51 protein-coding genes and 1 tRNA gene (1 of these 52 cut by a window edge) are annotated in these 52,557 nt (G+C 62.7%); 22 read left to right on the top strand and 30 right to left on the bottom strand.

Annotated elements, in window-relative coordinates; translation table 11 throughout:
- A protein-coding gene (locus tag FJ946_RS22925) for a UbiH/UbiF family hydroxylase (RefSeq protein ID WP_140564549.1) crosses the window boundary here: on the bottom strand, positions 1 to 645 show its 5' portion. Its footprint begins 570 nt before the window's first position; only the first 645 of its 1,215 coding nucleotides appear in the window; its start codon is at positions 643 to 645; its stop codon lies off the left edge, out of view.
- A 112-nt stretch (positions 646 to 757) separates the two neighbouring features.
- Between FJ946_RS22925 and FJ946_RS22930 the strand changes: the two genes are divergently transcribed.
- From FJ946_RS22930 to FJ946_RS22965, 8 genes are all read left to right on the top strand, one after another.
- Positions 758 to 1,654 carry a DUF2182 domain-containing protein gene (locus tag FJ946_RS22930; protein WP_181167575.1) on the top strand — a complete coding sequence of 299 codons (897 nt, stop codon included), beginning with the start codon at positions 758 to 760 and terminating at the stop codon, positions 1,652 to 1,654.
- Between the two features lie 14 nt (positions 1,655 to 1,668).
- Positions 1,669 to 2,283 carry a DUF1326 domain-containing protein gene (locus FJ946_RS22935; protein WP_140515399.1) on the top strand — a complete coding sequence of 205 codons (615 nt, stop codon included), beginning with the start codon at positions 1,669 to 1,671 and terminating at the stop codon, positions 2,281 to 2,283.
- Positions 2,280 to 3,098 (top strand): phosphatidylcholine synthase, encoded by an 819-nt coding sequence (gene pcsA / locus FJ946_RS22940; RefSeq protein WP_140498605.1) that lies wholly within the window; start codon positions 2,280 to 2,282, stop codon positions 3,096 to 3,098. Before FJ946_RS22935 ends, pcsA begins: the two co-directional genes overlap by 4 nt.
- Before the next feature lie 27 nt (positions 3,099 to 3,125).
- Complete coding sequence (locus FJ946_RS22945; protein WP_140498604.1) at positions 3,126 to 4,103, top strand: quinone oxidoreductase; 978 nt, start codon at positions 3,126 to 3,128, stop codon at positions 4,101 to 4,103.
- A gap of 215 nt (positions 4,104 to 4,318) precedes the next feature.
- A complete protein-coding gene (locus FJ946_RS22950; protein ID WP_181167574.1) occupies positions 4,319 to 5,896 on the top strand; it encodes an ABC transporter ATP-binding protein in 1,578 nt (525 codons plus the stop codon).
- On the top strand, positions 5,893 to 7,023 hold the full coding sequence (locus tag FJ946_RS22955; protein ID WP_140498602.1) for an ABC transporter permease: 1,131 nt from the start codon (positions 5,893 to 5,895) through the stop codon (positions 7,021 to 7,023). The genes FJ946_RS22950 and FJ946_RS22955 overlap by 4 nt, the downstream gene beginning before the upstream one ends.
- Positions 7,023 to 7,943 (top strand): ABC transporter permease, encoded by a 921-nt coding sequence (locus tag FJ946_RS22960; protein WP_140498601.1) that lies wholly within the window; start codon positions 7,023 to 7,025, stop codon positions 7,941 to 7,943. Before FJ946_RS22955 ends, FJ946_RS22960 begins: the two co-directional genes overlap by 1 nt.
- A 51-nt stretch (positions 7,944 to 7,994) precedes the next feature.
- On the top strand, positions 7,995 to 9,062 hold the full coding sequence (locus FJ946_RS22965) for a BMP family ABC transporter substrate-binding protein (protein ID WP_140498600.1): 1,068 nt from the start codon (positions 7,995 to 7,997) through the stop codon (positions 9,060 to 9,062).
- 45 nt (positions 9,063 to 9,107) lie between these two features.
- Here FJ946_RS22965 and FJ946_RS22970 read toward each other — a convergent pair whose 3' ends face one another.
- Together FJ946_RS22970 and rimO are read right to left on the bottom strand one after the other, a co-directional pair.
- On the bottom strand, positions 9,108 to 10,211 hold the full coding sequence (locus FJ946_RS22970; RefSeq protein WP_140564551.1) for an acyltransferase: 1,104 nt from the start codon (positions 10,209 to 10,211) through the stop codon (positions 9,108 to 9,110).
- A gap of 99 nt (positions 10,212 to 10,310) precedes the next feature.
- Positions 10,311 to 11,624 (bottom strand): 30S ribosomal protein S12 methylthiotransferase RimO, encoded by a 1,314-nt coding sequence (rimO, locus tag FJ946_RS22975; RefSeq protein ID WP_140498598.1) that lies wholly within the window; start codon positions 11,622 to 11,624, stop codon positions 10,311 to 10,313.
- 315 nt (positions 11,625 to 11,939) lie between these two features.
- Between rimO and FJ946_RS22980 the strand changes: the two genes are divergently transcribed.
- Complete coding sequence (locus tag FJ946_RS22980) at positions 11,940 to 12,365, top strand: hypothetical protein (RefSeq protein WP_140561200.1); 426 nt, start codon at positions 11,940 to 11,942, stop codon at positions 12,363 to 12,365.
- 29 nt (positions 12,366 to 12,394) lie between these two features.
- Here FJ946_RS22980 and FJ946_RS22985 read toward each other — a convergent pair whose 3' ends face one another.
- From FJ946_RS22985 to FJ946_RS23010, 6 genes are all read right to left on the bottom strand, one after another.
- The gene (locus FJ946_RS22985; RefSeq protein ID WP_140498596.1) at positions 12,395 to 13,081 is read right to left on the bottom strand and encodes a TerC family protein; all 687 of its coding nucleotides are present in this window, start codon (positions 13,079 to 13,081) and stop codon (positions 12,395 to 12,397) included.
- A gap of 197 nt (positions 13,082 to 13,278) precedes the next feature.
- Complete coding sequence (locus tag FJ946_RS22990) at positions 13,279 to 13,686, bottom strand: DUF930 domain-containing protein (RefSeq protein ID WP_140498595.1); 408 nt, start codon at positions 13,684 to 13,686, stop codon at positions 13,279 to 13,281.
- Positions 13,687 to 13,731: 45 nt separating this feature from the next.
- Positions 13,732 to 14,430, bottom strand: coding sequence for a DUF2161 family putative PD-(D/E)XK-type phosphodiesterase (locus FJ946_RS22995; RefSeq protein WP_140557216.1), 699 nt, complete (start codon positions 14,428 to 14,430; stop codon positions 13,732 to 13,734).
- Between the two features lie 47 nt (positions 14,431 to 14,477).
- Complete coding sequence (locus FJ946_RS23000) at positions 14,478 to 16,034, bottom strand: FAD-dependent monooxygenase (RefSeq protein WP_140564553.1); 1,557 nt, start codon at positions 16,032 to 16,034, stop codon at positions 14,478 to 14,480.
- A gap of 413 nt (positions 16,035 to 16,447) precedes the next feature.
- Positions 16,448 to 17,278 (bottom strand): glycosyltransferase family 25 protein, encoded by an 831-nt coding sequence (locus tag FJ946_RS23005; RefSeq protein ID WP_140564555.1) that lies wholly within the window; start codon positions 17,276 to 17,278, stop codon positions 16,448 to 16,450.
- Positions 17,279 to 17,777: 499 nt separating this feature from the next.
- Positions 17,778 to 17,867 (bottom strand) — tRNA-Ser (locus FJ946_RS23010).
- A 327-nt stretch (positions 17,868 to 18,194) separates the two neighbouring features.
- On the opposite strand from FJ946_RS23010, the gene FJ946_RS23015 reads away from it, so the two are divergent.
- The 8 genes from FJ946_RS23015 (at position 18,195) to FJ946_RS23050 (ending at position 26,530) form a co-directional block, all read left to right on the top strand.
- A complete protein-coding gene (locus FJ946_RS23015; protein WP_140564556.1) occupies positions 18,195 to 19,412 on the top strand; it encodes a septal ring lytic transglycosylase RlpA family protein in 1,218 nt (405 codons plus the stop codon).
- 83 nt (positions 19,413 to 19,495) lie between these two features.
- Positions 19,496 to 20,662 (top strand): D-alanyl-D-alanine carboxypeptidase family protein, encoded by a 1,167-nt coding sequence (locus FJ946_RS23020; protein WP_140564558.1) that lies wholly within the window; start codon positions 19,496 to 19,498, stop codon positions 20,660 to 20,662.
- A gap of 183 nt (positions 20,663 to 20,845) precedes the next feature.
- Positions 20,846 to 21,520, top strand: a complete 675-nt coding sequence (tmk, locus tag FJ946_RS23025; RefSeq protein WP_140561191.1) for a dTMP kinase — start codon at positions 20,846 to 20,848, stop codon at positions 21,518 to 21,520.
- Complete coding sequence (locus tag FJ946_RS23030) at positions 21,517 to 22,572, top strand: DNA polymerase III subunit delta' (RefSeq protein WP_140564560.1); 1,056 nt, start codon at positions 21,517 to 21,519, stop codon at positions 22,570 to 22,572. Before tmk ends, FJ946_RS23030 begins: the two co-directional genes overlap by 4 nt.
- 82 nt (positions 22,573 to 22,654) lie before the next feature.
- Positions 22,655 to 24,208, top strand: a complete 1,554-nt coding sequence (gene metG / locus FJ946_RS23035) for a methionine--tRNA ligase (protein ID WP_140564561.1) — start codon at positions 22,655 to 22,657, stop codon at positions 24,206 to 24,208.
- The gene (locus FJ946_RS23040; RefSeq protein ID WP_140525183.1) at positions 24,208 to 25,002 is read left to right on the top strand and encodes a TatD family hydrolase; all 795 of its coding nucleotides are present in this window, start codon (positions 24,208 to 24,210) and stop codon (positions 25,000 to 25,002) included. Before metG ends, FJ946_RS23040 begins: the two co-directional genes overlap by 1 nt.
- Positions 25,003 to 25,005: 3 nt before the next feature.
- On the top strand, positions 25,006 to 25,827 hold the full coding sequence (locus FJ946_RS23045) for an MBL fold metallo-hydrolase (protein WP_140564563.1): 822 nt from the start codon (positions 25,006 to 25,008) through the stop codon (positions 25,825 to 25,827).
- 262 nt (positions 25,828 to 26,089) lie between these two features.
- Positions 26,090 to 26,530 (top strand): heme-binding protein, encoded by a 441-nt coding sequence (locus FJ946_RS23050; protein WP_140564565.1) that lies wholly within the window; start codon positions 26,090 to 26,092, stop codon positions 26,528 to 26,530.
- A 385-nt stretch (positions 26,531 to 26,915) separates the two neighbouring features.
- Here the strand turns inward: FJ946_RS23050 and FJ946_RS23055 are convergent, their stop codons facing one another.
- Both FJ946_RS23055 and FJ946_RS23060 read right to left on the bottom strand, forming a co-directional pair.
- Positions 26,916 to 27,683, bottom strand: a complete 768-nt coding sequence (locus FJ946_RS23055) for a putative nucleotide-diphospho-sugar transferase (protein ID WP_210239466.1) — start codon at positions 27,681 to 27,683, stop codon at positions 26,916 to 26,918.
- 358 nt (positions 27,684 to 28,041) lie between these two features.
- Positions 28,042 to 28,302 carry a DUF1127 domain-containing protein gene (locus tag FJ946_RS23060; RefSeq protein WP_181165346.1) on the bottom strand — a complete coding sequence of 87 codons (261 nt, stop codon included), beginning with the start codon at positions 28,300 to 28,302 and terminating at the stop codon, positions 28,042 to 28,044.
- Between the two features lie 135 nt (positions 28,303 to 28,437).
- On the opposite strand from FJ946_RS23060, the gene FJ946_RS23065 reads away from it, so the two are divergent.
- Positions 28,438 to 29,955, top strand: a complete 1,518-nt coding sequence (locus tag FJ946_RS23065; RefSeq protein WP_181167572.1) for a winged helix-turn-helix domain-containing tetratricopeptide repeat protein — start codon at positions 28,438 to 28,440, stop codon at positions 29,953 to 29,955.
- A 48-nt stretch (positions 29,956 to 30,003) separates the two neighbouring features.
- Here FJ946_RS23065 and FJ946_RS23070 read toward each other — a convergent pair whose 3' ends face one another.
- The 5 genes from FJ946_RS23070 to FJ946_RS23090 all read right to left on the bottom strand — a co-directional run bounded on the left by FJ946_RS23070 (position 30,004) and on the right by FJ946_RS23090 (position 33,593).
- Positions 30,004 to 30,396 (bottom strand): GFA family protein, encoded by a 393-nt coding sequence (locus tag FJ946_RS23070; protein ID WP_140498579.1) that lies wholly within the window; start codon positions 30,394 to 30,396, stop codon positions 30,004 to 30,006.
- 78 nt (positions 30,397 to 30,474) lie between these two features.
- Positions 30,475 to 31,359, bottom strand: coding sequence for an aldose 1-epimerase family protein (locus FJ946_RS23075; RefSeq protein WP_140564566.1), 885 nt, complete (start codon positions 31,357 to 31,359; stop codon positions 30,475 to 30,477).
- A gap of 205 nt (positions 31,360 to 31,564) precedes the next feature.
- Entirely contained in the window at positions 31,565 to 32,281 is a 717-nt protein-coding gene (locus FJ946_RS23080; RefSeq protein ID WP_140498577.1) for a Bax inhibitor-1/YccA family protein, read from the bottom strand.
- Positions 32,282 to 32,304: 23 nt separating this feature from the next.
- Positions 32,305 to 33,075: an anti-sigma factor gene (locus FJ946_RS23085; protein WP_140498576.1), complete on the bottom strand. Its 771-nt coding sequence runs from the start codon at positions 33,073 to 33,075 to the stop codon at positions 32,305 to 32,307.
- Positions 33,072 to 33,593: a sigma-70 family RNA polymerase sigma factor gene (locus FJ946_RS23090; protein WP_246671044.1), complete on the bottom strand. Its 522-nt coding sequence runs from the start codon at positions 33,591 to 33,593 to the stop codon at positions 33,072 to 33,074. The genes FJ946_RS23085 and FJ946_RS23090 overlap by 4 nt, the downstream gene beginning before the upstream one ends.
- A gap of 205 nt (positions 33,594 to 33,798) precedes the next feature.
- Between FJ946_RS23090 and FJ946_RS23095 the strand changes: the two genes are divergently transcribed.
- Positions 33,799 to 34,983 carry an amino acid aminotransferase gene (locus tag FJ946_RS23095; RefSeq protein WP_140564568.1) on the top strand — a complete coding sequence of 395 codons (1,185 nt, stop codon included), beginning with the start codon at positions 33,799 to 33,801 and terminating at the stop codon, positions 34,981 to 34,983.
- Positions 34,984 to 35,072: 89 nt separating this feature from the next.
- On the top strand, positions 35,073 to 35,897 hold the full coding sequence (mazG, locus tag FJ946_RS23100; protein ID WP_140564569.1) for a nucleoside triphosphate pyrophosphohydrolase: 825 nt from the start codon (positions 35,073 to 35,075) through the stop codon (positions 35,895 to 35,897).
- 6 nt (positions 35,898 to 35,903) lie between these two features.
- Here the strand turns inward: mazG and hflX are convergent, their stop codons facing one another.
- From hflX to dusB, 8 genes are all read right to left on the bottom strand, one after another.
- On the bottom strand, positions 35,904 to 37,292 hold the full coding sequence (hflX, locus tag FJ946_RS23105; RefSeq protein ID WP_140564571.1) for a GTPase HflX: 1,389 nt from the start codon (positions 37,290 to 37,292) through the stop codon (positions 35,904 to 35,906).
- Complete coding sequence (gene hfq, locus FJ946_RS23110; RefSeq protein WP_006202172.1) at positions 37,293 to 37,538, bottom strand: RNA chaperone Hfq; 246 nt, start codon at positions 37,536 to 37,538, stop codon at positions 37,293 to 37,295.
- A 145-nt stretch (positions 37,539 to 37,683) separates the two neighbouring features.
- Entirely contained in the window at positions 37,684 to 38,547 is an 864-nt protein-coding gene (locus FJ946_RS23115; RefSeq protein ID WP_140564573.1) for a D-amino-acid transaminase, read from the bottom strand.
- Between the two features lie 184 nt (positions 38,548 to 38,731).
- The gene (locus tag FJ946_RS23120; RefSeq protein WP_140498569.1) at positions 38,732 to 40,093 is read right to left on the bottom strand and encodes a sigma-54 dependent transcriptional regulator; all 1,362 of its coding nucleotides are present in this window, start codon (positions 40,091 to 40,093) and stop codon (positions 38,732 to 38,734) included.
- Positions 40,083 to 42,368: a PAS domain-containing sensor histidine kinase gene (locus FJ946_RS23125; RefSeq protein WP_181167571.1), complete on the bottom strand. Its 2,286-nt coding sequence runs from the start codon at positions 42,366 to 42,368 to the stop codon at positions 40,083 to 40,085. Before FJ946_RS23125 ends, FJ946_RS23120 begins: the two co-directional genes overlap by 11 nt.
- Before the next feature lie 129 nt (positions 42,369 to 42,497).
- Positions 42,498 to 43,958, bottom strand: coding sequence for a nitrogen regulation protein NR(I) (gene ntrC, locus FJ946_RS23130; protein WP_140515418.1), 1,461 nt, complete (start codon positions 43,956 to 43,958; stop codon positions 42,498 to 42,500).
- Complete coding sequence (locus tag FJ946_RS23135; protein ID WP_140564575.1) at positions 43,955 to 45,097, bottom strand: nitrogen regulation protein NR(II); 1,143 nt, start codon at positions 45,095 to 45,097, stop codon at positions 43,955 to 43,957. The genes ntrC and FJ946_RS23135 overlap by 4 nt, the downstream gene beginning before the upstream one ends.
- Complete coding sequence (dusB, locus tag FJ946_RS23140; protein ID WP_140564576.1) at positions 45,094 to 46,116, bottom strand: tRNA dihydrouridine synthase DusB; 1,023 nt, start codon at positions 46,114 to 46,116, stop codon at positions 45,094 to 45,096. Before dusB ends, FJ946_RS23135 begins: the two co-directional genes overlap by 4 nt.
- Before the next feature lie 239 nt (positions 46,117 to 46,355).
- On the opposite strand from dusB, the gene FJ946_RS23145 reads away from it, so the two are divergent.
- The gene (locus FJ946_RS23145) at positions 46,356 to 47,585 is read left to right on the top strand and encodes a bifunctional 2-C-methyl-D-erythritol 4-phosphate cytidylyltransferase/2-C-methyl-D-erythritol 2,4-cyclodiphosphate synthase (RefSeq protein WP_140557250.1); all 1,230 of its coding nucleotides are present in this window, start codon (positions 46,356 to 46,358) and stop codon (positions 47,583 to 47,585) included.
- A complete protein-coding gene (locus tag FJ946_RS23150; RefSeq protein ID WP_140557251.1) occupies positions 47,582 to 48,088 on the top strand; it encodes a CinA family protein in 507 nt (168 codons plus the stop codon). The genes FJ946_RS23145 and FJ946_RS23150 overlap by 4 nt, the downstream gene beginning before the upstream one ends.
- Here FJ946_RS23150 and FJ946_RS23155 read toward each other — a convergent pair.
- The 6 genes from FJ946_RS23155 to FJ946_RS23180 all read right to left on the bottom strand — a co-directional run.
- The gene (locus FJ946_RS23155) at positions 48,067 to 48,522 is read right to left on the bottom strand and encodes a type II toxin-antitoxin system RatA family toxin (protein WP_140515423.1); all 456 of its coding nucleotides are present in this window, start codon (positions 48,520 to 48,522) and stop codon (positions 48,067 to 48,069) included. The two genes, FJ946_RS23150 and FJ946_RS23155, sit on opposite strands and share 22 nt — an antisense overlap.
- Positions 48,523 to 48,636: 114 nt before the next feature.
- Complete coding sequence (gene lipA, locus FJ946_RS23160) at positions 48,637 to 49,602, bottom strand: lipoyl synthase (RefSeq protein ID WP_140564578.1); 966 nt, start codon at positions 49,600 to 49,602, stop codon at positions 48,637 to 48,639.
- 135 nt (positions 49,603 to 49,737) lie between these two features.
- Entirely contained in the window at positions 49,738 to 49,995 is a 258-nt protein-coding gene (locus tag FJ946_RS23165) for a GlsB/YeaQ/YmgE family stress response membrane protein (protein ID WP_140498561.1), read from the bottom strand.
- 99 nt (positions 49,996 to 50,094) lie between these two features.
- Positions 50,095 to 51,540, bottom strand: coding sequence for a dihydrolipoyl dehydrogenase (lpdA, locus tag FJ946_RS23170; RefSeq protein ID WP_140564579.1), 1,446 nt, complete (start codon positions 51,538 to 51,540; stop codon positions 50,095 to 50,097).
- A 15-nt stretch (positions 51,541 to 51,555) separates the two neighbouring features.
- Complete coding sequence (locus FJ946_RS23175; protein WP_140557256.1) at positions 51,556 to 52,191, bottom strand: SGNH/GDSL hydrolase family protein; 636 nt, start codon at positions 52,189 to 52,191, stop codon at positions 51,556 to 51,558.
- A 123-nt stretch (positions 52,192 to 52,314) separates the two neighbouring features.
- Positions 52,315 to 52,557, bottom strand: a 243-nt coding sequence (locus FJ946_RS23180; protein WP_181165349.1) for a 2-oxo acid dehydrogenase subunit E2, incomplete at its 5' end; no start/stop codon positions are given.

The raw sequence follows: 52,557 nt of genomic DNA on the forward strand, positions 1-52,557 counted from the left end.
CAGCGGAACCTGCGTGAACGGACCGGTTTCGGTATGGAACTCGGTCGAGGTGAAGGCATGATCGCGGCTGTGGGAGAAGTTGAGCACCAGCGCTGCCTGAGGATAAGTCCGCGCGGCGGTCGAGATTCCCGCCGCCTGGCGCGCCGGCGACAGGCGTCCGTCGGCGGCAACCGCCAGGGATGCTTCGATCACGCTGCCGTCGGCAAGGGCCGCGCGAGCCTTATCGGCGCCGAGATGCCAGGCATCGACCATGGATGTCAGCCACGCGATCCCGGAATGCGCGGCAACCCTGCCGGCGAGCGCGGGAATGAGGACGCTATTGGGCAGGTTGAGCCCGAACTGATCCTCGTCGATCTCGCTGGCGCGGAAGGTGACGACCGGACTGCGGATCAATCGGTTGGTCGCGTCGACGATGCGCATCACCTTGAGGGGCGCGGCCTGCGGCTTGATGTCGGCGAGGACGCCCAGCCGCTCAAGCACCTTCAAGGCAGGGTTCATCAGTGCCGTCGTGCGGCCATCGGGAGCGGATGCCTCCGGCCCGACGAGCGTCACCGGAAAGCCGGCATCGGCGAAACCGAGCGCGGCGATCAGCCCTGCCGGCCCCGTGCCGGCGATGAGTATCCGTGTTGTTTTCTGATGCTCCAAGATCGGCTTCCGGCTTGCGATGCGGGGCAGCGCACGCGCCCCGCCACTCGATGAGCATATAGGTCAGGTCATACGGCTTGATCAACGGGGCGATTCGGCCCATTCGAAGGTCATGACCGGCCGCCAGGACGACTTCAGCCATCTCGACAGCGCAGGCCGTGCGACGGCCGATATCGCACGCAACCCGCGTTTGACGGTGAACCTCGTTGTCGGCGCCGGCATCCTGCTTGCCTGGCTGTCCCTGGCCGCAATGGCGGTCCGCGCCGCGGAGGGACGCGCCGCGGGTATCGGCGCGCCCGGCGACGCCTTGTTGAAAACCCTGCCGCAGCTGCCGTTGCCCGATTCCGTGGCCCGGTTCTTCGCCCTCTGCCTCTCGGCCGCGCCCCTGGACGGAGATATCGGCCCGCGCGCCGGTGCGCTGACGGCAATGTGGTTCCTGATGGCGACCGCGACGATGCTGCCCTCGGCGGCACCGATGATCCGAACCTATTGCGAGATCGCCGATACGGCCAGGATCAGGCATGAGCCGGTCGTCCATCCGCTGGTGCTGGTCGCCGGCTATCTCTCGACATGGCTGGCCGCGTCGGCTGGGTTTGCGGCGCTGACGCTCGCCATCGATGCGTTCGCCTCGTCAGGCCAGATGTTCGATCCGGTTCTGGGCATTGCCGGCGCTGTCGCCTTGCTGGTCGCCGGCCTCTACCAGTTCAGTGGCCTGAAGGAGGCCTGCCTGAAGAAATGCAGGAACCCCTTCGCGATCCTGTTTGCCAACTGGAGCGCGCGGCCTGCAGCCATTTTCCGGCTCGGCGTCGCGCAAGGCATCTGGTGCCTTGGCTGTTGCTGGGCACTGATGCTGGTGATGTTCGCCGTGGGCGTGATGAACGTCTTCTGGATGGCGCTGATCGGCCTGTTCACCCTGATCGAAAAACAAGCCGCGGGCAGGCTTCCAACCCGGCTGGCCGGTGCGATACTGCTTGTCTGGGCAGCCGCGCTGCTAGTAGTCTCGCTATGAGTGGGGGAAACTCGATGACGGATCCGAGCTGGGCAATGAAGGGGGAGCTCGTACTCTCCTGCAATTGCACGGTTTTTTGCCCTTGCGTGCTGTCGCTGGGCAGCCATCCTCCGACCGAAGGCTATTGCCAGACCTGGGCGGGTTTCCGTATCGATGCCGGTCATTTCGGAGAGGTCGACCTGTCAGGGCTTAATCTCGGGCTGATCATGGAAATCCCCGGCTATATGAGCCGCGGCAACTGGACCGCCGGCCTGTTCATCGACGTCAGAGCCTCGATCTATGCGGTCAAGGCGTTGACGAAGATTTTCACCGGCAAGGCGGGCGGGACGACGTCGCTGCTTTCGATCCTCGTCGGCAAATTCCTCGGTGTCGAACAAGTGCCGATTACCTATGAGACACGCGACAAGACGCGTATCTTCCAGATACCGAAGATCATCGATGGGGCGGTCACGCCAATTGCCGGCAAGGACCGCGACAAGGACACGGTGATCAGCAATTCCGAATATTGGATCGCGCCGGAGATCATCGTGGCCAAGTCCGACAAGAGCAAGATGCGAGCCTTTGGTCGCAACTGGAATTTCGGCGGCCGTTCAGCCGAAATCTGCAAGCTGGACTGGCAGGGCCCGTGAGCAAGAACACAACGGCCAGGAAAGCCGCCAAGAAAATCGCCGACCGGATTCCGCGGCCGAAGAAGAAAGTCACCTGGCCGCAGGCGCGCGCCTTTTCGGTGCATCTCCTGACCGCCTCGGGTTCGTTCCTGGCCTTCCTGTCGCTGGTGGCGGCGAGCGAGGAGCGCTGGACGGCCATGTTCTGGTGGCTGGGGCTGGCGCTGTTCGTCGACGGCATAGACGGGCCGATCGCGCGCAAGCTCGAGGTCAAGGAAATCCTGCCAACATGGTCGGGAGAGCTCCTCGACAACATCATCGACTATGTCACCTATGTGCTGATCCCGGCCTTCGCGCTCTATCAGCGCGGCTTCATGGGCGAGGGCCTGTCGTTCCTGTCGGCGGCCATCATCGTGGTGTCCAGCGCGATCTACTATGCAGACACCGGCATGAAGACGAAGGAGAATTTCTTCAAGGGATTCCCCGTTGTCTGGAACATGGTGGTGTTCACGCTCTTCGTCATCGAGCCGGGACAATGGGTCTCGTTCGCGGTGGTCGTGGTGGCGGGCATCCTGACATTCGTTCCGATCAACTTCATCCATCCGGTTAGGGTGGTGCGGCTGCGGCGCATCAATCTCGCAATGACTCTTTTGTGGTGCGCTTTCGGCGCGCTTGCGCTTGCGCAAGCGGCACTCGCCGCCTTCTATGACCAGATCGGCGTGCTGGGCGCGCAGGTCAGCACCTTCATAAAGATTGGCATTACCGTTACCGGGCTCTATCTCGCCTGTATCGGCGGCATCATGCAGTTCTTTCCAAATCTCGGTGCCAAAAAAGCCTGATCGGCAAATTTCTCAAGGAAGCCCACCATGCCCAAAGCAGTCCGCATCCACGCCCATGGCGGTCCGGAAGTCCTGACCTATGAGGACACCGATCCCGGCCAACCGGGATCAGGGCAGATCCTGGTCAGGCACACGGCAATCGGCCTCAATTTCATCGACGTCTATCATCGCTCCGGTCTCTATCCGCCGCCCGGCGGGTTTCCGCTTATTCCCGGCAGCGAGGCCGCCGGTTTGGTCCTGACTGTGGGCGAGGGCGTTGACTGGCTGAAGCCCGGCGACCGGATCGCCTATGCCGTCACCACAGGCGCCTATGCGCAGGAGCGCGTCATCGATGCCAGCAAGGTCGTCAAGGTGCCGGACGGCATCAGCGACGAGCAGGCGGCAGCAATGATGCTGAAAGGCATGACCGCCGAATATCTCTTGCGCCGGACCTTCAAGGTCAAGGCAGGCGACACCATCCTGTTCCATGCGGCAGCCGGCGGCGTGGGGCTCATTCTCGGCCAATGGGCGAAGCATCTGGGCGCGACCGTTATCGGCACGGCAAGTTCGAACGACAAGATCGAACTCGCCAAGGCACACGGCTTCGACCATGTCATCAACTACAAGGAGCAGGATTTCGTCGCCGGCGTCGCGGCCATAACCGGCGGCAAAAAATGCGACGTCGTCTACGACTCCGTCGGCAACGACACATTCCCGGCCTCGCTCGACTGCCTGAAGCCGCTCGGCATGTTCGTCAGCTTCGGCCAATCGTCGGGACCGATCCCGCCATTCTCGATGTCGCTGCTGGCGCAGAAAGGCTCCTTGTTCGCCACAAGACCGACGTTGTTCGTCTACAATGCAAAACGTGAGGATCTGGACGCCTCGGCGGCGGCTTTATTCGAGGTCGTGCTCAGCGGCGCCGTCGAGATCAAGATCAACCAGCGTTATGCGCTGAAGGACGCGGGCAAGGCGCACGCGGATCTCGAAGGCCGCCGCACCACGGGCACGACCATACTGGTTCCCTGACGGGAACTGCCCTGGTTTTCAGCTCTCTGCCGCAGGTCTGGGCAAGGTTTGCACGAAAAGCCGGCCCGCCGCGTGGTTGCGCGAAGAAGACTGATCTTTGCCCTTGAGTTTCCGCTGAAATTCTTGAAGCTCTTTCAAGTCGAGTGCTGCTTTCGCATGGGAGCTGGCCGCGCATACGATGCTTGCGGGAACACAGAACATATCCGGGAACCCGGATGGGAGGCACTGTGAGTGCAAATCATAACGGAGCGAATCTGCTTGAGGTTCGCGGCCTTACCAAGATTTTCGGCACGCTGACGGCGTGCGATCATGTCGACCTCGACATCGCCAAGGGTGAGATCCACGCGCTGCTCGGCGAGAACGGCGCCGGCAAGTCGACGCTGGTCAAGATGCTGTTCGGCTCGCTGGAACCCAATTCCGGCGAGATCTTCTGGAATGGCCAGGCCGTCCGAATTACCAGCCCGGGCGTCGCGAAAAAGCTCGGCATCGGCATGGTATTCCAGCACTTCTCGCTGTTCGAGGCACTGACGGCGGCCGAGAACATCGCGCTTTCCCTGGATGACGGTTCGCCGATCAGCAGCATCGCGGCCAAGGCGAGGGCGCTTTCCTACAGCTATGGCCTGCCGCTCGATCCGGAATCGCTGGTCGGCGACCTGTCGGTGGGCGAGCGCCAGCGCATCGAGATCATCCGCTGCCTGCTGCAGACGCCGCAGCTCATCATCCTCGACGAGCCGACTTCGGTGCTGACGCCGCAGGAGGCCGACAAGCTGTTCGAGACGCTCGAACGTCTGCGCTCGGAAGGCAAATCGATCCTGTACATCTCGCACCGGCTGGAGGAGGTCAAACGCATCTGCGACCGCGCCACCGTGCTGCGGCACGGCAAGGTGGTCGGCCACTGCAATCCGCGCGAGGAGACCGCCGCGTCCTTGGCCCGCATGATGGTCGGCAACGAAGTGCAGGCCGTGGTGCGCGCGCCGGTCGCGGGCATCGAAACGGCACAGTCCCTGCTCGAAATCCGCGGCCTCAGCCGCAAGCCGGCGACGCCGTTTTCGATCCCGCTCAAGAATATCAATCTCACCGTCCGCGCCGGCGAGGTGATCGGCATCGCCGGTGTCGCGGGCAACGGCCAGGGCGAGTTCTTCGAATCCGTTTCCGGTGAAGTCCTGCAGCCGGATGCCGCCTCGGTGCGCATTCGCGGCAAGGATGCGGGCAGCCTCAGCATCACCGGGCGCCGGCTGCTGGGTGCAGCCTTCGTGCCGGAGGAGCGCCTCGGCCATGGTGCCGCCCCGCGCATGCGGCTTTCGGAAAACCTGCTCCTGTCGCGCCATGCCACCGACGGCAAGACCTTCGTCGGGACGGGCGGAATGGTCAAGAGCGGCACCGTCTATGCCGCCGCCCAGCGCATCATCGAGGCGATGGACGTGCGCAAGAGCGCGCCCGATCCGGAGGCGTCAGCGCTGTCCGGCGGCAATCTGCAGAAATTCATCGTCGGCCGCGAACTCGACCGCAGGCCTGACGTCATGGTGGTCAACCAGCCGACCTGGGGTGTCGATGCAGGCGCAGCCGCCCATATCCGCCAGGCACTCATCGAACTGTCCCGCAGCGGATCGGCGGTGTTGGTCATCAGCCAGGATCTCGACGAGCTGTTCGAGATATCGGATGCGATCGCGGTGATGCACAATGGCGAACTGTCCAGGCCGCTGGCGATCGCCGAGGCGACCTTCGAAAAAATCGGCCTGCTGATGGGCGGCGCCGAACCAGGCCACGCCGAACACACGCTGGAGACGGCATGATGCGCCTCGAACTCGTCAAACGGCCGCAGCGCTCGGCGCTGTTTTCCATGCTGTCGCCATTCATCGCCTTCGCGCTGACGATCATCGCGGGCGGCATCATGTTCGCGCTGCTCGGGGTCAATCCGTTCAGCGCGTTCAACATCTATTTCATCGAGCCGGTCAGCCAGGTCTGGCAGTTGCACGAGCTGGCGATCAAGGCGGCGCCGCTGATCCTGATCGCGGTCGGCCTGTCGGTCTGCTACAAGGCCAACATCTGGAACATCGGCGCCGAAGGCCAGTTCATCTTCGGCGCCATCTTCGGCTCGGCCGTTCCGGTGCTGTTTCCTGGGTTCGAGGGCCCATTGGTGCTGCCGCTGATGCTTCTGCTGGGCATGGTCGGCGGTGCCGCCTACGCGGCTATCCCCGCATTTCTGAAAACCCGCTTCAGCACCAACGAGATCCTGACCAGCCTGATGCTGGTCTATGTGGCACAGCTCTTCCTCGACTGGCTGGTGCGCGGACCCTGGCGCGACCCGCAGGGCCATGGCTTCCCGCAGACCATCCAGTTCGGCGATTCCGCCATCCTGCCGGAACTGATGCCGGATGCCGGCCGCGCCAATTGGGGCTTCGTGTTCGCGCTGGTCGCGGCGGTGCTGGTGTGGCTGATGATGAGCCGCATGCTCAAGGGTTTCGAGGTTCGCGTGCTCGGCTCCAGCCCGAGGGCAGGGCGCTTCGCCGGCTTCGGCCTCAACCGCATGGTCTTCTTCGCCTTCCTGTTGTCGGGCGCCCTGGCCGGGCTTGCCGGGATATCGGAAGTTTCCGGCGCCATCGGGCAACTTCAGCCCGTCATTTCGCCCGGCTACGGCTTCACCGCCATCATCGTGGCGTTCCTTGGCCGGCTCAATCCGCTCGGCATCGTCGCGGCGGGCCTGGTGCTGGCCCTGACCTATCTCGGCGGCGAGGCGGTGCAAAGCGCGCTCGGCATCTCCGACAAGGTGGCGCGCGTGTTCCAGGGCATGCTGCTGTTCTTCGTGCTCGGCTGCGACACGCTCATCCATTACCGCATCCGGTTGATCGGTCTGGCGCTGACCAAATCGGAGAGTGCCGCGAAGCTCGAGGCCGCGCCAAAGTTGAAGGAAGCCCGCTGATGGACATCACCGTCAACATCCTCCTGACCATCGCCACGGCGGCGACGCCGCTGCTCATTGCGGCGATCGGGGAACTGGTGGTCGAACGCTCCGGCGTGCTCAACCTTGGCGTCGAAGGCATGATGATCATGGGCGCCGTCGGCGGTTTCGGCGCAGGCTATCTGACCGGCTCGCCCTGGATCGGGCTCTTGGCGGCCATCGCCATGGGCGCGCTGTTCTCGCTGCTGTTTGCCGTCATGACGCTGTCGCTGGCCACCAACCAGGTGGCGACCGGCCTGTCGCTGACACTGCTCGGCCTCGGCCTCTCCGGCATGATGGGAACCAGTTTCGTCGGCCAGCCCGGCGTCAGGTTGCCCAATCTCGATATTCCCGGGCTCAGCTCCATCCCGGTGGTGGGCAGACTGCTGTTCGGCCAGGATCCGCTGTTCTACATCTCGATAGCGCTGACGGCGGCGGTGATGTGGTTCCTGTTCCGGACGCGCACCGGGCTGACGCTGCGCTCGATCGGCGACAGCCACGCCTCGGCGCATGCGCTCGGCATCAGGGTCATCCGCTACCGCTATCTCTCGGTGATCTTCGGCGGCGCCTGCGCCGGTCTTGCCGGCGGCCATCTCTCGCTGGTCTACACCCCGCAATGGGTCGAGAACATGAGCGCGGGCCGCGGCTGGATCGCGCTTGCGTTGGTGGTGTTCGCGTCCTGGCGGCCGTGGCGGGTGCTGGCGGGCGCCTATATCTTCGGCGCGGTGTGGATCGGCCAGCTTCATGCACAGGCTTTTGGCATTCCAGTGCCTTCGCAACTGCTTTCTTCGTTGCCCTATCTGGCGACCGTCGTGGTTCTCGTTCTAATCTCGCGCAACAAGCGTCTGACGATGATGAACACACCGGCTTCCTTGGGGCAGCCATTCGTTCCGGATCGTTGACAACAATAACAAGACGGGAAGCTCCAAGGCTTAACTCAGAGAGGTAACACGATGAAAAAACTGCTTATTGCCCTGATGACGACGACAGCGGCATTTTCGCTGGTCGCGTCCGCGGAGGCCGCCGACAAGCTGAAGGCATGCTGGGTCTATACCGGCCCGATCGGCGACTTCGGCTATTCCTACCAGCACGACCAAGGCCGCCTCGAAGTCGAAAAGGCGCTCGGCGACAAGGTCGAGACCGCCTATCTGGAAAACGTCTCCGAAGGCCCCGATGCCGACCGCGCTTTCGAGCGCTTGGCGCGCGAGGGCTGCAAGATCATCTTCGGCACGTCCTTCGGCTTCATGGATGCAGAAGTGAAGGTCGCCAAGAAGTTCCCCAAGGTGATGTTCGAGCACGCCACCGGCTACAAGACGGCGGACAATCTCGGCATCTATAATGCGCGCTTCTATGAAGGCCGCTATGTGCTCGGTCAGATCGCGGCCAAGGAATCGAAGTCCGGCGTCGCCGGCTACATCGTCTCCTTCCCGATCCCGGAAGTGGTGATGGGCATCAACTCCTTCATGCTCGGCGCGCAGTCGATCAATCCGAATTTCAAGGCTAAGATCGTCTGGGTGAATTCCTGGTTCGATCCGGGCAAGGAAGCCGATGCGGCCAAGGCCCTGTTCGACCAGGGAGCCGACATCATCGTCCAGCACACGGATTCGACCGCGGCCCTGCAAGTGGCCGAGGAGCGCAAGCTGCACGGATTCGGCCAGTCCTCCGACATGATCAAGTTCGCGCCGAACGCGCAGTTGACTTCGCTGACCGACGAATGGGGACCCTATTACATCAGCCGGGTTCAGGCAGCCATCGACGGCACCTGGAAGCCCGACAATGTCTGGCTCGGCATCAAGGACGGCGCGGTGAAGCTCGCGCCCTACACCAATATGCCCGACGACGTGAAGGCGATGGCCGAGGCGACCGAGAAGAAGATCGCCGGCGGCTGGAACCCCTTCACCGGACCGATCGCCAAGCAGGACGGCTCGCCATGGCTGAAGGACGGCGAGGTCGCCGATGACGGCACGCTGCTCGGCATGAATTTCTACGTCAAGGGTGTCGACGACAAGCTGCCGCAATAAGCTCTACGTACGTTCGTCAGGGAAGGGCGCCGCGAGGCGCCCTTTTCATTCGGCGGCTTGCGCTACCGGGACATGGCGAAACCGCACCAGGCCGGCGTCCACCACGAGGCTGAGCCGGATCCTGAGCCAACGCTGCACCGGCCGCTCGAAATAGCGCCAGATCGTCCACGACACCAAAACCATGAGCGCCACGCCGGTCCACGCTGCAATCCATTTTCCGGCCAGCGGCGTCAAGGCGTTGATGAAGAGATAGCCGGCATTCTGGTGAAGGAGGTAAAGCGGGTAAGTCAGCCCGCCGAGAGCCAGCGTGAGCGGCGACGGTCTGATCCGGTCGCGCAGCAGGACAGCGCCGATCAGCGCCGCGTGCATCGCTAGGTTGGCGGCCACGAGATGGGCGGACGAGACCGCAATGCCATAATGCCCGATCATCCACTGTTGCGTCACCGATAGCGTATAGCTGGAGAGCACGAAGGCGGCCGCCAGCAACAGCAAGGCCGGCACTGAGCGACCATGCGCGTGGAGATGATGGACCAGCATGCCGGCGGCGAAGAACGGCCCGAACTCGGTGAGAAACAGAAGCCGCGCAGCGCCGCTGCCGAGGAAGAGTTCGTTGATGGCCGAGATCGCCAGCCAGCCGAGGATCAGCCCCAATTTCCATCGCTGGAAAACGCCGGCAATCAGGGCCAGCGTCACCCAGCCGTAGAAAACCACTTCAAGCACGACCGACCAGTAGACGCCGTCCATGAAAGGTTGGCCGACGGCCGGCGCGAACATTGTGAGATTGGCGAGATACTGGCTGAAGGAGGCTGGGAGCAGCGGCGTGCCGGAAAAGGCGATGACCGCGAAGCTTATCGTCATGCAGAGCAGAAAGCCCGGATATAGACGCGCGAAACGCGCGACGGCGAACTCTTCCCAGCCGCCGCCTTCCGCCGACCATGCGATGACGAAACCGCTGATCAGAAAGAAAAGATTGACGCCGAGATAGCCGTACAGAGCGAGTGGCGCGGCATGAGGATAGCCCGCCGTGAGAAAGCCGTCTGCTGCCGCGCCGCGGAAGAAATAGTGAAACAGCACGACGGCCAGCGCCGCCGCCAGCCTCAACAGGTCCAGCGTCGCGATATAATCCTGGCGGACAGGTCTGGGGTCCATCCTGAGTTCCTGCGTTTACGGTCCGGAAACCATAAGGCAGGCGGCGGCCAAACAGGGTAAATGGCCGGAACTATCGCGAAATGTGGTAAATCGTGGTCCTCAGACGGCCGAACCGTAGAGATCATAGGCGTCGGCGCGATCGACCTTGACGGTGACGATGTCGCCGGCGCGCAGCGGGCGGCGCGACTGGATATGGACGGAGCCATCGATCTCAGGCGCATCGTATTTGGTGCGGCCCTTGGCCGATGTGCCATGCGCTTCGTCGATCAGCACCGGCAGGCGCTTGCCGACCTTCTTGGCCAATTGCGTCGCCGAGATCTTCTGCTGGCGCTGCATGAAGCGGTGCCAGCGCGCCTCCTTGATTTCCTGCGGCACCTGCTCAAGGCCGAGTTCGTTGGAGCGCGCGCCCCGTACAGGTTCATATTTGAAGCAGCCGGCGCGATCGATCTTCGCTTCGTCCAGCCAGTCGAGCAGCATCTCGAAATCCTCGTCGGTCTCGCCGGGAAAGCCGACGATGAAGGTCGAGCGGATGGCGAGGTCGGGACACACATCGCGCCAGCCGCGAATGCGCTCGAGCGTCTTTTCGCCATGTGCCGGTCGGCGCATGTTCTTCAACACCTGCGGCGACGCATGCTGGAAGGGGATGTCGAGGTAGGGAAGGATTTTTCCCTCGGCCATCAGCGGGATGACGTCGGCCACGTGCGGGTAGGGGTAGACATAGTGCATGCGCACCCAGATGCCGAGCTTGCCCAATTCCTCGGACAGGTCGAGGAACTTCGCCCGCACTTCACGATCACCGAACATGCTGGCCTGGTATTTGATGTCGATGCCGTAGGCACTGGTGTCCTGCGAGATGACGAGGAGTTCCTTAACGCCGGCCTTGGCCAGTTTCTCGGCTTCACGCAGCACATCGGCCGCCGGCCGCGAGACAAGGTCGCCGCGCAGCGCCGGGATGATGCAGAAGGTGCAGCGATTGTTGCAGCCTTCCGAAATCTTGAGATAGGCATAGTGGCGCGGCGTGAGCTTGACGCCTTGAGGCGGCAGCAGATCGATATAGGGATCATGGCTCGGCGGCGCAGCCTCGTGCACGGCCGCCATGACGCTCTCATAGGCCTGCGGACCGGTGATGGCGAGAACGTTGGGATGCTTCTCGCGAATGACATCGGGCTCGGCGCCCAGGCAGCCGGTGACGATGACCCTGCCGTTCTCCGAAAGCGCCGAACCAATGGCGTTGAGCGATTCATCACGGGCGGAATCGAGGAAGCCGCAAGTGTTGACCACGACGAGATCGGCACCGTCATGCTTGCGCGCGATCTCATAGCCCTCGGCGCGCAGGCGCGTGATGATGCGTTCGGAATCCACCAGGGCTTTGGGGCATCCGAGACTGACGAAGCTGACGCGCGGGGCGGACATGGGCAAGGTTCCAATGGACATGAACCGGAAACGCTGATCCGGCTCGAAGTCTCGACATATAACGGTTTGCACGGCTCTGGCGGGAGCTCAATTCGGGCGGCGCAATAGCACGGCTCGCCCGAACAGGCAAACAGGCAAGCTCTGCGACATCGGCGATCTCGTTGTGCGGATCGAAGCGAAGAAGCCGAAAGCCGTTGGTTCGCGGCTCTTACAAAAAGCGAATTGCCGGGTAATGGCAGCCAGTCAACGCGACTTTCAGCGCTATGATTAGGACTCACTAATATGCTATAGGCAGAATGGTGAGGGGCTAGTCCCATGAGACAGTTGCTAGGACATATTGCATTGGCGTGGCTTGTGCTGCCCGGCGATGCGGACGCACACGGTTGGTATACGGGCAAGACCGATCCCGTTCTTCACTATGACTGCTGCGGAAACAAGGATTGCCGCCCCATCGATTCCAACGATGTCAGGATGACCAAAGACGGCTATTTTGTCAGGCTGCACCCTACCTACTTGAATGAGCCACAAGAAGCAGAGTGGTTTATCCCGAGAGAACGTGTCCAGGCTGCGCCCGATGATCGATACCACATCTGCGAGCGTCTAATGACGTTTTATCGAACGATCATTCCCCATATGAAGTTTGATCCTTACCAGCGATATAGGTGGACGTGCTTCTTCGCGCCGATGGGCACCGGTTCAATCCCAATTAGAATGAACCACTACGCTGCAATTTCAAACTGACCAACATCGGCGGGCGCGAGGGTTCCAGATCAGTGGCCGCTCGACCCGAACCATGGCGCCAGGAAAGCGAATTGGTCGGGAAACTGCTGCACGGCGCCGTCGAGAAGCATCTTCACGGCGACGTAAAGGATGATCAGTAGGCCGATATAGGCGATCCAGCGGTATTTGTGCAGCAGGCGCGCGACGAAGGACGCGGCGAAGCCCATCAGCGCAATCGACAGAGCGAGGCCGATGATCAGCACCGTCGGATGGTTCATGGCCGCACCCGCGACGGCCAGGACATTGTCGAGCGACATCGAGACGTCGGCAATGACGATCTGCCACGCGGCCTGCGAGAAGGTCTTGCGCGGCGACTTGCCGGCGATGGTCCCATCCTTGTCGAAATCGCCATTCGACAGCGCTTCGGTCGCGTCGCGCTCCTGCTCGTGGCTGACACCCAGCTCCCGCCACATCTTCCAGCACACCCAAAGCAGCAGCAGGCCGCCGGCGATGAGGAGCATGGGGCCAATTGTCAGCAGCCATTGCGTGATCAGGGCGAAGAAAATGCGAAGGACGGTGGCCGCGATGATGCCGACCAGAATGGCCCGTTTGCGCTGACTGGCCGGCAAGCCGGCCGCCGCAAGGCCGATGACGATGGCGTTGTCCCCAGCCAGCGCAAGATCGATCGCGATAACCTGAAAAAGAGCCGATAAGCCTGCGGCAGTAAATATTTCCATCGACCTGGAAGCCCTTGCCTGTTCGCCGAGTGTTCGTTGTCGATCGCCCAGCCCGCCCTAAAGACATGGTTCCTTGCCGTCAAGACATCGCTTCGGGCAACGCCGCAAAACCGCTTTCGTTGCAGCGGCGCCATTGAGGGGATTCGACAATCACGGGCAGGCGAGCCGAAACGGCAATGAAAACCTAGTCGTAGCGCCTAATCGTAGAGATTGTATTTTGCCCAGTCGGTCTCTGGAATCTCGTCGCCGATGCGGTAGCGGAGCTGTAAAACCTCCATATGGTCCGGCGCCGTCTCGCACTTGAATTTCAGCCGGTACCATTGCCCCTTGCTGCGGAAGGCGGCTCCTGGGCTCTTAATGGCGTCGTCGCTCATGACCGGCGTGGCAAAGGCGTAAGCGACCACCCGATCCGCCTTGTACTTGCGGTCGTCATGGGTGATCCGGTCGAGGACTTCAGCATCACAGCGCTGTTCGAGGCGGGTTTGCGGGTCGAGTTTCAGGAGGCCTGCGCGCAAGGCGCTGTCCATGGCGTTGGCCGGAAAAGCCAGGGTCAAGAACGCCATGACCGTCGTGCAGAGTGTCTTCATGGGCGGGACAAGCAGCATATTTTGTCTGAAAAATCAACCAAAGGGCCGGGCGTTGTCCCGCGCTCAGCCACTCGGCGCGTTCAAAATCCCGTGTCGGGATTCATCGTGCGACGGCTGCGGCCAACGCATCAGCGAGGCACGGCCGGCGTCGGTCAGATCGTAGACGCCGCGGTCGACGCGCGCGAACCAGCCATAGACATTGTGCAGCAGGATTTTCGGCGCAAGCGGCGTCAGCGCCTTGAGATCGCGCGGGCGCTTGGGCCCGTCGGCCAATGCCGCGGCGCAGGCGAGGGCGCTTTGGCGGTATGCTGTCATGATGGGATTGCGCGATCCCCCGCCCGCGACCGGATCGCCGCGGCGCCGGCGATGTTCGTCGACCAGCCGCGAGCGGCGCCGTGGGTTCTTGCGCGGCGTGACGGTGACCGGGCTCAGAAGCACCTCGACCCGGTCGCTCGCCGTTACGCCGAGCAGGCCGAAGCCAAGCCGGCGGCAAAGATTGCGGAACCGGGCGTCGCTCTCGCGTCCCTTGCCCCTGGCCGACATGCGCGCGGCCAGCCACACCTCGTCGCAGGCGGTCGCGCGGTCGACGCCTTGCAGCACCAGTTCGAGATTGAACGCCAGCTTCAACTCGCAAATGACGACGACGGGCGGCTCCCCCTCACGCAGCGCGACAATGTCGCAGCCGCCGATCTCGCCCTTCACGGCAAAATCCAGGCTTTCGAGAAACCGCTTCACCGGCGCGTAGAGTGAGGTTTCGTTCATAGGCCCAAGGCTTAGCCGATTCGGCACGAAAAGCCTCGGGAGCAGGCCTACATGCCTTTCCGGGGTCCGCCGAACCATCGTGATGCGGCTTGAGCGGCTTCCTCCGGGTTGGGGTCATCCCCAGCGGCCCAGGCCACGAAGCCATCGGGGCGCACGAGCACGGCGCTCAGGCCCAGTTGATCCTTGGCCTTACCGGCGACGTAGGTGATCCGGTCGCCCCAGCGGCCTGCAAGCGCTTCAAGCGATGGGCGAGCGTCAAAGTCAAGGAACAGGCCCTTGCCCGGGCTGAGGAGCCCGCCGATTTTTCTTCCTTGGATCAGCTCGAAATCGGGAACACTGCGCCCGACCAGCCGGTGGCCGCTGCCAGGATCGTAGCGAAGAGAAATACCCCATACCCGTTCGGCGAAGTATGTCGCGCCGTCGCGCGTGTCGATCAGGTCACGGATGATGGTTTCGAGCGCGCGCGTTGCCGGGCTTGGCCGCATGAGCGCGACCTGGGCGCGCGACCAGTCGAGGATTTGCGCCCCGACCGGATGGCGTTCGCTGACATAGCTGTCGAGCAGACCGTCCGGCGCGTCGCCGCGGATGGTGGCGGCCAGCTTCCAGCCAAGGTTCATCGCGTCGCCGAGCCCGAGGTTGAGACCCTGGCCGCCCAAGGGAGAATGGATATGCGCGGCGTCGCCGGCAAGCAGCACTCGTCCCTTGCGGTAGGTCGTTGCCTGGTGGGCGCGATCCGTCCAGGTGGCGGCGAGTTTGAGGGCCGTCAGCGTGAGGTCCGCGCCGGATACTCGGCGCAAAACCGCCTGCACGTGGTCGCAGGTGATTGGCTGGGTTCGGTGGAAAGCCCCACCATCGAACTCGACCATCGCGACAGTACCGGGTCTTTGATAAGTGTACATGCCGGTCGGCGTGTAGTGGCGGCCGGGCGTGAGCCTGTCCGGGTCGGCCATTTCGATCTGAACGGAATAGCCTGTGAATTCCGGATCGGTACCGACGAACGCGAAGTCGCCGGCCTTGCGCACCGTGCTGCGCCCGCCGCCACAGCCGACGAGCCAAAATCCCCGAAAAATCTCACCGCCGGCGCGAACGGTCACGCCTTCATGCGTCTGATCGAAATCCTCGACACCGAAGCCGCGCCTGATCTCGACTCCCATTGCGATTGCGCGCGCGGCCAAGACTGATTCGAGATGCGCCATTTCGACCGCGATTGCGGCGGTGGCCGAACCTGGCAGGCGGTAGGGCCATTTCGCGGCGTCGATGGCATCGTGGAAGAACTGGATACCTGCGAAATGGCCGCCCGGACGGCGCGGTTGATTCAGCCAGTGCGCGCCAGTCGCAGCGCCACCGTTGCCCGTCCCATCCCTCGCACTTTGTGGAGCGACGATGTCGTCCCGCAGACCGCGACGGTAGAGGGCTTCGATGGTGGGCACCGAGAGGCCGCGCAGCCCGAACGGAAGCTGCTTCAACGGGGAGTGCGGGTCTTCGGCTTGCTCCAGCACCAGCACCGAGAGGCCGGCGAGGCGCAACTCACAGGCGAGGAACAGACCGACAGGGCCTGCACCAGCGATTACTACATCATGGGAATCGAGATGGCGGTTGTGCATGAACTGCTCCTTTGTCGATGTTCGACCGGAGCGTTCCTCGGATTTGAGAACCACACCGACGAACGATTGGACGCGAGAGAAGCGTCCGATGTTCGTCGTGGGGATCTCCTGCAGGAGGCCAAAGACCAGAGCTTTCGTTACCGAAAGGACTTGGGCTTACCAAACCAAGTCTGCCTTTTCCGACAGCGGCTCTATAGCGTTGCGGTGAGCTATCCGCAACAGACGGGGTTGCGGCCGACGCCGAACGGAATCATGGCCGCTCAGGCTTGAACCGATGAAGCGCCGCCCGATGCGTTGTCCGATTCGTTCGTCTAGTGGCAATTTCGCCGTCGGTCGGTTTGAATGGAATGCCATTCCGACTCCGGCCGTATTGCCGCAGCGAACAGCCCATATTTGCGTTTCGGCCGTCGGGGTCACGCCCTGTTTAGGTCGTCGGCGAAGGGAATTTCGGTTCTCCAATATCGGCGCAGAAAGCGCCAAGTGCGCCGGAGCGCCGATATTGTTTTCCGTTTCAACCAGGGCATGTTTTCCAAATTGTCCGGGAATCGCACGGCGCTGTGCTGTGTAAGCGCGCGCGAGTCGACCAGATCAGATCCTTTCGGATACAGATGGAACGACTGGATGCAGAGCGCAGGTAGTATTTGATACGTCTTCAGACCTCTGGTGACGCCACAGGCAGGATTAAACATCACGTGGTCTACGGGATCGGAGAATCGCTCGGTCAGCTTTAACAGCCGTTCTGCCGCCGCTTTCGAGATTATGTATCCACCCGTCCCGAAGTGAAGGCTACGCAGGAGGCTAAGGCGGAAATCGCCGGGTAGCATAGAAACCACGCGGTCCAGCCACACCCTTCCCAGGACCGTCTCTAGTTTAACGATATCGGCGTCGACGGGAATCCAACTGGTGTCGTTGCCAACGAATCTAGGTAAATGCGAGGAGATGATCACATCATCCTCGAAAACGGAGCCAAACGGCTCGAGGCCCGAAGCAATTTCCTCCCAGCATCGTCGGTGGCTGAGAAAACAGCCCACCTCTTCTTTGGTTAGCGAAACTGCGCCGGGCACCGGCTGGTAAACGTCCGACATCCTTTTTTCGCTAAGCAACTTTCCATCAACCGCCGGAATTCTTTCAAATTCCAAACCAATCGACGCAAAGCGTCCATACATCCGTCCCGACCTAGCCGGACTCCGGTCTAGGTTAATTACATAGGAATTCACGAAAAGCCCCCCGGCTTTTGCAGTCACTGCTGGGCGGTTATTTCATTGCTGATACAAAATCAAGGTATTCGGTTTGGTCCAGAGGCGTTGGCAGCGCGAGCCGAACTGGTGCTTGCTGCTCCTACGCAGCTCCGGTAAGAAATACGGTCGTAATCAAGGTGCTACCGGTGAATTCGCAGACCTGATGAAGATCACGGAAAGACGTTCTCTCTGAGTGAAACTTTCATTGACTACGAACTGCTGCGCTGCTTTGGCGCTGACACCTCAAAAAGCAGGGCGCCGTTCCCGTGGCGCAACCCTAAGGGCTTCCTTACGGCGGACGGCTTTCGCGCGCTCTGTGACGACTTCCCGAAGCTTGAACTGTTCGAGTACCGCAGCAACATCCGTCGCCTCCACAGCCAACGTCCGCACAACAGCCGGACTTTTGCGGTCGCAAGCTGGCCGCCCATCTGTGAGCAGCAGCGCAGGAACAGCGCATTGAACCATTACGCGGTGGCGTTGCACGCGGCGGAAATTTTTATGCAAATGGCGGAGGGAGTGGGATTCGAACCCACGGTGAACTTGCGCCCACGCCGGTTTTCAAGACCGGTGCCTTAAACCGCTCGGCCATCCCTCCAGCGACATCTCTTCGCCAACGTCACCCGATCCGATATTCGAGCCTAGCGGCGAATGAAGAGAGCCATCTTGCTGATGCTCTAGTGTGCCCGGCAAAGATCTGTCAACCGGCATGCGTGGACCGCATGTTTCCCGGCAGCCGACGCCGGGCAGGGTGGCGTCACAATCTTGCCCGGTTCCGGCCACAATCGATTAATAGCGTGATAAACAATTCCTGCGCACAAAGGACAGGGGTTCGAGGCGTCGTTGGTCTTGGTCAGGTAAGCTTTGGCTCCTGCGACGTCCAAGCCGCGGCGTTTTTGGTCGAGACTGTAGGGGACATCAGGAAATGCAAACTACGGCGCGCCCGCGTCTACGCCGTGCTTGCGCTTTCGCGCTATTCACCATGTCGGCAGCCTTGCTTGCCGCCTGCGCGTCGCAGCCTGAACCAAAAGGGATGGTCCACAAGAAGACCCGTTCCAAGGAATATTTCGCCGAAACCGAATATGGCGTGAAGGCCAGCCCTCGCGTCGCCTTCATGCGGCGTGGCGGCGGCCGCGACCAGCTCGGAAAACCCTACCAGGTTCGCGGCAGGTGGTACTATCCGAAGGAAGACAAGCACTATGCCAAGGTCGGCCTGGCGTCGTGGTACGGCGATGCCTTTCATGGACGGCTGACCGCCAACGGCGAAGTCTACGACATGAGCCATCTGACGGCGGCGCACCCGACCATGCCTCTGCCGAGCTACGCCCGCGTCACCAATCTCAAGACCGGCAGTTCGGTCATCGTGCGCGTCAATGATCGCGGTCCCTACCACCAGGGCCGCATCATCGATGTCTCGGAACGCGCCGCCCAGATGCTCGACTATGCCAATGTCGGCACGGCCGAGGTGAAGGTGGAATATGTTGGCCGCGCGCCGCTCGACGGCAATGACGACCAGTATCTGATGGCCTCCTACCATCCAGGCAACAGGATACCGGATCCGTCGGACGGCCTGCCGACCGGCGTCATGGTGGCCATGAACGGACCGTCGCCCAGCCCGCCGGTGGGCGCTGCCGCCGTGCCGTTTCCGGGTCAGCTGACGAATTCCGATATGATTCCGCAAGGGCAGGTGCCGGCACAATCGCCGGCCTTGGGTGACCTGGCGCTGCCCGACTTCGGTCCGATCGTGCCGGAGCGTCCGGATATCGGCCTGCCGCCGCAATCGCCGTTTTCGGTGGCCTCGCTCTCCTATGCCGACGAGCGCGTGCGGAGCGCCGATGTCTTTGCCGCACTTGGCGACGACGGCATGTCGCCCGCCGACATCCTGCGCTCATGGAAGAGCGCCAATCCCCAGGCGCCATCGCCGGCCTATGTCGCGGCCGGCACCTTCGATGACGCCACCGAGGCAAAACGCGTGGCGGCCGCGCTCGAGCCCTTCGGCAGGATCGAGATCCAGCGGTCCGAATTCGACGGCAAGGACTGGTATGCGGTGAACCTCTATCCGGACGGCCATGGCGGCGTCGACGATCTGCTGCAGGCGGCCTGGTCGCATGGTGCGCCGGACGCCCTGGCCGTGCGCAACTGATCTATTTTTCCGGCACGGTTGATCCCGCGGAAAAAACCCTGATAGCCTAGCCGCGCCAGAACCGGCAAACGGGTCGAGATTTCATGCAGTTGCGCGTCTTTCCGCCTTTGGCCGGATTTCTGGGATTGGCCCTGCTGCTGTTTTGTGTCGCGCCCGCCAGTGCGCAGCTTTTCGAGACCAAGGCAACCCAGGCCTTCATGATCGACGCCGAGACTGGAACGGTGTTGTTTTCCAAGGACGCCGACAAGCCGATACAGCCGGCCTCGATGGCCAAGCTGATGACGATGGAAGTGGTGTTCAACGCCGTCAAGTCTGGACGCCTGACCCTCGACGACACGTTCGTGGTGAGTGAAAACGCCTGGCGCAAGGGCGGCGCCCCTTCGGGAACGTCGACAATGTTTGCCAAGCTCAAATCGGCGGTCCGGGTCGAGGACCTGATCCAGGGCGTGACGGTGCAGGCGGCCAATGACGGCTGTATCGTGCTGGCCGAAGGCTTGGCCGGATCCGAGGACAATTTCGCCGCGCAGATGACCGAACGCGCCCGCCAGATCGGCCTGGCCAAATCGACTTTCGTCAATTCGACCGGGCTGCCGGCGGACGGCCAGCAGACGAGCGTGCGCGAACTGGCAATGCTGGCTTTGCATCTGTGGCGCGACTATCCGGATCTTTATCGCTACTACGGCCTGAAGGATTTTACCTGGAACAAGATTTCTCAGAGGAATCGCAACCCGCTGCTGGCGATGGACATCGGCGCCGACGGCCTGGCGGTCGGCAGCAGTGAGGTGTCCGGTTTCGGCATAGTCGGCTCGGTCAGCCACAATGGCGCGCGGGTGATCGCGGCGATGAGCGGGCTCGCCAGCGACAAGGAACGCGCCGAGGAAGCGCGCAAGCTGCTCGAATGGGGTGCCCGTTCCTTCGAGAAGACGCAAATCTTCGCCAAGGACGAGGTGGTGGGCCAAGCTCAGGTTTTCGGCGGCATTAAGGCCGGCGTGACGCTGAAGGCGAAAGGGCCGATCGCCATCTTCCTGCCGGTAACCAACCGCGACAAACTGACGGCGAGCATCGTCTATGACGGACCGGTTGCCGCACCTGTGGAGGAGGGGCAGCCGGTAGGCGTGCTGCGGGTCTGGATCGGCGACACACTGAGCCAGGAGACGCCGCTTTTCGCCGCCGAATCGATCGGCATCGGCACGCTGCCGCAACGCGCCCTCGACGCCGTCAAGGAACTGGCCGTCGGCTGGCTCCGCTAAAGCGCGTCGCGCTGAACCGGATTCACGCTATGCGCTTTGGCGTCTTTGTTTATGCATGTCGTTCTCTCCAGCCGAGGTCACTTTTGAGCGGCATGCGATAACGCCGGCGGCATGGACGTTTCCCCGAACGCGGACTATCTAGAGCGCTAGAATCCATTCAAATAAGGGACAAAGGCCTTTCGGTTGGCACGCGGATTTTTCATCACCTTCGAAGGCGGCGAAGGAGCAGGCAAGTCGACGCAGATCGAGCGGCTGGCGGGAAAGATGCGCGCCAAGAAGTACGACGTCCTCGTCACCCGGGAACCGGGCGGCTCGCCGGGCGCGGAAGCGGTCCGGCATGTGCTGCTCTCGGGCGCCGCCGAGCCGTTCGGGCCGAAGATGGAAGCGCTGCTTTTCGCGGCGGCGCGCTCCGACCATGTCGAGCAGGTCATCCGCCCGGCGGTCGAGCGCGGCTCCATTGTCCTATGCGACCGCTTCCTGGATTCCTCGCGCGTCTACCAGGGCGTCACCGGCGGCCTCGACCCGGTGTTCATGGAGACGCTGGAGCAGGTCGCCATCAATGGCATGATGCCCGACATGACGCTGATCTTCGACATCGATCCCACGGAAGGCCTGAGACGCGCAACAGTGCGTCGCGGCGCCGGCGCCGGCCCCGATCGCTTCGAAAAGGAAACGCTTGCCATCCACCAGGCGCGCCGCGAGGCGTTCCTGGCGATCGCCGCGGCCGAGCCGGAGCGCTGCGTTGTGATCGACGCATCCGCCGCTCCCGATGCGGTGGAAAATGTCGTCACCGCCACGGTGTTCGCGGCGCTGGAGGCGAGGGCGCCCATGCGCAACAGACAGACCGCACCCGCATGATCTTCGAACGCATCGCGCCGGAACAGCATGACACGCTGGACGGCGTCCCTGAACCGTCCGAAACGCCACGCCTGGTCGGGCACGGGCAGGCCGCCGCCATGCTCGCCGCCGCCTATCGCGCTGGAAAGCTGCCGCACGCGCTGATCTTCACCGGACCGCTCGGCATCGGCAAGGCGACGCTCGCGTTCCATCTGGCGCATCATCTCCTGAAGCATCCGGCCTTCGAGCAGGCGCCGGAGACGCTCGCCGTTCCCGATCCGGCGTCCTCGCTGTTTCGCCAGATCGCCACCGGCGCGCATCCCGGCGTGCTGCACCTGACGCGGCCGCTGAACGACAAGACGAAGAGCTTCAAGACGGTCGTCACGGTCGACGAGATCCGCAAGGTCAATCGCTTCCTGTCGATGACTTCGCATGACGGCAGCTACCGGGTGGTGATCGTGGACCCGGCCGACGACATGAACACCAATGCAGCCAATGCCTTGCTGAAGAATCTTGAGGAGCCGCCGGCGCGAACGCTGTTCATCCTCATCGTCCATGCACCGGGCAGCCTGTTGCCGACGATCCGCTCGCGCTGCCAATTGGTTCGGCTGTCGCCGCTCGATGCCGACGAGCTGATGGCGGTGCTGGAAACTGCCGAGCCGCCTCCGCCGGACGATCCGGCCGCGCGGACAGCCCTTGCCGCGCGGGCAGGGGGCAGCGCCCGCAATGCGATCCTCCTGACGCAGTATGGCGGGTTGGAGATCGCCGAAACGCTGGACGCCCTGGTGAGCGCCGGCAAGAGCGACATCGCCGGCGCCTATCGCCTTGCCGAAGTCGTGGCCGGGCGCGACCAGGCGATCCAGTTCGATATCTTCAACCGCCGCGCGCTCGATCTGTTGTCCGATGCGGCGAGCCGGGCGGCGCTGGCCGGCGATCTCGCACGAGCCAAAACGCTGTCGGACACTTGGCATGAGGCGCTGGACGCTATATCTGAGATTGATACCTACAATCTCGACAAGAAGCAGCACGCCTTGACCATGATCGACCGCCTGAAGTCTGCAATGCGAATGTGAGGTTCCCTCGGGATGGCAATCGCCGCCCCGATGCGATATCCACCGCCACGCCTTCCATTCAGACATTCATGACGGTTCATTCATGTCACGCGATACATACTACGTCACGACCGCGATCTCTTACCCCAATGGCAAGCCGCATATCGGCCATGCCTACGAATTGATCGCCACCGATGCGCTGGCCCGCTTTCAACGGCTCGACGGCAAGCAGGTCTTCTTTCTCACCGGCACCGACGAACACGGCATCAAGATGCTGCAGACGGCGAAGAAGGAAGACATTTCGGCGCGCGAACTGGCCGACCGCAATTCGGCTGAGTTCAAGCGCATGGCGACCGCGCTCAACGCCTCCAACGACGATTTCATCCGCACCACCGAAGAGCGGCACTACGCGGCCTCTCAGGCGATCTGGAAGGCGATGGCCGCCAATGGAGACATCTACAAGGGCGGCTATGCCGGCTGGTACTCGGTGCGTGACGAAGCTTATTACGGCGAGGAGGAAACCGAGGTTCGTCCCGACAATATCCGCTATGGCCCGCAAGGAACGCCGGTCGAATGGGTCGAGGAGGAAAGCTATTTCTTCCGGCTTTCGGCCTATCAGGACAAACTGCTGGCGCTCTACGAGGGCCAGCCGGATTTCATCGGCCCGGCCGAGCGGCGCAACGAAGTGATGAGCTTCGTCAGATCGGGACTGAAAGACCTGTCGATCTCGCGCACGACGTTCGACTGGGGCGTGCCGGTGCCCGGCGACGAAAAGCACGTGATGTATGTCTGGGTCGACGCGCTGACAAACTACATTACCGGCGTCGGCTATCCCGATGAAAAAGCAGATGATTGGAAATTCTGGCCGGCCGATGCGCACATCATCGGCAAGGACATCGTGCGTTTTCACGCCGTCTACTGGCCGGCCTTCCTGATGTCGGCAGGCATTCCGCTGCCGAAGCGCGTCTTTGGCCACGGCTTCCTGTTCAACCGCGGCGAGAAGATGTCGAAATCGGTCGGCAACGTCATCGACCCCTTCACCATGGTAGAGCATTACGGGCTCGACCAGGTGCGCTATTTCTTCCTGCGCGAGGTGCCGTTCGGCCAGGACGGCAGCTACAGCCACGAAGCGATCGTCAACCGCACCAATGCCGACCTCGCCAACGGCATCGGCAATCTGGCGCAGCGCTCGCTGTCGATGATCGCCAAGAACTGCGGCGGCGTGGTGCCGACGCGCGGCGAGCTGACGGATGCCGACAAGGCAATCCTCGATCAGGCGGCGGCCGCTCTTGCCGCCGCGCGCAAGGCAATGGCCGAGCAGGGCATCCATCTGGCGCTGGCGTCGATCTTCGGCGTGGTGGCCGAAGCCGACCGGTATTTCGCCGGACAGGAACCCTGGGCACTGAAGAAGACCAACCCCGAGCGCATGCAAACGGTGCTGTGGACAACGGCCGAGGTGGTCCGGCGCGTGGCGATTCTGTGCCAACCCTTTATTCCAGGATCGGCCGCGAAGCTGCTTGACCTGCTGGCGGTGCCGGCAGACGAGCGCAATTTCGTGCATCTCCACGCCGACCATGCGCTTGTGCCGGGCAGAGCGTTGCCTGTGCCAGAAGGCGTGTTTCCGCGTTATGTCGATCAGCCGGAAGCGAACGGCTGATGCTCGTCGACAGCCACTGCCATCTGGATTTTCCGGACTTCGCCGAGGAGCGGGCGGCCGTCGTCGCCCGTGCCCTGGCCGCCGGGATCGGCCGCATGGTGACGATTTCGACGCGCGTGAAGCGATTTCAGCAAATACTTGAAATCGCTGACGCTTTCGACGAAGTGTACTGTTCCGTCGGAACCCATCCGCACAATGCCGCCGAAGAGCTTGACGTGACGACGGCGGATCTCGTGCGCCGGTCCGCCCATCCCAAGGTGGTGGCGATCGGCGAAGCCGGGCTCGACTATTTCTATGACAAAGCGCCCCGCGATGCGCAGGCGCAGGGTTTGCGCAACCACATCGCCGCTGCTCGCGAGACGGGCCTGCCGCTGGTCATCCATTCGCGCGACGCCGACGACGACATGGCTCATATCCTTGAGGAAGAAACAGGGAAGGGCGCCTTCCCGTTCGTCCTGCACTGTTTTTCGTCGGGACGCAGGCTGGCCGAGGTCGGCGTCTCGCTGGGCGGCTATGTTTCGTTTTCCGGCATCCTGACCTTCAAGAATTCGGCCGAAATACGCGCCATAGCCGCCGACCTGCCGCACGACCGGCTGCTGGTGGAGACCGATGCGCCATATCTCGCGCCGATCCCATTTCGCGGCAAGCGCAACGAACCCGCTTATGTCGCGCACACGGCCAGGGTTCTGGCCGAGACGATCGGCATCAGCGAAGGTGAAATCGCAGCTTTGACGACCGATAATTTCTTCCGGCTGTTCGGCAAGATGCCGCGCCCCGCCGAGCAAAGCGCCTGAACGATGACAGACCGGCTGCGCCTCACCATTCTCGGCTGCGGCTCGTCACCGGGCACGCCGCGCATCACCGGCGACTGGGGCAATTGCGATCCGCACAATCCGAAAAATCGGCGCATGCGCACGGCAGCCCTTGTCGAGCGGATTGCCGAGAGCGGCGCCCGCACCACCGTCGTCATCGACACAGGACCGGATTTCCGCCAGCAGATGCTGATGGCCTCGGTCAAACGCATCGATGCCGTCGTCTACACCCATCCACATGCCGACCACATCCACGGCATCGACGACTTGCGCGGCTTCGTGCTCGACCAGCGGCAGCGGATCGATATCCATGCCGACCAGCCAACGATGCTGCGGCTGCGCCAGGCCTTCGGCTACTGTTTCGAGACGCCGCCAGGCAGTTCCTATCCACCGATTGTCGACGCCCATATCATCGATCACACAAAGCCGGTCGTGATCGAAGGCGAGGGCGGTGCCCTCACCCTCGAGCCGCTGCCGCAGGTCCATGGCGACATCATATCGCTCGGTTTCCGCATCGGCGGACTAGCCTATTGCCCCGACATCAGCGATTTTCCGGCTGCCACCGCCGAGCGGCTGCGTAATCTCGATGTCCTGATCATCGACGCGCTGCAGTACAGGACGCACCCGAGCCATCTGTCGCTTGGCCAGGCGCTTGAGTGGATCGAGCGGCTGGCCCCGAAACAGGCTGTGCTGACCCATATGCATGGGCCGCTGGACTACGCTACCGTGATGGCTGAGACTCCGGCAAATGTCGAGCCGGCATTTGATGGCATGGCGCTTGAAATTCGTTATAGATCAGACAGATAGAATATTCTCTTCATAGCTGATGGCACTGATCGCCTGGCAGCGAGCCGCCGATACAGGTCCGATGTCGAGATCTTGCACCTGGGATCGCCACACGGCCGCCGCCAGTTCGCTGTCGCTTCAAGATTGCAAAATGCCAAAAGAGGATTGCATTGTCAGGCCGGTGGATGCTTGTCGATCTGCATTGCAGGCCTGACAGGCAGTCTATGTGATGGCTTCCTAAAATATACATTGAGAGCAAGAGGCGCTAACCTTTGCCCGTTAGTTGGAAACAGCGCAGGAATTGCCAACCGCCCCTTACTTGCCGCTTGAGCGGGCAACCAAGGCAGCACAAGCCGCGCTGGAGGCCTGCGCTGCCGAAGGCAGCAATGTCAGCGTCGCCATCGTGGCGCGGAGCGGCGCGACGCAAGTGCTGCTCAAGGCCGATAATTCCGGCGCACACACCGCATCCAGCGCCGAAGGCAAGGCCTTCACCGCGGCAGCCTTGGGTCGCGACACTGCGGGGCTCGCCGAATTCATAGCCTCCAAGCCGGCAAATGACGGCATGCGTGACATGGATCCTCGCATGGTGATCCAGGCTGGCGGCTTGCCGGTCAAGTTCGGCGATGCCTTGGTGGCCGGCATTGGCGTCGGCGGTGCTCCTTCGGGCGATATCGACGCCAAATGCGCTGCCGCCGGGCTCAAGGCGATCGGCGCCGCCGAGTAGACCTGCCTAGACCTGCCTAAGATGCCAACGCAGCCCGCCCAAGGCGGGCTGCTCCGTTGAACGGGGTTCAGTCTGTGAACCCTGTCTCCACACCGGAACCGGCGGACGTAAGATCGCATTCGACCGGCAACCGACGGCCGATCCTGAGACCCGAGCTGGAAGTTTAGTTCCATAATCTATCTTATGCGACTTTCGGCAAGGTAGGAATGTCGCTCCTGCTTGTGCGCAGCCAATCTCCCCACCTCAACTCTCCTGACACGGTTTTTGGTGCCCGTTCTGCTAAACTGGTGAATTGGAATGAACGCTTTGCAGATCACGGGCCACATGGCAGCCGCTTCGTCGCCGCCCGCGAGGGCATCGAAGCTGCAGCAATGGCTGTCGTCGGCTACCTGCGTAGCCGCTCTCTGTGTTCGTCAAGAATGCGCTCAATGGTCCGGACTCGGTCCTGCCGACGGTTGAGACCTCTGCGTGCTTTGCCGCGAGCGTGCCGCTCATAGATTTCCCGGCTCGCCTGGAGCTGCTCGATATACACCTTATCGGGCTTCCCATTCTCAAGGCGGTCGAACACCCAGCAGAACGGCGCCGGGAGCTGGCCTTCGCGATAGCGCGGGCTTGCCGAGGCCTGATCTTCGTCGAGGATTTCCTGCAGCACGACCTGATCCCAGACTTCCGGGTTTTCATCGCTGCGCTTCTTCCACAAGGCGAGGATCTCGCGAGCAGCCGGCGTATCGTTGATGAGGATGGTTCCAGCCATCAGCCGGCCACTTTCGCGATAGACCGCGATGTCGCAATCAAAACCGGCGAGCTCCGGCCAGGGATCATGATGGAAGACCGTGTCGACGTCCACATACAGCAGCGGTCCCTGAAGCCTCCTACGCATATTGACAAGGAATGTCGGCTTCAGGCTCGCGTTGCGCACCCAGGATCCAGCGTCGGCGAATGGCCGGGCTTGGACAGAAAGGCCAAGACGCCACGCTGACGCGGTCATGCGAGCGGCTTCTGTCTCATAGAAGGAGTTGATCGTAAAGAACGCCACGATTTCACCGGCCTTGTCCGGGTTGCCGGACGGCTGTGGGTTTATCGGGAAGGGAGCGAGCATTTCCCGGTGCCTGTGTTTGGTGGCCCGGAACAAATCAAGAATGTGGGTGAGCAACGCGAAGCCTTATTAGGATATGAATATTTAGACGCCAAGCATATAGCAATAAGTCCGAATAGCCTCGCAATGCGATAAAGTCATCGGTAGCGGCGCAGAAAACATTGGGCCACAACCATTTTGTTGACGAGGGGCGCCAGCTGGGCCGAGGCCGCGGTCTGGAACTCCTGTCCTTGCGCTCAACCAGATCATTTCGCCGGCCATGATGCAGCCGTAAGGATACACCTGGTCGATGACCTCGGCGAGTTCGTGCTTTGGATCTGGCGACGCGCTGCTGGTTTGCCCCCGGCTTCTCGAGGCAACCTCCCTACCCCAGAACTTTCAATGAGCTCCGCTCGCTCTGGTTGCAGCATTCGGCCTACCGTTGCCAAAAAGGCTTTGCCAGCTCCGCCTCGACCTGTTGTCTCGTCAATCCGATGTCGTCGATCAGATGGGGATTGTCCTTCGACATTCGCTCAAGCTCCCAGCGAAAGCGTATCCGCTCGCGCCAGGTCCGATCGTGCCAGGCCGCGACAATGCTTCGCAGGGTCGCCAAGTGCCGACGCGACGCTTCCGCCAGCACTACAGGCATTCTCGGCCGCACCGTCTGACACCGCGTCGATGCAAGGGTATCGTTCATGGCAACCTCCTATGGTTTGAGGGTGGGTCCTCGACTTGGGACCTCGACCTGAAAGAGGTTGAATTGTGCCGGATGCAAACAGCGCCGTAATTAAGCCCTCCCAAATAGTTCTCAAAATTTCCAAACGGGCTATAGATGCGCCTTATGCTGGGATCGCGCTTTGCCTTCGGTCCGTTCGTGCTTGATCCGGATGCGGGAACGCTGCTTCGGAACGATGATCCTGTTGCCGTCGGCTACCGCGGGCTGAAGCTGTTGGCGGCGCTCGTCGGGCGGCCTGGCGAAATCCTCGACAAGGCCAAGCTGATGGATGCGGCGTGGCCGGGTACGGCCGTCGAGGAAGGCAATCTCACCGTCCAGATCGCGCAGCTGCGCAAGCTGCTTGGTCCGTCCGCCGACGGCGGTGAATGGATCACCACTGTTCCGCGCGTCGGCTACCGCTTCACGGGGATCGTCGAACCCCTCGATGGCGCGAACCGAAAAGCTTTGCCGCTGCCCGACAAACCGTCGATAGCCGTGCTCCCCTTCGTCAATCTCAGCAACGACCCCGAACAGGAGCCCTTCGCCGACGGATTGACCGAAGACCTGATCACCGACCTGTCCAGGGCCTCGGGTCTGTTCGTCATCGCGCGCAATTCGACCTTCGCCTACAAGGGAAAGGCGGCGGACGTGCGCGAGATCGCCCGGGAGCTTGGCGTGCGCTACCTCCTGGAGGGCAGCGCAAGACGTGCCGCGGGGCGCGTGCGCATCAACGCCCAGCTGGTCGACGCGGCGAGCGGCGATCACCTGTGGGCGGAACGCTTCGATCGCGGCCTGGACGATATCTTTGCCGTTCAGGACGAGGTGACGGCCAAGATCGTGGAGGCGCTGCTTGGCCGGCTGCGCGCGCCGCCGCCGCGCAATCGGCCCAAGAATCTCGAGGCCTACGATCTGTGCGTGCGGGCGCGCAAGCTGATCGACGATTCGCCGCAGACGGCGCGGGAGGCGCATCTGATGCTGACGCGCGCGGTCGCGCTCGATCCCGACTATGCCGAAGCCTATCGCTGGCTTGCCATGAACCACTGGATGGGATGGGTGCATTGGGGCGAACCGGTGGAACCCAACCGCCACATTGCCCTGGAGCTGGCGCGCAAGGCGGTGGCGATCGATCCCAACGACGCCGGCTGCCGCTGGGTGCTCGGCAACCTGCTTGCCTATGAGCGCGACTTCGCCGAAGCGGATGCCGAGTTCGCCAGGGCGTTCGAGCTCGACCCCAACGAGGCCGATGCCTGGGCGACACTGTCTGACATCTCCGTGCTGGCCGGGCGGGTCGAGGAAGGACTCGAACAGATCCGCAAGGCGTTCCGGCTCAACCCGTTTCCGGCAAGCTGGTACCATCTGACGCTCGGCGCGGCGCAATATGCGGCGCGCGACTACAAAGCCGCCGTCAAGACACTGCGCCGGGACGAGACTTACCGCACCAGCTCACGCCGCTTCCTGGCGGCCAGCCTCGCGCAGCTCGGCCGGCTCGACGAGGCGCGCGCGGAAGTCGAACTGTTCCTCGTCGGCAATCCGCATTTCACCACCAGCCATTGGGTCTGGACGGAGCCCTTCCGCGATCCGGCGATGCTCGACCATTTCGTCGATGGCTTCCGCAAGGCCGGCCTTCCGGATTGAAGCGCCGCCGGTCCCTTGGTCATGGCGCCTTCCCGCCGTTCGTGCCGCCTACTCTTCGAACCGACCCGTGGCGTCACGATCGCGCTCATATCGTCTCGTGAGCGGAAACGGCGGCAACCAGGTTTCGCGACGGACGATCCAGCTTTCGTACGTTGGCGTCAGTTGGTCCGGGGCATCCAGGGATCCCAGGTTCACTTCGATTTCGTCGGCGGTGCGACCAAAAATGGTCGAGCCGCAACGGGGACAGAAGAACCGCCCGGCGTAGTCACGGGTTTCGCCATCGATCGTCACCGCATCCTGAGGGAAAATCGCGGAAGCATGAAAAAGCGCCCCGTGATGCTTGCGGCAGTCGAGACAGTGACAAAGGCCCACCCGGTATGGGCGTCCAGTCGCCACAATTCGGACGTTGCCGCACAGGCAACCGCCGGTGAATCGGTCCATGCTGCATTCCTCCAAATCAAGCGAGCTGGATGTTTACGAACAACTCCACCATCCATGAACGCGACGCCAGCCTTTCAGCTAATGCGTCTGCGGTTGAAGTTCGATCCGATAGCCGAGCACGCGCCTTCCGGCCGGCTCGATCAGCATCACTCCTGGCTTGTCGGCGAATTCGCCATCGAAATCCACCGGGCTGGCGAGGCCGTGCCAGGGTTCGATGCAGAGGAATGGCGCGCCGCCCGGCTTTGACCAGACGCCCAATTCCCGGAATCCGTTCCAATGCATCTCGATCGCCGGACCACGATCGGCACCGTAACGCACAGCGGTGCTGGAAGGCTGGTCCAGGATCAAGGCATCCTCGTCAAACAGCCGATCCGACAAAGCGAGAATGTTGCCCTCGATGGGCGTCGGCTGCCTTGCCGCCAGCAGTAACCCGTCCTTGAGACGGCGGATCGGCGCATGCTCGGGCTTTGCAAAGGTCAGGCGGTAGGCCTCCTTGGACAGGTCCGGCAGCAGCGGCCAGTTGAATGCCGGGTGCGCCCCGATCGACGCCGGTAGCGGCTCGTCGCCGGTGTTGGTGATCTCGAACGTGACGCCAAGCTGCCGGCCGTCGAGAGTGTAGGTCACCGCCAGACGGAAGGCGAAGGGGTAGTGCGTTCGGGTCTCCGCGTCGTCGGTGAGCACCAGCATGCAGGACCGAGAACCCCTCTCCGCCCAGGCAAACGACTTATCGCGGGCGAAGCCGTGCTGCGTCATCGGATAGGTCTGGCCGCGATGGCGCAGTTGGTCGCCCTTCAGCTGGCCGACGATCGGAAACAACACCGGGGAATGACGGCGCCAGGCCGGTCCGGCCTGCCACACAAGCTCCAGCCCATCCGCATCCCGCAGCGAGACCAGTTCGGCCCCCTGCCCGACTATAACGGCCGAGATGTCGTCGCCATGAAGTGTCTGGCTGTCCTGTGCCATATGTTCTCGCGGTTTGTCTTTGCTTGGCCGGCAGGCTAGCAAATGGCCAGGCGTGAACTCAAGGCGGCGGTTTGCATTGCGTTTCACACAGTCACGATGAACGTGCGATGGCACAAGTGGGCCAGGCGCCGTCTCAAATGAAGAGTGGCCGGAGATTTCCCTCCGGCCAAGGCAAGATGCAAGGTGTTGCCTGCTACGGTTCGGACTATTCCCGCTCGCCGGTGAAGTTCAGCAACAGCTGAAAGATGTTGACGAAGTTGAGGTAGAGCGAGAAGGCGCCGAAAACGGCCAGCTTCTGCCGCGACTCCGCGTCGAAGTTCTCCGCATACTGTTCCTTGATCGACTGCGTGTCCCAGGCGGTCAGGCCGATGAACACGGCGATGCCGATCACCGAGATGGCGAACTGCAAAGCGGTCGAGCCGAGAAAGATGTTGACGATGCTGGCAATCACCACGCCGATCAGGCCCATGATCAGAAAGGACGAGAACTGGGTCAGGTCACGCCGGGTCGTGTAGCCGTAGAGGCTGGTGGCGCCGAACATGGTGGCGGCGATGAAGAAGGTGCGCGCGATGCTGGTTCCGGTGAAAACCAGGAAGACGGAGGCCAACGACAGACCCATGACCGCACAGAAGGCCCAGAACATCGCCTGCGCGCTTGCCGCCGACATCGTCTGCATCTTGAACGAGAACAGCAGGACGAAGGCGAGCGGCGCCAGCATCACCACCCATTTCAGCGGGCTGGAAAAGATTGGCACGTAGAGCGCGGGCGTCGACGACACCATGAACGCGACGAGGCCGGTGACCACGAGGCCGAGGCCCATATAGTTGTAGACGCGCAGCATGTGCTGGCGCAGGCCCTCGTCGTAGAGGGCGCCGCTTTGGGCGCCGGCGCCGACGCGGTATCCCAGATTGGGCGTGTTCATTTGCATTCTCCTTTGTGAACGGATCAGTAAAGCGTTCTGGCAAGCGTCTCGGCGGCGCGGTCGAGGTCCCGCACCTCGCCCTGCGCGACCACCGCATAAGCGACCTCGCCGATCTGGAAATAGGCCGAGGAAATGTCGCCCGAGGGCGCGACGGTCGGCTTGACCACGTCGAAGGTTCCCGGCCGTATCGCGAACAGCGACACCAGGCCCATCTCCTTGGTCTCGACCGCCATCTCGACGCTGGGGCCGAAGCGCGATGGATAGACCTGCACGTCGCGGACCTTCCAGTCCTTGGGCAAGGACGGCATGACGATGGCCGTCGCCGCGCGGATTTCGCCGGCATTGTAGTTTGGCGCCTCGGCCTGCGAAGACATGCTTTCGCGCACAAGGGTCGTCCTGTGCGCGCGCACCGCCTCGTCGACATAGGCGGGCGGCTGCGGCGAGGCGACGACCCTGGTCACAGACATCGGCCCGACGATGCCGTTGGCCAGCCAGCCGGCAGCGACGAAAGCGGCCACCGCCGCGGCACGTTGCAAGACGCCGAAGATGCGGCCCCGGGCAAGTCCCCTCTCCAGGCGCCGCGCGGCATCGGTCGTCACCGGCCTCGCCATGCCTGATCCGGCCAGCGCCACGCGCAGTTCGTCCCGCATCCTGAGATCCGACATCACACGCGCGGCCTCTTCCGGCCGGGCGGAGAGGAAGGCCTCGACTTCGATACGGCGCGAGACGTCGAGCTGATCGTCGACATAGGCGTCGAGATCAGCGTCCGTCACGGGGTCGATAGTTCCTGTCATGACGGGCCTCCAACAATCCTGAGGTGATTTTTCGCCTTCGTCGGAGCCCCCTCCTCCATCTTCCGAAGCGCGGCGCGCGCCCTACCGATGCGCGACATCAGCGTTCCGAGTGGCACGCCGCTGGCATCGGCCGCCTGGCTGTAGGAAAGGCCCTCAATGGCGACGAGATGCAGGGCCGAGCGCTGTTCTTCGGGCAGGCTGAAAAAAGCATCGCGCACCTGGCCCAGGCGCACCGAATGCTCCTGCGGCGCCGGCGCGCTGCCATCCGCAAGGTATCCAGCCTGTTCGATGCGCGCTGCTTCAGAGCGTCGCGAGCGCATGCGGTCGACGAACGTGTTGTGGACGATGGACAGCAGCCAGGCGCGCAAATTTCCGCCCGAGCGGAAGGTGCCGCGCCGCTCATAGGCGCGCACAAGAGCGTCATGCACGAGATCCTCGGCATCGGCACCGTCGCGCGTCAGCGAGCGCGCGTAACGCCTGAGCGAACCGAGTTGTCCGACGATATCGAAGCGTGGCATCGACCGTTTCATGCCCTGTTTACGGAACATGTGGGGGTTTTAATCCCGGCCCTGCAGATTTTTTCGCGAAACGCCGCAGATATGCAGCCGCGGAGGTAGCTCGCAGCGATGCCAGGCCATGCGATTCAGGCTGGCGCGAGTTAAAACCGCTGGTGCAAGGGGTTCGATTTGCGTATCACTCCGCCGCGCCAACGGAACCATGCAGATGTTTGAAAACCTTCAGCCGGCTGCCGCCGACAAGATCCTTGCCCTGATCGGCCTCTATCGTGCCGACCCTCGACCCGACAAGGTCGACCTCGGTGTCGGCGTCTACAAGGATCGCGACGGCAAGACGCCGGTCATGCGGGCCGTCCGCGAGGCGGAGAAGCGGCTGCTGCAGGGTCAGGACACCAAGACTTATCTCGGCCTCGCCGGCGACACCGGGTTCAATACCGTGATGGCCAGGCTCGCCTTCGGTGCGGACGCAGACATGACGCGGATCCGTGCCGCGCAGGCGCCGGGCGGCTCCGGCGCGTTGCGGCTGGTGGCCGAGCTTTTGAAGCGAACCCGCGCCGATGCGACGGTCTGGTTGTCCGATCCCACCTGGCCGAACCACATGCCAGTGATGCGCGCCGCCGGGCTGCAAATCCGTGAATATCCCTATTTCGACGCGACATCGGGCGCCGTTCGCTTCGACGACATGCTGGCAGCACTGCGCACCGCGAAGGGCGGCGACGTGGTGCTGCTGCATGGCTGCTGCCACAACCCGACCGGCGCCAATCTGGACATCGCGCAGTGGGCCGCTGTCACCGATCTCGTCGTCGAGCGCGGCCTGCTGCCGTTTGTCGACATTGCCTATCAGGGCTTTGGCGATGGCCTCGAGGCCGATGCCGCCGGACTGCGGCTGCTGGCCGAAAAAGTTCCGGAAATGGTCGTCGCGTCCAGCTGCTCGAAGAACTTCGCCGTCTACCGCGACCGTGTCGGCGCGGGGATGATCCTGGCCAGGGACAGCGCGCAGGCCGACGTGGCGCTGGGCCAGATGCTGTCGGCGGCTCGTGCCATGTATTCGATGCCGCCGGACCACGGCGCAGCGGCAGTGCGCATCGTGCTCGAGGACGCGGTCTTGCGCGCGGACTGGCAAGCCGAGCTCGAGGAGATGCGCCTGCGCATGCTCCGGCTTCGGGTGCAATTCGCCGAGGCGCTGCGCCGGCAGTCCAATTCCGACCGCTTCGATTTCGTCGCCAGCCATCGCGGCATGTTTTCCCGGCTTGGGCTCACGGAAGCGCAGGTCGAACGGCTGCGCGCGGAATATGGCGTCTACATGGTCGGCGACAGCCGCATCAATGTCGCCGGCCTGCCGGAAGACGGCATGGACAAGCTCGCCAAGGCGATCGTTTCCGTGCTCGACTGACCGGACTTGTTCGGCGCAACTGTGGACAAGCCCGCTTCGCTCGCCGACAGCATTGGCCGCGCGGCGGACCGCGCGATAGCATCCGCCGCATGAAGCCATCGAAAGACATTTCGCGCCTGATCGAAATCATGGCGGCGCTGCGTGCGCCAAAGACCGGCTGTCCCTGGGATATCGAACAGGATTTCTCGACCATCGCGCCTTACACGATCGAGGAGGCCTATGAGGTGGCCGACGCCATCGCGCGCGGCGATCTCGACGATCTGCGCGACGAACTCGGCGATCTCCTTTTGCAGGTCGTGTACCACGCGCGGATGGCTGAGGAAGCCGGCGAGTTCGCTTTCGGCGACGTGGTCCAGGCCATCACCACGAAGATGATCCGCCGCCATCCACACGTCTTCGGCGACGAACAGGCCCGCAGTGCCGGCATGGCCAAGGGCATGTGGGAGAAGATCAAGGCACAAGAGAAGGCCGAGAAGCGTAGCGCCCGTCTCGCGCGCGGACTCGACCCGGAAGACAACGGCAAGGGGTTTCTGGACAGCGTGCCGGTCGCCCTGCCCGCACTGACGCGGGCATTGAAGCTTCAGGAGAAGGCCGCCCGCGTCGGTTTCGACTGGAGCGAGGCAGCCCCCATCCTCGACAAGATCGAGGAAGAGATCCGCGAATTGCGCGAGGCGCTGGCCAAAGGCCAAACCGCGGAGATCAAGGATGAATTCGGCGATATGCTGTTTGCCGTCGTGAATCTCGGCCGTCACCTGAAGCTCGATTCGGAAGCAGCGCTAAGCGGCACCAACGAGAAATTCCGTTCGCGCTTCCACTATGTCGAGCAGGCCCTGGAGAAATCCGGCAGTTCGCTGGAAAAGGCTGATCTGGACGAAATGGAAGCGCTCTGGCAGGAAGCGAAGAGCGCGAAATAACTGGCGTTAGCCGTTATTCTTGCGACGCAATCTGCTTTCGATCTCTTCGCGGGCACTTTGCGTGGCCTTGAGGGAGATGGTGGCGCTGCCGTCGTCATTGTCGGTTCGCGAAACGACATCGCCATTGCGGTAAAGCCAGTCGACAAGGCCGAACTGCGCCGGCCCGATCGTCACCGTCAGATCTTCAAGCTCGCCGGACATGCGTGTCTCGATGATCGCGTTCAGCGCGTCGATGCCTTCGCCCGTGACAGCCGATATGGCGACGGGAGGCGCCTTGGCATCCGTACTCTCGGCAAGCAGCCGTGCGCGATTGCCTTCATCGAGCAGGTCGACCTTGTTCCAGACCTCGATGACCCGCTTGGTATCGCCGGCGTCGACGCCGAGATCGGCCAGGATGCGCTCGACGTCCTCGGCCTGGGCGGATGTGTCAGGATCGGAGATGTCGCGCAAATGGATGATGAGATCCGCCTCGACCACCTCTTCAAGCGTGGCGCGGAACGCCGCGATGAGATGCGTCGGCAGGTCCGAGATGAAGCCGACCGTATCCGAGAGGATGATCGGCGTGCCGTGCGGCAGCCGCACGCGGCGCAGCGTCGGATCGAGCGTGGCGAACAGCATGTCCTGCGCCAGCACCCCTGCCCCGGTCAGCTTGTTGAACAGCGTCGATTTTCCGGCATTGGTGTAGCCGACGATGGCCACCACCGGAAACGGCACCTTCTTGCGCTTGGCACGATGCAGGTCGCGGGTGCGGCGCACCGTCTCCAACTCGTGCTTCAGCTTGACGATCTTGTCCTGCAGGACGCGCCGGTCCGATTCGATCTGGGTTTCGCCGGGGCCGCCGAGGAAGCCGGCGCCGCCGCGCTGGCGCTCGAGGTGGGTCCAGCTGCGCACCAGCCGGCCCTTCTGGTAGTTGAGATGGGCAAGCTCGACCTGCAGCGTGCCTTCCTTGGTGCGGGCGCGCTCGCCGAAGATCTCGAGGATCAGCCCGGTGCGGTCCAGCACCTTGGCGTTGAATTCCTTCTCGAGGTTGCGCTGCTGCACCGGCGTCAGCGGATGATCGACGATGACCACCTCCGCGTGCCCTTCCTTAACGATCTCCGCCAACTCCTCGACCTTGCCGCTGCCGAGCAAGGTCGCCGGACGTGGATCGTTGACGGTAACCACGGCCGTGTGGATCAGATCAAGATCGATGGCGCGGGCAAGGCCGACCGCCTCATCATGACGGGCCTCTGCCGAGCGCGTCAGCCGCGGACGGCTGGTGTCGTCCTCGCCGCGCGGCTGGCGGGTAAGCACCGGCACGATGACAACTGCCCGGGTCGGACCCTCGGCCTCCGTCCCCGGCTGATGTGCTGATTTTCCGCGAACGCTGCGGTCCGGGTCCTTCTCACGTGCCAATCAGGCGCCCTGGCTTTCCTCGCCATCGAACATCTGAACCGGCTGGCTCGGCATGATCGTGGAAATGGCGTGCTTGTAGACGAGCTGGGAGTGGCCGTCGCGGCGCAGCAGGACGCAGAAATTGTCGAATGAAGTGACGACGCCGGTCAGCTTCACGCCGTTGATGAGAAAGATGGTGAGCGGGTTCTTGCTCTTGCGAACAGAGTTCAGGAACAGGTCCTGAAGGTTTTGCGATCGTTCCGCCATTGTTCTTGTCTTTCGCCGATCCCCTTCGGTTTGCAGGCCAATGCGCCAAATTAACCAGCACATGTCAAGCGCGCAAACACCGTCTTGTCGTCAGTAACGACAAGCAGAACGAGATATATTGATGTTCATTCCACCTGTGCGGTTATCAGGCTGGACTTTTTTCCGCAATGTCAAAAAAGGCTTGCCGCAACGAAAGTGTTATCGAGCCGGGGTGGCCGTTGGCGATCGGGTCGCCGTCTATGGCCACGACCGGCATGGCGATCGTGGTCGCGGAACTGATGAAAGCCTCCCTCGCCGCCTTGGCCTCGGCGACGGAAAAACCGCGTTCCTCGATCTTGAGTCCGAGCTTGGCCGCCACTTCAAACATGGTGGTGCGGGTTATGCCGCGCAGAATACCGTGCTCGGCGGGCCTGGTGACCAGAACGCCGTCCCTGGTGACGATCCAGGCATTCGACGACCCGCCTTCCTTGACGTTGCCGTCCGTATCCACGAACCAGGCTTCCTGCGCGCCAGCTTCCTTGGCCTTCTGCTTGGCTAACACATTGGCTAGCAGGCCGGTGCTCTTGATGTCGACGCGATCCCAGCGATTCTCGGGCACGGTGATGACGGCGATACCGGTCTCGGCCCGCTTGGCTCCAGCAGCGGGATCCAGCTTCCTGGCGGTGATCACCAGCGACGGCCTGGTATCAGCCGAGGGGAAGGCGAAGTCGCGGCTGGCGACGCCGCGTGTGACCTGGACGTAAACCAGGCCGTTGACGACATGGTTGCGATTGACCACTTCGCGCATGATGAGCGGCAGGACGCCTGGGGTGACCGGCCAGCCGATCGACAGCTCGCTCAGCGAACGGTTCAGCCGGGCGAGGTGACGCGGCATGTCCACGATGAAGCCGCGCGCCACTTCGCAGACCTCGTAAACGCCGTCGGCGAACTGGTAGCCACGGTCTTCGATATGCACAGCGGCATCGGCATGAGCGGTGTAGCGCCCGTTCACATAGGCAGTACGCGGCATTTGTCACCTCGGGGGATCTGCTTCGGCTTGTTTAGGCGATTCCGCCTCAACAGTGATGGATAATCGCGTGGGCCACTGAAGCAACTCCAGAAAGCGTGTAACGATTTTCCGGCCGGAACTGCTTGAGCAAGGTATCGAACCGGGCCGGCAATGCATCAAACGTCGAACCGCTCAAGATATCAGGTCAGACGCCGAGCGACTTCAGCTTGCGGTGCAGCGCGGAACGCTCCATGCCGATGAACTCGGCCGTTTTCGAGATGTTGCCGCCGAACCGGTTGATCTGGGCGATCAGATAGTCCTTCTCGAATTGTTCGCGCGCCTCGCGCAGCGGCAGCGCCATGATGTGCTGGTCCGACTGGTTCGGCGTGCGGGGCATGACATCGCCGATTTCGGACGGCAACAGGTCGGCGGTGATCGGCGCATCGACATTGTCGCCGCGCGCCAGAATCATCAGCCGTTCGACATTGTTGCGCAATTGGCGAACATTGCCTGGCCAATTGTGCGCCTGCAGCACCGCCATGGCGTCATCGCCGATGCGGCGCGGCTTGATTCCGGCCTGACGGGCGATCTGCTTCATGAAATTGTCAACGAGATAAGGAATGTCCTCGCGCCGCTCGGCAAGTCCCGGCACCGTCACCGGTACCACCGCAAGGCGATGGTAAAGATCCTCGCGGAAACGGCCATCGGCGATCATCGCTTCCAGATTCTGCGACGTCGAGGAGATGATGCGGACATCGACCTTGACCCGTTTGGTGCCGCCGACGCGCTCGAACTGCTGTTCGACCAGCACACGCAGGATCTTGTTCTGCGTCTCGCGCGGCATGTCGGCCACCTCATCGATGTAGAGGATGCCGCGATGGGCTTCCTCCAGGGCGCCGACCTTTCGCTCGACGCCGTTCGATTCGGTGCCGAACAGTTCGATCTCCATGCGTTCGGGCGTGATGTTGGCGGCGCTCAGCGTCACGAAAGGCGCGCTCTTGCGCGCCGACAGCGTGTGGATGGCGCGCGCGGCCAGCTCCTTGCCAGATCCGGAGGGGCCAATGATCATGACGCGGCTGTTGGTCGGCGCGACGCGCTCGATGGTCTGGCGCAACTGGCTCATCGCCGACGACATGCCGATCAGGTCGAAGGTCTCGCCGCTGCGCAGCTTGAGATCGGAAACCTCGCGCCTCAGCTTGGAGGTTTCCAGCGCACGCTCGGCAATCAGAATCAGCCTGTCCGCCTTGAAGGGCTTCTCGATGAAGTCATAAGCGCCGCGTCTGATGGCGGAGACCGCGGTTTCGATGTTGCCATGGCCCGAAATCATCACCACCGGCAGGTTGGGGTGCATGGTCTTGATCTCGTCCAGCAAAGCCAGGCCGTCCAGGCGCGAACCCTGCAACCAGATGTCGAGGAAAATCAGCCGCGGCGCTCGGTCGGCGATGGCTGCCAGCGCGGTGTCGGCATCGGATGCCGTGCGGGTTTCGTGACCTTCGTCGCTCAGTATGCCTGCGACGAGCTCACGGATGTCTTCCTCGTCATCGACGATCAGAATATCAGACGCCATTACCGACCTTTTCAGTTTCTCTTTCGTGTTCCATCCTGCTTTCGCCGCGCGCTGGCGCCACGGCCGCAGGTGGCAGGATGATGCTGATCATCGCGCCGCGCCCGCCATGGAAATCCGCAGGCGCATCGTGGAGCTCCAGCCTGCCGCCATGGTCCTCCACGATCTTCTTGACGATGGCGAGACCGAGGCCCGTGCCCTTCTCACGCGTGGTCATGTAGGGCTCCAACAGCCGCTGACGATTCTCCCGCGGCAGGCCTTTGCCATTGTCGATGACGTCGATGCGAATCGCGCCATTCTGACGTCCGGCTTGAATCCGGATTATGCCGTGCGAACCGTCCTTCTGTTCCAGCCCGTCGATCGCTTCGGCAGCGTTCTTGATCACGTTGCCGAAAGCCTGCGCCAACAAGCGGCTGTCGAAAGTACCCTTGAGCGGTTCGTTGCCGAATATGCGCTCGAACGTGATGTCGGAACGGCTCACCTCGACCAGGAAGGAGGCCTCGCGCAGGGATTCACGCAGGTCTATGGACTTCATCTCGGGCTTCGGCATGCGCGCGAAAGCGGAGAATTCGTCGACCATGCGACCAATATCCTCGACCTGCCGGATGATGGTGTCGGTGCACTGGTCGAACACCTCGCGGTCCTCGGTGATGACCTTGCCGTAGCGGCGCTTGATGCGCTCGGCTGAAAGCTGGATCGGCGTCAGCGGGTTCTTGATCTCATGGGCGATGCGGCGCGCCACATCGGCCCAGGCAGAGGAGCGCTGCGCCTGGACCAGATCGGTGATGTCGTCGACCGTCACGACGTAGGATTTCTCCTCCGTGCCGTTATCGCCGGCCTCGATGGTGATCTGCACGTTGAAAGTCCGCTCCGTGCCGGCGCGGAAAAACGTCACCTGCTCGCGATAGACGGGCTTGCCCGATTGGCGGCCGATCTCGAAGACGCGGCCGACATGCGGGAGAATGGCGGAAAGGTTCTGCCCGAGCGCCGCACTGGCCGAAATGGCCAGCATGGACTCGGCCGAGCGGTTGACGATGGTGATAATGCCATAAGGGTCGACGCCGATAACGCCCGCGGTGACACCGGCCAGCACCGCTTCCGAAAAGCGCCGTCGCTCGTCGATCAGATCCTTGGCGGACAGGATCTCGTTGCGCTGCGATTTCAATTCCAGCAGCATCTTGTTGAAGGTATTGCCGAGCGAGGCAACGTCGCCGTCGGACGGCCGCACCGGCACGGCGACGTCGAGATTGCCGGTCGCGACCTCGTCGGCAGCGCCGATGAGCTGACGAATCGGCCGCACCAGCCGGTCGGCCACGGCAATGCCGGTCCAGATTGCCGACAGGATGATGATCAGCGTCAGCGACAGATAAGGCAGCGCGAACGCCACCTGCGAAGTGCGCCTGTTGTCTTCGAGATTGCGATATTCGTCGGTGTTCGATCTGACGATCTGGCGCGCCTTTATCACCTCGGGATCGACCAGCCGGATCGTGTAGAGGTAGAGCCCCTCGATCTCACGCAGCTTGACGATGGCGCCCATGATGTTGCGCGTGCGCGGCTCGATCAGAACCGGCTTGCCGTCGGTGGCGCTGGCGACCGCTCCCTCCGGCGGTTCCGGCATGGCGAAGTCGGCATCGGTCTTGGCGCTCATCACGAAGGAGCCGTCGGGCTTGATCAGCGCGGCATGCGCCAGCGAGCGGCCCACCGCTTCCTTGCTCATCAGATCGAGGAAGCCAGTCCGGTCGAGGCCGTAAAGCGTGCGCGACGCGTCGAGGTCATAGGCCATCGACAGCGTCGTGCCCTGCAGGTTGCGCGCGTTTTCCTGCACATAGGCATCGGCGATGGACAGCGACGAATTGACGATCGTCTTGGTGCGAATCTCGAACCAGCGGTCGAGGCCGATATCGAGCGTGATCGATGCGATGATGGCCACCATGATGGCGGGGATGGCGGCGACGAGCGCGAACATAGCCACGATGCGCACATGCAGCCGCGAGGCTGCCTTGCCATGCCGGCGCGCCATGACGATGCGATGCACCTCCCGGCCGATCAGTGCGATCAGCAACAGGACGAAGATGGCGTTGAGCGCGATCAACGCCCAGGTTGTCCTGGCGTCGGGCGCAATCGGCGTCGCGCCGACCAGGATCGCGAACGAAATGGCCGCCATGACCAGCGCACCGACGACCGCCACCACGCCGGGCAGCGCCAGCAGCCGGCGCCCGTCACGCGTGCCGGGGTCGTTGAAAAGCGGTTCGTTCGGTGTCGGAGCCTGCGAAGCCATGTCGCCGTCTAGAGCCAGTGATTGCGTCGGATCTATGCAACGCATTGTGGCGATTATGCAACAAGTGTGGCCTGGACGGAAATCTTTCGCGCACAGTCCCCCGGAAAAGCGCTTCGGCTCTATCCCGGCTCAGGCTTGGCGCGACGATTTGTAGACGTTGACGCCGAGTTCGCGAATCTTCTTGCGCAGCGTGTTGCGGTTGAGCCCCAGCAGTTCCGCGGCTTTGATCTGGTTGCCGCGCGTCGCGGTCATCGAGGCCAGCACCAGCGGATATTCGACCTCCGAGAGAATGCGCTGGTACAGCCCGGCAGGCGGCAATTCGCCGGCAAACGAGGTGAAATAGCGCTGCAGGAAATGCTCGACCGCCTGGCCGATGGACAGGTCGTCGGGAATGAGGTTGCCGCCGCCCGGCACCACGGGACGCTCGCCGGTCTTGAGTTCCGCCTCGATGATCTCGGCGGAAATCTCGTCCTGCGAATAGAGCGCGGCGAGCCTGCGGACCAGGTTTTCCAGTTCGCGCACATTGCCCGGCCAGGGATAGCGCTTCATCAATTCGATGCCGCCCGACGAGATACGCTTGGTCTGGAGACCCTCCATCTCGCCGAGCTTGAAGAAGTGCCGGACGAGGTCCGGCACGTCCTCGGAGCGCTCGCGCAGCGCCGGCAGCCTGAGGGGCACCACATTGAGGCGATAGAAAAGATCCTCGCGGAAGAGCCCCTGGTTGATCAGCGTGCGCAAATCCTTGTTGGTGGCGGCGACGATGCGCACGTCGGTCTTGATCGGCGTGCGGCCGCCGACGGTCGTGTATTCGCCTTGCTGGAGGACGCGCAGCAGGCGCGTCTGCGCTTCCATCGGCATGTCGCCGATCTCGTCAAGGAACAGCGTGCCACCTTCGGCCTGTTCGAAGCGGCCGGTTGAGCGGTTCTGCGCACCGGTGAAGGCGCCCTTCTCATGGCCGAACAGTTCCGATTCGATCAGGTCGCGCGGGATGGCCGCCATGTTGATGGCAACGAAAGGGCCGCCACGGCGGCGGCCATATTCGTGCAGCGCACGCGCCACCAGCTCCTTGCCGGTGCCCGATTCGCCCGAAATCATCACCGTCAGGTCGGTCTGCATCATGCGCGCCAGCATGCGATAGATGTCCTGCATGGCGGCCGAGCGGCCGACCAGCGGCATGGTCTCGGGCTGCTCTTCCGGCCGCGCGTCGATCTTGGGGCGCCGAGGCTCCGACAGCGCCCGGTTGACGATGTTGAGGAGCTCGGTGAGGTCGAACGGCTTCGGCAGATATTCGTAGGCGCCGGTCTCGGAGGCACGGATCGCCGTCATGAACGTATTCTGGGCGCTCATGACGATGACGGGCAGCTCCGGCCGTGCTTTCTTGATGCGCGGCAGCATGTCGAATGCGTTCTCGTCCGGCATCACCACGTCGGTGATGACGAGATCTCCCTCGCCCGCCGCCACCCAGCGCCACAGCGTCGAGGCATTGGAGGTCACGCGCACCTCATGGCCAACACGCGAAAGGGCCTGGTTGAGGACCGTACGGATCGCCGCATCGTCGTCGGCGACGAGAATATTGCCGCGAACGGTCATTTGCGGTCTCCTTCAGCGTCTTCATCGGCACCGAGCGCCGTTTCCTTCCAGGCCGGCATCAGGATGCGGAACATTGTCGCGCGCGGCGTCGATTCGCATTCGATGATGCCGCCATGCTCACCGACGATCTTGGCCACCAGCGCGAGGCCCAGTCCCGAGCCGTTCGGCTTGGTGGTGATGAAGGGATCGAACAGGATCGGCAGGATATCCTCCGAGACGCCGGAACCGTTGTCGCGCACGCAGAACTCGAGCGGCAGCGACACGCGATCCTGAGTGCCTGGAACCGAAACGCGAATGCCCGGCCGGAAGGCCGTCGACAGGACGATTTCACCTTGGGGGTCGCCGCCGATCGCCTCGGCGGCGTTCTTGACCAGGTTTAGGAACACCTGGATGAGTTGGTCGCGGTTGGCGAAGACCGGAGGCAATGAAGGATCATAGTCCTCCAATATCTTGATTTTTTTCGCAAAACCGTTCTTGGCGATCGCCTTCACATGGTCGAGCACGACATGGATGTTGACGGGATAGCGGTCGATCGGCCGCTCGTCGGAAAACACCTCCATGCGATCGACCAGCGACACGATGCGATCGGTCTCGTCGGTGATCAGCCGCGTCAGCGCGCGATCTTCGTCTGAAGCGGACAGTTCAAGCAGCTGGGCAGCGCCCCTGATGCCGGAGAGCGGGTTCTTGATCTCGTGAGCCAGCATCGCCGCCAGACCGGTCACCGAGCGCGCCGCGCCGCGATGCGTCATCTGCCGGTCGATCTTGTCGGCCATCGACCGTTCCTGGAACATCACCACGACGGAGCCTGGAAACTCCGGCACCGGGGCAACATAGAGATCGACCACCTTCTCGATGCCGAGACGCGGAGACGACACGTCGACCCGGTACTCGTTGACGGGGGCCCGGCGCTCGCGCACCTGGTCGACCAGCGTCAGCAACGGGCTGCCGAAGGGAATGAGCTTTGACAGCGTGTTGCGGGCGAGCATCGTCGCGCTCGAGCGGAAGAAGTCCTCCGCATCGGCGTTGGCGAAGGTGATGAACCCCTCCGAACTGATCATGATGACCGGACGGCGGATGGTGTTGAGCACGATCTGGGCAGCATCCGCCATTTCCGGGCCCTGGCTGACGGAGGCGTTCATGCGGCGCTCCGCATGGGTGTTTGCTCGGCGGCGGAAAACACCTCGCGAAGCAAGGTAATCGTCCGCGCGGGGTCGAAAGACGTGAGAATGGCCTTGCGCCTTTCGCCGGCAAGGGCGCCGGCATGGCGGTCCAGATACCAGCCGAGGTGCTTGCGCGCCTGGCGCAGGCCGCTCTCGACGCCGTAGAGCGCAAGCATGTCCTCGTAATGGGCAATGATGTAGTCGGTCAGTTCCGCAGCGCTTTCCGGTAGCCGGGCAAGCTCGCCTGCCGCCGCGGCCGCGATGGTTCCGGCGGTCCAGGGCGCGCCGTAGTGGGCGCGGCCCACCATCACCGCATCGGCGCCGGATTGCTCCAGAACAGCGGCTGCTTGCGCAGGCGAAGACACATCGCCATTGGCGACGACCGGGATCGACACGGCAGCCTTGACGCAGGCTATTGCGCGCCAATCAGCCTTGCCCTGATAGAACTGGCAGCGCGTGCGGCCGTGCACTGTCACCATCTTGACGCCCGCCTGCTCGGCACGGCGCGCCAGGTCAGGCGCGTTGAGCGCCGTTTCGTCCCAGCCGAGCCGCATCTTCAGCGTCACCGGCACACCGACCGCGCCGACCACGGCGTCGACCAGCGACAGTGCATGATCGAGATCTTGCATCAGTGCCGAGCCGGCATAGCCGCCGGTCACCTTCTTGGCGGGGCAACCCATATTGATGTCGATGACGTCGGCGCCCTCGCCGACGGCGATGCGTGCGCCTTCCGCCATGTGTGCCGCCTCGCGGCCGGCAAGCTGCACCATATGGACGGGCAGGCCCGAATGACGTATGCGCAGGTCGCATCCGGCCCTGCCTTTGGCGAGCTCGCCGCTTGCCACCATTTCGGATACGACCAGGCCGGCGCCATGCGCATGGGCGCGTCGCCGGAACGGCTCGTCGGTAATTCCCGACATCGGCGCGAGGAACACGCGATTGCGGATACTCACGCCGCCGACGTCGAGAGGTGCGGCCAATTTGGTCAGGTCAAGCATGCACAAAAACCAAGCATGTTCATTTGCTGCACATTCTCTAGCCATATCGGCCGCAATGTGCAACGCGGAATGACGCCACATTACGGCGCAATTGGGAAATGCCGAGCTCGGCTGCAGTCCCGAGCAAAGCGCCGCGCCTTGCACGAACACGCAATGGACCTTTTAGGGCTTCCTGTTCGGCCTACAATCTCTCCGAAAACCGATTACACTTTTGGGGATCGTGCGCTAAGCCAATCGGCATGACTGACGCGAGCGAAAATCAGGCTTTGGAGGCGAACGGCAAGGTCGCGGTGGTTATTGTTGCGGCCGGCCGCGGCGCGCGTGCCGGACAGGCCGATGGCCCGAAGCAATATCAGCAGATCGGCGGTCGCGCCGTAATCGCCCACGTCATCGATATTTTCCTGGCGCATCCGCGTATCGGCCCGCTCGTCGTGGCAATACACGCCGAGGATCACGAACTTTTTCGACATGCCGTCGGCGCACACTCCAATCGCGTCACGGCAATTGCGGGTGGCCCCACCAGGCAAGACTCGGTTCGACTCGGACTGCAGGCGTTGAGAAGCCACGCACCGGACAAGGTTCTCATCCACGACGCGGCGCGCCCCTTCGTCGACGCGGACCTGATCGACCGCACGATCGCAGCCATCGGCGAGCGCGAGGGTGCGCTCCCGGCGCTGCCCGTCGCCGATACGCTGAAACGCGAATCCGCCGCCGGGATGGTCGCCGAAACGGTTTCCCGGAGCGGGCTTCACGCGGCGCAAACGCCGCAGGGTTTCCCATTCCTGGCGATTATGGCCATGCATGAGGAAGCCTATAACAGCGGCAAAACCGACTTTACCGACGACGCCGCGATCGCCGAGTGGATGCAGATGCCGGTCAAACTCGTTCCCGGCTCACCGGACAACGTCAAACTCACCTGGGCACGGGACATCGCCATGGCGGACCAACGACTTTCCAGCGAGCGCATGCGCTTTCCCGATATTAGAACCGGCAATGGCTACGACGTCCACGCGTTCGAGCCCGGCGACCACGTCACGCTATGCGGCATCGCCATTCCGCATGACAAGAAACTGTCCGGCCATTCCGATGCCGATGTCGGGCTCCATGCCCTTACCGATGCGCTGCTGGCGACCTGCGGCGCCGGCGATATCGGCACGCATTTCCCACCCTCCGACCCGCAGTGGAAGGGTACTGCCTCCCGGATTTTCGTAGAACATGCGGCAAAGCTGGTGCGCGCGCGCGGCGGCCGCATAGCCAATGCCGACATCACGCTGATCTGCGAGGCGCCACGCGTCGGCCCACATCGCGAGGCGATGACGGCTGCCCTGTCGCAGATGCTGGCCATCTCTGCCGACCGCATCTCCATCAAGGCGACAACCAACGAGAAGCTCGGTTTCGTCGGCCGCGAGGAAGGCATTGCGGCGATCGCCACGGCGAGCGTGGTGTTTCCCGGCGAGGTGCCGGAATGAGCAACAGCGAACTGGCAAATGCATTGCTGCAAGCCTGCCAGAAGCGCGGCATCATGCTTGCGACGGCGGAAAGCTGCACCGGCGGCATGATCATCGCCGCGCTGACCGACATCGCCGGCTCTTCCGCCGTGGTCGATCGCGGCTTCATCACCTATTCCAATGAAGCCAAGATGGACATGCTCGGGGTTTCCGCCGCCACGCTGGAGGCTCATGGCGCGGTTTCACGCGTGACAGCGATCGAAATGGCAACCGGCGCGCTGGCGCGCTCCCGTGCCGGGCTCAGCCTCGCCGTTACCGGCATTGCCGGACCGGGCGGCGGCTCGCCGGAAAAACCGGTCGGCCTGGTCTGGTTCGGGATTGGCCTAAGCGGCCGGCCGGTGACGGCCGAGCGCGTGCTGTTCGCCGATGAAGGCCGTGATTTCATTCGCCAGGAGACCGTCAGCCATGCACTCAAGCTGGGATTGCACGCGCTTGGGCATGCTCACGCCGGTCTTGCACCGTAGATGACATCAGCACGCTTTTCGAAGGCTTCGGAGAACATGCGGAAGGCACGGTCGAACATCGTGCCCATCAGGGCGCCGAGGATGCGGCTTTTGAACTCGTAGTCGATGAAGAAGCAGACGGCACAGCCGCCGTCGGCAGGGTCGAATCGCCAGACATTGGTCAGATATTTGAACGGACCGTCGATGTATTTGACGTCGATCGCACGCTCGTCGGGCTTCAGCAGCACCTGCGTCGTGAAGGTCTCGCGGATCGCCTTGTAGCCGATGCTCATATCGGCGACGAGGATAGTGCGCCCGTCACGCTCCTTGCGCGAGCGCACCGTCAGTGCCTCGCAAAGCGGCAGGAATTGCGGATAAGCTTCGATGTCGGCGACCAGGGCGAACATCTGTTCCGGCGTGTGGGAAACGCGGCGGGTGGCTTCGAATTTCGGCATGAACCCGGCTCTAAAGCGCGTCGCGTCGACACAGACTCATGCGACGCACCTTAGAGTCTTTGTTTTCGTGCATGCCGTTCTCCCAAAACCCGAAGTCACTTTGGGCGACATGCATCAGAGCGATTTCTCGAGCTGCGCTTGGCGCGCGGCGCGCAGCCTGGCGAAATCGTCGCCGGCGTGGTGCGAGGAGCGGGTCAGCGGGCTCGACGCCACCAGCAGGAAGCCCTTGGTCCGGCCGATCGTCTCGAAGGACTTGAACTCCTCCGGGGTGACGAAGCGGATCACCGGGTGGTGCTTTTTCGATGGCTGCAGATACTGGCCTATGGTCATGAAGTCGACATTGGCCGAACGCAGATCGTCCATAAGCTGCAGGATTTCGTTCCGCTCCTCGCCCAGTCCAACCATGATGCCGGACTTGGTAAAGATCGAAGGGTCGAGCTCCTTGACCCGCTGCAAAAGCCTGATCGAATGGAAATAGCGGGCGCCTGGCCGGACCGTCAGGTAGTTCGATGGCACCGTTTCGAGATTGTGGTTGAAGACATCGGGCTTTGCCGCAACCACGACCTCCAGTGCGCCGTCCTTGCGCAGGAAGTCGGGCGTCAGGATCTCGATCGTGGTTGAAGGCGTCGCCGCCCGGATCGCACGGATGACCTCGGCGAAATGCTGCGCGCCGCCATCGGCGAGATCGTCGCGATCGACAGAGGTGATGACGACGTGGCTGAGGCCCATCTGCTTGACCGCGTGGGCGACCCGTGCCGGCTCCTCCGGGTCGAGCGCGGTCGGGATGCCGGTGGCGACGTTGCAGAAGGCGCAGGCACGTGTGCAGATCTCGCCCATGATCATGAAGGTGGCGTGCTTCTTGTCCCAGCACTCGCCGATGTTCGGGCAGCCGGCCTCCTCGCAGACCGTCACCAGCTTGTGCGATTTCACGATCTCGCGGGTTTCGGCATAGCCTTTCGACACAGGCGCCTTGACGCGGATCCAGTCAGGCTTGCGCAGCACGTCCTGGTCGGGCTTGTGCGCCTTCTCCGGATGCCGCAGCCGCGGCGCATTGGCGATCGTGTCGAGGACGGTGACCATCGGAACCCTGGTTTTCTTTGCGATCGCCGCCGGCGATCGTCACTTACACGTCATCTAGGACTTTTCAGCACAAAGAAAAAGGCTGCGGCGGTACATGCCGCCACAACCGTTTTCGCATGGCGGAAACGATACCGACTAACGGCGCACCAGACGCCCGGCCCAGATCAGCAGGCAGGCGCCGATGAAACCGGTGATCAGGTAGGCGGTCCAGCCGACGCCAAACACGCCGATGTTCAAGGCACGCAAGATCGCGTTCAGCACCACTGCGCCGGCAATGCCCAAGATGATGTTCATCAAGACGCCGGTGTTGCTCTTCATGACCATTTCGGCAAACCAGCCCGCCAGGCCGCCGATGATGATGGCTGCGATCCAGCCCACGCCATTCACGTCCATATGCCTTCTCCTTGCTTGAGAAAAAACGCATCCGGAACCGAACTAACTTGCCGTCGAGCTCCTGCGGCTTTCGCATCTGAGTCTCGTGCGGCCAATCTATCATGCGTTCAACGCACGGCCATAGGCGTCGAGTACGCTTTCCTTCATCATCTCCGACAGCGTCGGGTGCGGGAAGATCGTGTGCATCAGTTCTTCCTCGGTCGTCTCGAGGTTCATCGCAACGACAAAACCCTGGATCAGTTCGGTCACTTCGGCGCCCACCATGTGGGCGCCAAGCAGTTGGCCGGTGTTCTTGTCGAAGATGGTCTTGATGAAGCCCTGGTCCTCGCCGAGCGCGATGGCCTTGCCATTGGCGGCGAACTGGAAGCGGCCGACCCTGACGTCCTTGCCCTCGGCCTTGGCTTTCGCTTCCGTCAGGCCGACCGAAGCGACCTGCGGATTGCAATAGGTGCAGCCAGGGATCTTCAGCTTGTCGGTGGCGTGCACGCCGGGGAAATTGGCGATCTTCTCGACGCAGACGACGCCTTCATGCTCGGCCTTGTGGGCGAGCATCGGCGGGCCGGCGACATCGCCGATGGCGTAGATGCCGGACACATTGGTCTTACCGTAGCCGTCGACGACGACGCAGCCGCGCTCCGTCTTCACGCCAAGCGTCTCCAGGCCGAGGCCCTCGATATTGCCTTGCACGCCGACGGCCGAGATCATGCGATCGGCCGTGATCTTCTCCACCTTGCCGTCCTTCATCTCGACATGCGCGGTGATCGAGTTGGCGCCTTTCTCGACCTTGGTTACCTTGGCTTCGAGAATGATTTTCATGCCCTGCTTCTCGAACTGCTTCTGGGCGAATTTCGACACCTCGGCGTCCTCGACCGGCATCACGGCCGGCAGCAGTTCGACGACGGTCACGTCGGCGCCCATGGTGCGGTAGAACGAGGCGAATTCGATGCCGATGGCGCCCGAACCCATCACCAGCAGCGACTTCGGCATTTCCTTGGGCACCATAGCCTCGAAATAGGTCCAGATCAGCTTGCCGTCCGGCTCGATGCCCGGCAGCGCCCGCGGCCGGGCGCCGGTCGCCAGTATGATGTGCTTGGCGGTGTAGGTGCCCCCGCCCTTGACGCCTTTCGGCACAGGCGGCTGCGGCTCCATCGGCTTCTTGGCCGTCTTGGAGACGACGATCTCGCCCGGTTTTGTCAGCTTGGCCTCGCCCCAGATGACGTCGACCTTGTTCTTCTTCATCAGGAAGGCGACGCCGCCATTGAGCCGCAGCGAAACCTTGCGCGAGCGGTCGACGACGGCCGACGTGTCGACGCTGACCTTGCCGTTGAGCTTCAGTCCATAGTCCTTCAGATGATCCGAATAATGCATGATCTCGGCCGAACGCAGCAACGCCTTGGTCGGAATGCAGCCCCAGTTCAGGCAAATGCCGCCGAGATGCTCGCGCTCGACGATCGCCGTCTTGAAACCGAGCTGCGCGGAACGCACTGCCGTGACATAGCCGCCGGGACCGGAGCCGATGATGATGACGTCGTAGTTCTCAGCCACGGTTTTCTCCTTCAATCACAATTCCAGCATGACGCGCATGAGCGGCGTCAACGCCTCGCCGATGTTTCGCGTATTTTCGGCATCGAGATGGACGCCGTCGAGCGGCGTGGTCTTGGCCACCGTGCCGGCATCGAAGAAGCCGCAGCCAGCCTCATCGGCAAGCGTGGAATATTGCGGCGCAAGCTCTTTGGAGGCATCGTCGCCGCCGGCAAACATCGCCTTGAACTCGGCATCTTCGGTGCGACTGACGAGAGGCGGCGAGACGATGAGGATCTGCGGCGGCGGCCAGTCGAACGGATAGTCGTGGCCGCGCACGATGTCGATCAGGCGCTGGATGCCTTGTTTGGCCGCAACGGGATTGCCGTGGATCCAGGGCTTCATGTCGTTGGCGCCGAGCATGATGACGATGACGTCGATCGGCGCATGCGTGGTCAGCACCGTCGGCAGCGTTCTTGCGCCATTGCGGTCGGCGCCTGCCAGGTGATCGTCGAACGCCGTTGTGCGGCCATTTAGCCCCTCGGCAATGACATGCACGCCGTCACCGAGCCCAGCCTGCAGCACGCTTGGCCAGCGATCCTCGAGCGCATGACGGCCACCCTCGGCATTGTAGCCCCAGGTCAGCGAGTCGCCGTAGCAAAGAACCGTCTTCATCTTGCTCAACCCGCCCTTGCGAGGGAGTATTCTTCCTCGGCATTGGTGACGACGGCGAATTCCTGCGCCTCCAAGCCGCCGGCGAAGAGGCCGGTGAAGAATTTCCGCACCGCCTTGTTCTTCCTACACCAGCATGCCCATCGGGTTCTCGATCAGCTTCTTGAAGGCTACCAGCAGTTCGGCGCCAAGCGCTCCGTCGACGGCGCGATGGTCGGTCGACAGCGTCACCGACATCACCGTGGCGATTCTGATCTCGCCGTTCTTGACCACCGCCCGCTCCTCGCCGGCACCCACCGCCAGGATCGTCGCATGCGGCGGGTTGATGACGGCGGCGAAATCCTTGATGCCGAACATGCCAAGGTTCGA

Source organism: Mesorhizobium sp. B2-4-7 (assembly GCF_006442685.1).
Taxonomy (GTDB): domain Bacteria; phylum Pseudomonadota; class Alphaproteobacteria; order Rhizobiales; family Rhizobiaceae; genus Mesorhizobium.

What these genes read in the sequence shown, in the direction of transcription:
- FJ946_RS22930 (WP_181167575.1), top strand. Translation starts at nt 758, where the DNA reads ATGACCGGCCGCCAGGACGACTTCAGCCATCTCGACAGCGCAGGCCGT.
- FJ946_RS22935 (WP_140515399.1), top strand. Translation starts at nt 1,669, where the DNA reads ATGACGGATCCGAGCTGGGCAATGAAGGGGGAGCTCGTACTCTCCTGC.
- FJ946_RS22945 (WP_140498604.1), top strand. Translation starts at nt 3,126, where the DNA reads ATGCCCAAAGCAGTCCGCATCCACGCCCATGGCGGTCCGGAAGTCCTG.
- FJ946_RS22950 (WP_181167574.1), top strand. Translation starts at nt 4,319, where the DNA reads ATGGGAGGCACTGTGAGTGCAAATCATAACGGAGCGAATCTGCTTGAG.
- FJ946_RS22955 (WP_140498602.1), top strand. Translation starts at nt 5,893, where the DNA reads ATGATGCGCCTCGAACTCGTCAAACGGCCGCAGCGCTCGGCGCTGTTT.
- FJ946_RS22960 (WP_140498601.1), top strand. Translation starts at nt 7,023, where the DNA reads ATGGACATCACCGTCAACATCCTCCTGACCATCGCCACGGCGGCGACG.
- FJ946_RS22965 (WP_140498600.1), top strand. Translation starts at nt 7,995, where the DNA reads ATGAAAAAACTGCTTATTGCCCTGATGACGACGACAGCGGCATTTTCG.
- FJ946_RS22970 (WP_140564551.1), bottom strand. Translation starts at nt 10,211, where the DNA reads ATGGACCCCAGACCTGTCCGCCAGGATTATATCGCGACGCTGGACCTG.
- rimO (WP_140498598.1), bottom strand. Translation starts at nt 11,624, where the DNA reads ATGTCCGCCCCGCGCGTCAGCTTCGTCAGTCTCGGATGCCCCAAAGCC.
- FJ946_RS22980 (WP_140561200.1), top strand. Translation starts at nt 11,940, where the DNA reads ATGAGACAGTTGCTAGGACATATTGCATTGGCGTGGCTTGTGCTGCCC.
- FJ946_RS22985 (WP_140498596.1), bottom strand. Translation starts at nt 13,081, where the DNA reads ATGGAAATATTTACTGCCGCAGGCTTATCGGCTCTTTTTCAGGTTATC.
- FJ946_RS22990 (WP_140498595.1), bottom strand. Translation starts at nt 13,686, where the DNA reads ATGCTGCTTGTCCCGCCCATGAAGACACTCTGCACGACGGTCATGGCG.
- FJ946_RS22995 (WP_140557216.1), bottom strand. Translation starts at nt 14,430, where the DNA reads ATGAACGAAACCTCACTCTACGCGCCGGTGAAGCGGTTTCTCGAAAGC.
- FJ946_RS23000 (WP_140564553.1), bottom strand. Translation starts at nt 16,034, where the DNA reads ATGCACAACCGCCATCTCGATTCCCATGATGTAGTAATCGCTGGTGCA.
- FJ946_RS23015 (WP_140564556.1), top strand. Translation starts at nt 18,195, where the DNA reads ATGCAAACTACGGCGCGCCCGCGTCTACGCCGTGCTTGCGCTTTCGCG.
- FJ946_RS23020 (WP_140564558.1), top strand. Translation starts at nt 19,496, where the DNA reads ATGCAGTTGCGCGTCTTTCCGCCTTTGGCCGGATTTCTGGGATTGGCC.
- FJ946_RS23030 (WP_140564560.1), top strand. Translation starts at nt 21,517, where the DNA reads ATGATCTTCGAACGCATCGCGCCGGAACAGCATGACACGCTGGACGGC.
- metG (WP_140564561.1), top strand. Translation starts at nt 22,655, where the DNA reads ATGTCACGCGATACATACTACGTCACGACCGCGATCTCTTACCCCAAT.
- FJ946_RS23040 (WP_140525183.1), top strand. Translation starts at nt 24,208, where the DNA reads ATGCTCGTCGACAGCCACTGCCATCTGGATTTTCCGGACTTCGCCGAG.
- FJ946_RS23045 (WP_140564563.1), top strand. Translation starts at nt 25,006, where the DNA reads ATGACAGACCGGCTGCGCCTCACCATTCTCGGCTGCGGCTCGTCACCG.
- FJ946_RS23060 (WP_181165346.1), bottom strand. Translation starts at nt 28,302, where the DNA reads ATGAACGATACCCTTGCATCGACGCGGTGTCAGACGGTGCGGCCGAGA.
- FJ946_RS23065 (WP_181167572.1), top strand. Translation starts at nt 28,438, where the DNA reads ATGCGCCTTATGCTGGGATCGCGCTTTGCCTTCGGTCCGTTCGTGCTT.
- FJ946_RS23070 (WP_140498579.1), bottom strand. Translation starts at nt 30,396, where the DNA reads ATGGACCGATTCACCGGCGGTTGCCTGTGCGGCAACGTCCGAATTGTG.
- FJ946_RS23075 (WP_140564566.1), bottom strand. Translation starts at nt 31,359, where the DNA reads ATGGCACAGGACAGCCAGACACTTCATGGCGACGACATCTCGGCCGTT.
- FJ946_RS23080 (WP_140498577.1), bottom strand. Translation starts at nt 32,281, where the DNA reads ATGAACACGCCCAATCTGGGATACCGCGTCGGCGCCGGCGCCCAAAGC.
- FJ946_RS23085 (WP_140498576.1), bottom strand. Translation starts at nt 33,075, where the DNA reads ATGACAGGAACTATCGACCCCGTGACGGACGCTGATCTCGACGCCTAT.
- FJ946_RS23090 (WP_246671044.1), bottom strand. Translation starts at nt 33,593, where the DNA reads ATGCCACGCTTCGATATCGTCGGACAACTCGGTTCGCTCAGGCGTTAC.
- FJ946_RS23095 (WP_140564568.1), top strand. Translation starts at nt 33,799, where the DNA reads ATGTTTGAAAACCTTCAGCCGGCTGCCGCCGACAAGATCCTTGCCCTG.
- mazG (WP_140564569.1), top strand. Translation starts at nt 35,073, where the DNA reads ATGAAGCCATCGAAAGACATTTCGCGCCTGATCGAAATCATGGCGGCG.
- hfq (WP_006202172.1), bottom strand. Translation starts at nt 37,538, where the DNA reads ATGGCGGAACGATCGCAAAACCTTCAGGACCTGTTCCTGAACTCTGTT.
- FJ946_RS23115 (WP_140564573.1), bottom strand. Translation starts at nt 38,547, where the DNA reads ATGCCGCGTACTGCCTATGTGAACGGGCGCTACACCGCTCATGCCGAT.
- FJ946_RS23120 (WP_140498569.1), bottom strand. Translation starts at nt 40,093, where the DNA reads ATGGCGTCTGATATTCTGATCGTCGATGACGAGGAAGACATCCGTGAG.
- FJ946_RS23125 (WP_181167571.1), bottom strand. Translation starts at nt 42,368, where the DNA reads ATGGCTTCGCAGGCTCCGACACCGAACGAACCGCTTTTCAACGACCCC.
- ntrC (WP_140515418.1), bottom strand. Translation starts at nt 43,958, where the DNA reads ATGACCGTTCGCGGCAATATTCTCGTCGCCGACGACGATGCGGCGATC.
- FJ946_RS23135 (WP_140564575.1), bottom strand. Translation starts at nt 45,097, where the DNA reads ATGAACGCCTCCGTCAGCCAGGGCCCGGAAATGGCGGATGCTGCCCAG.
- dusB (WP_140564576.1), bottom strand. Translation starts at nt 46,116, where the DNA reads ATGCTTGACCTGACCAAATTGGCCGCACCTCTCGACGTCGGCGGCGTG.
- FJ946_RS23145 (WP_140557250.1), top strand. Translation starts at nt 46,356, where the DNA reads ATGACTGACGCGAGCGAAAATCAGGCTTTGGAGGCGAACGGCAAGGTC.
- FJ946_RS23150 (WP_140557251.1), top strand. Translation starts at nt 47,582, where the DNA reads ATGAGCAACAGCGAACTGGCAAATGCATTGCTGCAAGCCTGCCAGAAG.
- FJ946_RS23155 (WP_140515423.1), bottom strand. Translation starts at nt 48,522, where the DNA reads ATGCCGAAATTCGAAGCCACCCGCCGCGTTTCCCACACGCCGGAACAG.
- lipA (WP_140564578.1), bottom strand. Translation starts at nt 49,602, where the DNA reads ATGGTCACCGTCCTCGACACGATCGCCAATGCGCCGCGGCTGCGGCAT.
- FJ946_RS23165 (WP_140498561.1), bottom strand. Translation starts at nt 49,995, where the DNA reads ATGGACGTGAATGGCGTGGGCTGGATCGCAGCCATCATCATCGGCGGC.
- FJ946_RS23175 (WP_140557256.1), bottom strand. Translation starts at nt 52,191, where the DNA reads ATGAAGACGGTTCTTTGCTACGGCGACTCGCTGACCTGGGGCTACAAT.